Source organism: Streptomyces sp. PTL18, assembly GCF_059510295.1.
Genome location: NZ_JCAJZO010000031.1, coordinates 1 through 55998, shown reverse-complemented (window position 1 = coordinate 55998; position 55998 = coordinate 1). Strand labels below are relative to the sequence as shown.

Annotated in this window: 52 protein-coding genes and 2 pseudogenes (1 of these 54 only partly in view); 27 read left to right on the top strand and 27 right to left on the bottom strand. The window is 70.7% G+C overall.

What is annotated here, in order from left to right; all coding sequences use genetic code 11:
• Window positions 1–691 carry the 5' portion of a DUF5667 domain-containing protein gene (locus AC5WS8_RS34590; protein ID WP_496107476.1) on the bottom strand. The gene continues 527 nt to the left of window position 1, outside the view, so only the first 691 of its 1218 coding nucleotides appear in the window; the start codon lies at window positions 689–691; its stop codon lies beyond the left edge, outside the window.
• 279 nt (window positions 692–970) lie between these two features.
• Window positions 971–1738, bottom strand: coding sequence for an ECF subfamily RNA polymerase sigma factor, BldN family (locus AC5WS8_RS34585; protein ID WP_496107475.1), 768 nt, complete (start codon window positions 1736–1738; stop codon window positions 971–973).
• A gap of 522 nt (window positions 1739–2260) precedes the next feature.
• On the opposite strand from AC5WS8_RS34585, the gene AC5WS8_RS34580 reads away from it, so the two are divergent.
• Window positions 2261–3040, top strand: coding sequence for a hypothetical protein (locus AC5WS8_RS34580; protein ID WP_496107474.1), 780 nt, complete (start codon window positions 2261–2263; stop codon window positions 3038–3040).
• A 275-nt stretch (window positions 3041–3315) separates the two neighbouring features.
• Here AC5WS8_RS34580 and AC5WS8_RS34575 read toward each other — a convergent pair whose 3' ends face one another.
• Complete coding sequence (locus tag AC5WS8_RS34575; protein WP_496107473.1) at window positions 3316–4227, bottom strand: HAD family hydrolase; 912 nt, start codon at window positions 4225–4227, stop codon at window positions 3316–3318.
• A gap of 206 nt (window positions 4228–4433) precedes the next feature.
• Here AC5WS8_RS34575 and AC5WS8_RS34570 point away from each other — a divergent pair, with 206 nt between their 5' ends.
• The 8 genes from AC5WS8_RS34570 to hemB all read left to right on the top strand — a co-directional run bounded on the left by AC5WS8_RS34570 (window position 4434) and on the right by hemB (window position 12343).
• Window positions 4434–4730, top strand: coding sequence for a glutaredoxin family protein (locus tag AC5WS8_RS34570; RefSeq protein ID WP_496107472.1), 297 nt, complete (start codon window positions 4434–4436; stop codon window positions 4728–4730).
• A gap of 235 nt (window positions 4731–4965) precedes the next feature.
• Window positions 4966–5739 (top strand): redox-sensing transcriptional repressor Rex, encoded by a 774-nt coding sequence (locus AC5WS8_RS34565; protein ID WP_496107471.1) that lies wholly within the window; start codon window positions 4966–4968, stop codon window positions 5737–5739.
• Window positions 5736–7487: a glutamyl-tRNA reductase gene (locus AC5WS8_RS34560; RefSeq protein ID WP_496107470.1), complete on the top strand. Its 1752-nt coding sequence runs from the start codon at window positions 5736–5738 to the stop codon at window positions 7485–7487. Before AC5WS8_RS34565 ends, AC5WS8_RS34560 begins: the two co-directional genes overlap by 4 nt.
• Window positions 7484–8482: a hydroxymethylbilane synthase gene (gene hemC, locus AC5WS8_RS34555; protein WP_496107469.1), complete on the top strand. Its 999-nt coding sequence runs from the start codon at window positions 7484–7486 to the stop codon at window positions 8480–8482. Before AC5WS8_RS34560 ends, hemC begins: the two co-directional genes overlap by 4 nt.
• Window positions 8479–10185 (top strand): bifunctional uroporphyrinogen-III C-methyltransferase/uroporphyrinogen-III synthase, encoded by a 1707-nt coding sequence (locus AC5WS8_RS34550; protein WP_496107468.1) that lies wholly within the window; start codon window positions 8479–8481, stop codon window positions 10183–10185. Before hemC ends, AC5WS8_RS34550 begins: the two co-directional genes overlap by 4 nt.
• Before the next feature lie 480 nt (window positions 10186–10665).
• Window positions 10666–10800 carry a hypothetical protein gene (locus AC5WS8_RS34545; RefSeq protein WP_496107467.1) on the top strand — a complete coding sequence of 45 codons (135 nt, stop codon included), beginning with the start codon at window positions 10666–10668 and terminating at the stop codon, window positions 10798–10800.
• A gap of 126 nt (window positions 10801–10926) precedes the next feature.
• The gene (locus AC5WS8_RS34540; RefSeq protein ID WP_496107466.1) at window positions 10927–11271 is read left to right on the top strand and encodes a hypothetical protein; all 345 of its coding nucleotides are present in this window, start codon (window positions 10927–10929) and stop codon (window positions 11269–11271) included.
• A 70-nt stretch (window positions 11272–11341) separates the two neighbouring features.
• Window positions 11342–12343, top strand: a complete 1002-nt coding sequence (gene hemB, locus AC5WS8_RS34535; protein WP_496107465.1) for a porphobilinogen synthase — start codon at window positions 11342–11344, stop codon at window positions 12341–12343.
• Between the two features lie 26 nt (window positions 12344–12369).
• On the opposite strand, the gene AC5WS8_RS34530 is transcribed toward hemB, so the two are convergent.
• Window positions 12370–12954, bottom strand: coding sequence for a DUF4232 domain-containing protein (locus AC5WS8_RS34530; RefSeq protein ID WP_496107464.1), 585 nt, complete (start codon window positions 12952–12954; stop codon window positions 12370–12372).
• 542 nt (window positions 12955–13496) lie between these two features.
• Between AC5WS8_RS34530 and AC5WS8_RS34525 the strand changes: the two genes are divergently transcribed.
• The gene (locus AC5WS8_RS34525; protein ID WP_496107463.1) at window positions 13497–14402 is read left to right on the top strand and encodes an SAM-dependent methyltransferase; all 906 of its coding nucleotides are present in this window, start codon (window positions 13497–13499) and stop codon (window positions 14400–14402) included.
• A 30-nt stretch (window positions 14403–14432) separates the two neighbouring features.
• Here the strand turns inward: AC5WS8_RS34525 and AC5WS8_RS34520 are convergent, their stop codons facing one another.
• Window positions 14433–15365: a phosphotransferase family protein gene (locus tag AC5WS8_RS34520; RefSeq protein WP_496107462.1), complete on the bottom strand. Its 933-nt coding sequence runs from the start codon at window positions 15363–15365 to the stop codon at window positions 14433–14435.
• A 373-nt stretch (window positions 15366–15738) separates the two neighbouring features.
• Here AC5WS8_RS34520 and AC5WS8_RS34515 point away from each other — a divergent pair, with 373 nt between their 5' ends.
• Together AC5WS8_RS34515 and AC5WS8_RS34510 are read left to right on the top strand one after the other, a co-directional pair.
• Window positions 15739–16164: a RipA family octameric membrane protein gene (locus AC5WS8_RS34515; RefSeq protein ID WP_496107461.1), complete on the top strand. Its 426-nt coding sequence runs from the start codon at window positions 15739–15741 to the stop codon at window positions 16162–16164.
• Between the two features lie 169 nt (window positions 16165–16333).
• On the top strand, window positions 16334–18820 hold the full coding sequence (locus AC5WS8_RS34510) for a hypothetical protein (protein WP_496107460.1): 2487 nt from the start codon (window positions 16334–16336) through the stop codon (window positions 18818–18820).
• Between the two features lie 154 nt (window positions 18821–18974).
• Here AC5WS8_RS34510 and AC5WS8_RS34505 read toward each other — a convergent pair whose 3' ends face one another.
• The 3 genes from AC5WS8_RS34505 to AC5WS8_RS34495 all read right to left on the bottom strand — a co-directional run bounded on the left by AC5WS8_RS34505 (window position 18975) and on the right by AC5WS8_RS34495 (window position 21258).
• Window positions 18975–19430 (bottom strand): hypothetical protein, encoded by a 456-nt coding sequence (locus AC5WS8_RS34505; protein WP_496107459.1) that lies wholly within the window; start codon window positions 19428–19430, stop codon window positions 18975–18977.
• 86 nt (window positions 19431–19516) lie between these two features.
• Complete coding sequence (locus AC5WS8_RS34500) at window positions 19517–20443, bottom strand: helix-turn-helix domain-containing protein (protein ID WP_496107458.1); 927 nt, start codon at window positions 20441–20443, stop codon at window positions 19517–19519.
• Window positions 20440–21258, bottom strand: a complete 819-nt coding sequence (locus AC5WS8_RS34495) for a peptidoglycan-binding protein (protein WP_496107457.1) — start codon at window positions 21256–21258, stop codon at window positions 20440–20442. Before AC5WS8_RS34495 ends, AC5WS8_RS34500 begins: the two co-directional genes overlap by 4 nt.
• Before the next feature lie 336 nt (window positions 21259–21594).
• Between AC5WS8_RS34495 and AC5WS8_RS34490 the strand changes: the two genes are divergently transcribed.
• Window positions 21595–22050 (top strand): peptidoglycan-binding domain-containing protein, encoded by a 456-nt coding sequence (locus AC5WS8_RS34490; protein ID WP_496107456.1) that lies wholly within the window; start codon window positions 21595–21597, stop codon window positions 22048–22050.
• A gap of 91 nt (window positions 22051–22141) precedes the next feature.
• On the opposite strand, the gene argS is transcribed toward AC5WS8_RS34490, so the two are convergent.
• On the bottom strand, window positions 22142–23917 hold the full coding sequence (argS, locus tag AC5WS8_RS34485) for an arginine--tRNA ligase (protein WP_496107455.1): 1776 nt from the start codon (window positions 23915–23917) through the stop codon (window positions 22142–22144).
• A gap of 209 nt (window positions 23918–24126) precedes the next feature.
• On the opposite strand from argS, the gene lysS reads away from it, so the two are divergent.
• Entirely contained in the window at window positions 24127–25869 is a 1743-nt protein-coding gene (gene lysS, locus AC5WS8_RS34480) for a lysine--tRNA ligase (RefSeq protein ID WP_496107454.1), read from the top strand.
• A 72-nt stretch (window positions 25870–25941) separates the two neighbouring features.
• Here lysS and AC5WS8_RS34475 read toward each other — a convergent pair whose 3' ends face one another.
• The 3 genes from AC5WS8_RS34475 to AC5WS8_RS34465 all read right to left on the bottom strand — a co-directional run bounded on the left by AC5WS8_RS34475 (window position 25942) and on the right by AC5WS8_RS34465 (window position 29371).
• Window positions 25942–27249, bottom strand: a complete 1308-nt coding sequence (locus AC5WS8_RS34475) for a DUF2637 domain-containing protein (protein ID WP_496107488.1) — start codon at window positions 27247–27249, stop codon at window positions 25942–25944.
• Window positions 27250–27427: 178 nt separating this feature from the next.
• The gene (locus tag AC5WS8_RS34470) at window positions 27428–28384 is read right to left on the bottom strand and encodes a DUF3558 family protein (protein WP_496107453.1); all 957 of its coding nucleotides are present in this window, start codon (window positions 28382–28384) and stop codon (window positions 27428–27430) included.
• 132 nt (window positions 28385–28516) lie between these two features.
• Window positions 28517–29371, bottom strand: a complete 855-nt coding sequence (locus tag AC5WS8_RS34465) for a DUF3558 domain-containing protein (RefSeq protein ID WP_496107452.1) — start codon at window positions 29369–29371, stop codon at window positions 28517–28519.
• Between the two features lie 195 nt (window positions 29372–29566).
• Between AC5WS8_RS34465 and AC5WS8_RS34460 the strand changes: the two genes are divergently transcribed.
• Window positions 29567–30760, top strand: a complete 1194-nt coding sequence (locus AC5WS8_RS34460; protein WP_496107451.1) for an RtcB family protein — start codon at window positions 29567–29569, stop codon at window positions 30758–30760.
• Window positions 30761–30984: 224 nt separating this feature from the next.
• Here the strand turns inward: AC5WS8_RS34460 and AC5WS8_RS34455 are convergent, their stop codons facing one another.
• From AC5WS8_RS34455 to AC5WS8_RS34445, 3 genes are all read right to left on the bottom strand, one after another.
• Window positions 30985–31146 carry a hypothetical protein gene (locus AC5WS8_RS34455; protein WP_496107450.1) on the bottom strand — a complete coding sequence of 54 codons (162 nt, stop codon included), beginning with the start codon at window positions 31144–31146 and terminating at the stop codon, window positions 30985–30987.
• On the bottom strand, window positions 31146–31922 hold the full coding sequence (locus AC5WS8_RS34450; RefSeq protein WP_496107449.1) for an SDR family NAD(P)-dependent oxidoreductase: 777 nt from the start codon (window positions 31920–31922) through the stop codon (window positions 31146–31148). The genes AC5WS8_RS34455 and AC5WS8_RS34450 overlap by 1 nt, the downstream gene beginning before the upstream one ends.
• Before the next feature lie 85 nt (window positions 31923–32007).
• On the bottom strand, window positions 32008–32343 hold the full coding sequence (locus AC5WS8_RS34445; protein ID WP_496107448.1) for a YnfA family protein: 336 nt from the start codon (window positions 32341–32343) through the stop codon (window positions 32008–32010).
• Window positions 32344–32485: 142 nt separating this feature from the next.
• On the opposite strand from AC5WS8_RS34445, the gene AC5WS8_RS34440 reads away from it, so the two are divergent.
• Complete coding sequence (locus tag AC5WS8_RS34440) at window positions 32486–32944, top strand: hypothetical protein (protein WP_496107447.1); 459 nt, start codon at window positions 32486–32488, stop codon at window positions 32942–32944.
• A gap of 68 nt (window positions 32945–33012) precedes the next feature.
• Here AC5WS8_RS34440 and AC5WS8_RS34435 read toward each other — a convergent pair.
• A pseudogene (locus AC5WS8_RS34435) lies at window positions 33013–33806 on the bottom strand (DUF6597 domain-containing transcriptional factor).
• A 47-nt stretch (window positions 33807–33853) separates the two neighbouring features.
• Here AC5WS8_RS34435 and AC5WS8_RS34430 point away from each other — a divergent pair.
• The 3 genes and pseudogenes from AC5WS8_RS34430 to AC5WS8_RS34420 form a co-directional block, all read left to right on the top strand.
• Window positions 33854–33972, top strand: a pseudogene (locus tag AC5WS8_RS34430) (5,10-methylene tetrahydromethanopterin reductase); the annotation flags it as partial.
• Between the two features lie 447 nt (window positions 33973–34419).
• Window positions 34420–35130, top strand: coding sequence for a response regulator transcription factor (locus AC5WS8_RS34425; RefSeq protein ID WP_496107446.1), 711 nt, complete (start codon window positions 34420–34422; stop codon window positions 35128–35130).
• Between the two features lie 48 nt (window positions 35131–35178).
• On the top strand, window positions 35179–36696 hold the full coding sequence (locus AC5WS8_RS34420) for a HAMP domain-containing sensor histidine kinase (protein WP_496107487.1): 1518 nt from the start codon (window positions 35179–35181) through the stop codon (window positions 36694–36696).
• 5 nt (window positions 36697–36701) lie between these two features.
• Here the strand turns inward: AC5WS8_RS34420 and AC5WS8_RS34415 are convergent, their stop codons facing one another.
• Window positions 36702–38657 carry an APC family permease gene (locus AC5WS8_RS34415; protein ID WP_496107445.1) on the bottom strand — a complete coding sequence of 652 codons (1956 nt, stop codon included), beginning with the start codon at window positions 38655–38657 and terminating at the stop codon, window positions 36702–36704.
• Between the two features lie 347 nt (window positions 38658–39004).
• On the opposite strand from AC5WS8_RS34415, the gene AC5WS8_RS34410 reads away from it, so the two are divergent.
• From AC5WS8_RS34410 to AC5WS8_RS34395, 4 genes are all read left to right on the top strand, one after another.
• Complete coding sequence (locus AC5WS8_RS34410) at window positions 39005–39472, top strand: hypothetical protein (protein WP_496107444.1); 468 nt, start codon at window positions 39005–39007, stop codon at window positions 39470–39472.
• A gap of 87 nt (window positions 39473–39559) precedes the next feature.
• Window positions 39560–39922 (top strand): DUF952 domain-containing protein, encoded by a 363-nt coding sequence (locus tag AC5WS8_RS34405; protein ID WP_496107443.1) that lies wholly within the window; start codon window positions 39560–39562, stop codon window positions 39920–39922.
• Between the two features lie 73 nt (window positions 39923–39995).
• Entirely contained in the window at window positions 39996–40253 is a 258-nt protein-coding gene (locus AC5WS8_RS34400) for an LmrA/YxaF family transcription factor (protein ID WP_496107442.1), read from the top strand.
• A gap of 525 nt (window positions 40254–40778) precedes the next feature.
• The gene (locus tag AC5WS8_RS34395) at window positions 40779–41261 is read left to right on the top strand and encodes a DUF5994 family protein (protein WP_351222838.1); all 483 of its coding nucleotides are present in this window, start codon (window positions 40779–40781) and stop codon (window positions 41259–41261) included.
• A gap of 52 nt (window positions 41262–41313) precedes the next feature.
• On the opposite strand, the gene AC5WS8_RS34390 is transcribed toward AC5WS8_RS34395, so the two are convergent.
• From AC5WS8_RS34390 to AC5WS8_RS34365, 6 genes are all read right to left on the bottom strand, one after another.
• Window positions 41314–42507: a PP2C family protein-serine/threonine phosphatase gene (locus tag AC5WS8_RS34390; RefSeq protein WP_388798103.1), complete on the bottom strand. Its 1194-nt coding sequence runs from the start codon at window positions 42505–42507 to the stop codon at window positions 41314–41316.
• A 132-nt stretch (window positions 42508–42639) separates the two neighbouring features.
• Window positions 42640–43086: a DUF5994 family protein gene (locus AC5WS8_RS34385; RefSeq protein WP_496107441.1), complete on the bottom strand. Its 447-nt coding sequence runs from the start codon at window positions 43084–43086 to the stop codon at window positions 42640–42642.
• A gap of 321 nt (window positions 43087–43407) precedes the next feature.
• On the bottom strand, window positions 43408–44382 hold the full coding sequence (locus AC5WS8_RS34380) for an STAS domain-containing protein (protein WP_079133892.1): 975 nt from the start codon (window positions 44380–44382) through the stop codon (window positions 43408–43410).
• Between the two features lie 665 nt (window positions 44383–45047).
• The gene (locus AC5WS8_RS34375) at window positions 45048–46091 is read right to left on the bottom strand and encodes a serine hydrolase domain-containing protein (RefSeq protein ID WP_399774692.1); all 1044 of its coding nucleotides are present in this window, start codon (window positions 46089–46091) and stop codon (window positions 45048–45050) included.
• 74 nt (window positions 46092–46165) lie between these two features.
• Window positions 46166–46741, bottom strand: coding sequence for an NUDIX domain-containing protein (locus tag AC5WS8_RS34370; protein ID WP_496107440.1), 576 nt, complete (start codon window positions 46739–46741; stop codon window positions 46166–46168).
• Between the two features lies 1 nt (window position 46742).
• On the bottom strand, window positions 46743–48098 hold the full coding sequence (locus tag AC5WS8_RS34365) for an NsdA family TPR-like regulatory protein (RefSeq protein ID WP_496107439.1): 1356 nt from the start codon (window positions 48096–48098) through the stop codon (window positions 46743–46745).
• A gap of 225 nt (window positions 48099–48323) precedes the next feature.
• Between AC5WS8_RS34365 and AC5WS8_RS34360 the strand changes: the two genes are divergently transcribed.
• The 4 genes from AC5WS8_RS34360 (at window position 48324) to AC5WS8_RS34345 (ending at window position 51355) form a co-directional block, all read left to right on the top strand.
• Window positions 48324–49073, top strand: a complete 750-nt coding sequence (locus AC5WS8_RS34360) for a hypothetical protein (RefSeq protein WP_399774698.1) — start codon at window positions 48324–48326, stop codon at window positions 49071–49073.
• Window positions 49074–49146: 73 nt separating this feature from the next.
• Window positions 49147–50058 carry a phosphotransferase family protein gene (locus AC5WS8_RS34355; protein WP_399774700.1) on the top strand — a complete coding sequence of 304 codons (912 nt, stop codon included), beginning with the start codon at window positions 49147–49149 and terminating at the stop codon, window positions 50056–50058.
• A complete protein-coding gene (locus AC5WS8_RS34350; protein WP_496107438.1) occupies window positions 50059–50751 on the top strand; it encodes a class I SAM-dependent methyltransferase in 693 nt (230 codons plus the stop codon).
• Between the two features lie 25 nt (window positions 50752–50776).
• Window positions 50777–51355 carry an HAD domain-containing protein gene (locus AC5WS8_RS34345; RefSeq protein WP_399774704.1) on the top strand — a complete coding sequence of 193 codons (579 nt, stop codon included), beginning with the start codon at window positions 50777–50779 and terminating at the stop codon, window positions 51353–51355.
• A gap of 79 nt (window positions 51356–51434) precedes the next feature.
• Here the strand turns inward: AC5WS8_RS34345 and AC5WS8_RS34340 are convergent, their stop codons facing one another.
• The 4 genes from AC5WS8_RS34340 to AC5WS8_RS34325 form a co-directional block, all read right to left on the bottom strand.
• Entirely contained in the window at window positions 51435–53108 is a 1674-nt protein-coding gene (locus AC5WS8_RS34340) for a relaxase/mobilization nuclease domain-containing protein (RefSeq protein ID WP_496107437.1), read from the bottom strand.
• Window positions 53105–53755 (bottom strand): MobC family plasmid mobilization relaxosome protein, encoded by a 651-nt coding sequence (locus AC5WS8_RS34335; RefSeq protein ID WP_496107436.1) that lies wholly within the window; start codon window positions 53753–53755, stop codon window positions 53105–53107. Before AC5WS8_RS34335 ends, AC5WS8_RS34340 begins: the two co-directional genes overlap by 4 nt.
• 119 nt (window positions 53756–53874) lie before the next feature.
• A complete protein-coding gene (locus AC5WS8_RS34330; protein ID WP_496107486.1) occupies window positions 53875–54720 on the bottom strand; it encodes a DUF2637 domain-containing protein in 846 nt (281 codons plus the stop codon).
• 220 nt (window positions 54721–54940) lie between these two features.
• Window positions 54941–55998: DUF3631 domain-containing protein (locus AC5WS8_RS34325; protein WP_496107435.1), on the bottom strand; the 1058-nt coding region annotated here is incomplete at its 5' end.

Below are 55998 nucleotides of genomic sequence, written 5' to 3'. Positions count from 1 at the left end.
GCAGCAGGCGGTGGCCTTCGGCCGCGTCGTGCCGCATCCCCGTGAGGGTGCGGCGGATCTCGGTGACGGACTCGTGGTCGAGGTGGCCGCCGCGATCGCGCTCCATCAGCCGGCGGGCCTCGTTCAGCCGGGTCGACGCCTGGTCGAGGTAGACCTGTCCGCGGTCGTTGTCCCCGTCGGCCAAGTCGAGTTTGACGTCCTCGATGCCGCGTTTGAGGCCGTAGAGGGAGTCACCGGGCAGGGCGTCGGAGCTCGCGGCGGCGACTCCGCCGAAGGAGGCCGCGGCCACGCCGACGCCGAGTCCGCCCGCGGCGAGGCCCTTGGTGAGCCGTGTCCGCGGTCGCAGCTTCCCCAGCGTGGTCGCCCGGTGGGCACCCCGCGCCCTTCGCTGTCCCGGCACCGTGGGGTCCGGCGCCTCGCCCGCCGGGGCCGCGCCCTCCCGGAACATGGCCTCCATGGCGGCCACCAGCCGCGCGCGCTGGACGACCTTGACCTCGGGGTCGAGCACCGGCCTGGGCAGCTCGCCGAGACGGGTCGCGAGGCCCAGCAGGCGGGTCTCGTCGGTCCGTTCCGCAGCAGCCGGTTCCGGTCCTTCGGGCTGCTCGGCCGCCGTGCCCCGGTCGTCGGACTGCTCCTCCAGGGCCTGGGCGAAGGCGTTCGCCCGCCGGTGCGCCGATACGTTCGCGATCACTGGCGGCACCTCCTCTCGTCATGACGGTCGACTCCCCAGGGGGTCCTGAGGGTTGCACCCGCTGACCGCATCCACACGATCGAGTGATCAAAGAGGGCCAGGGTGTGACCACAGGGAGCCTGTATCCCGCACAACGAGCGGCTCGGGACTTGGGTTACGGACGGCGGATGATCGGATCGCGAACACAACGGGCGTGCACGGAGGGTGAGTTGACGGTTGCGCTGTGTGCTTGCGCCGGGGTGGGTGAAGGTGCTCCCGGGGTCCGGGGTCCGGGGGGTCTCAGCGGGCGTCTTCGGGGAGGAGCCGGGCGAGGGTGCGGACGGCCCGGTACTGGAGCGTCTTGATCGCGCCCTCGTTCTTGCCCATCACACGGGCGGTCTCGGCGACGGACAGGCCCTGGAGGAAGCGGAGCGTGACGCACTCCTGCTGCTGCGGGTTGAGTCGCCGTACGGCGTCGAGGAGGGCGGCGTTGGAGAGCGACTCCAGGACGGAGTCCTCCGGGGAGCGCTCCACCTCGTTGGCGTCGAGCATCTCACCGGTCGTCACCTCCAGCCGGAAGCGGCTGGACTTGAAGTGGTCGGCGACCAGGTTGCGGGCGATGGTGACGAGCCAGGCGCCGAAGTCGCGGCCCTGCCAGGTGAAGGTGCCGATCCGGCGCAGGGCGCGCAGGAAGGTCTCGCTGGTGAGGTCCTCGGCGGTGGCCCTGCCTCCGACCCGGTAGTAGATGTAGCGGTAGACGGTGTCGCTGTACTGGTCGTACAGGCGCCCGAAGGCGTCGGCCTCGCCGGCCTGGGCGCGCTCCACGAGATCCATCATGCGGGCGCTGTCGCTGTCCGCGGCCGGGCGGCGTGCGGGGGCCGCGCCCGAGCGGCCGCGCCTGCCGACCGCGGCGCTGCCGTCCGCCAGTGCGTAGCACGGGCCGACGGGCGTGGCGGTGGCGAAGGCGGGGGCGGCGTACGCGGTGGGGACGAAGCCGCGCAACAGCTCGTGGACCGTCGCGCGGAGCGTAGCCAGGCCCGAGGCGTCAACCCCGACGTGTGGGTACACGGGACTCCCAGAGGCAGAGCTTCCATCACGTGCAGTGCGGGACCGTTCACCCGTCGTAGCGACGGAGGGGTACCGGTTTGCGTCTGAGGAGAATAACGCTTAGTACAGGCAGCACTACACCCAGTTGCTCAAATCATCGATTACGTCGCTTCTGTAGCCGATTAACGTCTACTGAAGTGCCGCACCGTGAACGTTTGTTGATCGATTGAGTTCGAGTTCCGTTTGAGTGCGGGGCGTGTTGTGGCCGGGTGTGCGACGTGGGGAGTGCTTGGCCCCGGGTCCGGGTAGAACACGCGGAATGCGCGGCACGCCTCCGGCCGCCCGGGCCCGGCGGGCGAGTGGCCCGAGTCGCCCGGCGAACCGCGCGGAGCCGCGCCGGCCGCAATGTTCACGGCTCATCAATCGAGTCGACATCAATACAGCCGGCCTGTGACGACGACGGTGCGTTGACTGTGTGCCTCCGCTCTTCCGAAGGGTTGATCGCACATGGCCAAAAAGAGACGTGGCGTCATTGCCGTAGGGGTGGCTACCAGCGTGATCGGCGCCGGTTTCGTCCTGTCCTCCGGTGTCGCCGACGCCGGCGACGGTCCCGGTGGCTGGTCCTCGGTTCCGGCCGTCACCGACGTCCGGGGCGTGACCGCGCCGAACACCCTGTCGCCGGGGCTCACCGAGCACCCGGTGGCCCAGGGCTCGCTGAAGCTGGAGAACCCGACCGCCGAGGTGCCGTACTACGGTTACCTCGGCGACGGCACGCTGCTGCCGGACCCCGCCGTCAAGCAGGCCCCGGGCGTGAGGATCGAGGCCGGCAAGACCGAGCCCGACAAGAACACCTACCTGAGACTGCACGGCCTGCACGGCGCCGACCCGTCCTACCCGTACGGCTCGCACTTCCTCTTCCAGGCGCACACCGGGCTCGACAACGTCACCTTCCTCGACCGGACCCACGTCGCGTTCGTCGAGGACGCGAGCGACACGGTCCACACGCAGCGCGGCGCCTTCGACTCCGGTTACGTCTTCGACACGACCACCGACTACTCCCGCGGCGCCCAGCCGGTGCGCTTCCTCGCCGAGGGCCGCGACCCGTCGGCGACCCTGGACAACATGCTGTCCTCGGTGAACGGCGGCATCCAGAACGACGGTGACAACGAGATCACCGGCATCCACGTGTCCGACGGCGACCCGGGCACGGACGGCATTCTCGGCGCGAAGACGCCGAAGCTGTTCCGTGACGGCTGGCGCCTGTTCTGGACCCAGCAGCACGGCGACAACACCACGTGGGAGATCACCCCGTCCGGCGACTAGGGCGTTTCGTCCGGACCGGGCCGGATCGGATCAGGGAGCGGGGGCCTGGTGCCGTGCCTCGCAAGGTGGAGGAGGGCGTCATGGCGGAGCCACGGCAACCGACGACAACGCGGCGAGGCGCGGTGCCGGACCCCGTGAGCCCGGCATGATCCGAACGACAGGCCGCGGGGCGTGCCCCGCCACGGCGGAGGACCCCCCGCGACGGGCGCCGGCCCGTCGCGGGGCGCGGCACTGCCGTATGCGTCCGGCGGCAGCCGTGACCGTCCGGTGAGCCCTCAGCGGCGGCGGCGGTGCAGGGCGATCGCCGCCGCTGTGCCGCCCGCCACCGCGCCCACGCCGGCCGCCGCCGGCAGGCCGACCTTCGCGGCCTTGCGGGCGGTGCGGTAGTCGCGCAGGCGCCAGTCGCAGGCCCGGGCGTGTTTGCGGAGCTTGGCGTCCGGGTTGATCGCGTAGGGGTGGCCCACCAGCGAGAGCATCGGGATGTCGTTGTGCGAGTCGCTGTACGCCGCGCAGCGCGAGAGGTCCAGCCCCTCCGCCATCGCCAGTGCGCGGACCGCCTCCGCCTTCGCCGGGCCGTGGAGGGGCTCGCCCACCAGGCGGCCGGTGTAGACGCCGTCGATCGACTCCGCCACCGTGCCCAGGGCTCCGGTGAGGCCCAGCCTGCGCGCGATCACCGTGGCGATCTCCACCGGCGCGGCCGTCACCAGCCACACCTTCTGACCGGCGTCCAGGTGCGCCTGCGCCAGCGCTCGCGTGCCCGGCCAGATCCGCTCGGCCATGTACTCGTCGTAGATCTCCTCGCCGATCGACATCAGCTCGGAGACCCGGTGGCCCTTCACGATCGACAGCGCCGAGTCCCGCGCGTCCTGCATGTGCTCGGGGTCCTCCACCCCGGCCAGCCGGAACCACGCCTGCTGCCAGGCGAACTTCGCCAGGTCGCGGGTCTCGAAGAACTTCCGCTTGTACAGGCCCCGCCCGAAGTGGAACAGCGCGGCGCCCTGCATCACCGTGTTGTCCAGGTCGAAGAACGCCGCCGCCATGTGGTCGCCGTGGACCGGGAACTGCTGTTCCTGGTCGGAGACGTCCTGCGAGGTCTTGCGCGCGGCCTCCGCAGAGGCCTCGCCTGCCAACACACTCCGCGCCGTGGCGGAGCGCCTACGGGGAGTGAGCCATCCGAGAGCGGCCATGACGCGAGCATAGCCACTCTGTTCGGTGATTCCGGACTCAAGAGGTTTGGAGGCTGTGAACTCTCCGCGACCTCGTCATTAAGGGACTTGGCAGAGGACTCGGCAGAGGACCCGACAGGAGTGCCGGTCGGCGTGGCGCGGGCGGCGGGCCTCTGCTCACGGGGGTGCGACGGTGAGGGCTGCAGCCGTCCGCCTCCGGAGTGAGAATGGCCGACATGAGTCCCATCTTTCGGCGCAACGGCAGCAGCGGTGGTCGGAACCCCCGCGAGCGGCTCGTCACCCTCATCCGCAAGCCCGGGTGCCATCTCTGCGACGACGCGCAGGTCGTCATCGAGAAGGTGTGCGGCGAGCTCGGCGTGCCCTGGGAGCAGAAGGACATCACCCAGGACCAGCGGCTCCACGACGCGTACTGGGAGCAGATCCCCGTCGTCCTGGTCGACGGCGCCCAGCACACCTTCTGGCGCGTCGACGAGCGGCGGCTGCGCAAGGCGCTGACCGGCTAGTCCAAGGGGTTCGTGAAAGTCGCCTAGGATCGAGGGCGACTGGTTCAGGGGGCGGGATCGTTGAGGAGAGTGTGCGGTGATGCCCCCAGGAGGACCGCGCGTGACCCCGGTCACGTTGGCCGGGCAAATCGGACACCATCTTTGTGCACGCGTTCACAAAGACATAGCCTGCATTCGACGGGGCGGTCTGGGGACGTATGACCGCCCGCAGCCCCGCTCTACCCGCAGGAGCACCGTGGCAACTGGCCGAACTCACCGACCGGCGACCCGTGGCCGAGGGATTCCCGAGGCCACCGTCGCCAGGCTTCCGCTGTACCTCCGGGCCCTGACCGCGCTGTCGGAGCGCTCGGTGCCCACGGTCTCCTCCGAAGAGCTGGCCGCCGCCGCGGGCGTGAACTCCGCGAAGCTGCGCAAGGACTTCTCCTACCTCGGCTCCTACGGCACCCGGGGTGTGGGCTACGACGTCGAGTATCTCGTCTACCAGATCTCCCGGGAACTGGGCCTGACCCAGGACTGGCCGGTTGTGATCGTCGGTATCGGCAACCTCGGCGCGGCGCTGGCCAACTACGGCGGGTTCGCCTCCCGCGGCTTCCGGGTCGCGGCCCTCATCGACGCCGACCCGGCGCTCACGGGCAAGGCCGTCGCCGGCATCCCCGTCCAGCACACCGATGATCTGGAGAAGATCATCAAGGACAACGGCGTTTCGATTGGCGTGATCGCGACCCCCGCGGGCGCCGCCCAGCCGGTCTGCGACCGGCTCGTGGGCGCGGGCGTGACCTCCATCCTGAACTTCGCGCCGACCGTGCTCACCGTCCCGGACGGTGTCGACGTCCGCAAGGTCGACCTCTCCATCGAGCTGCAGATCCTCGCCTTCCACGAGCAGCGCAAGGCCGGCGAGGAGGCCATCGCGGAAGCGCTGCCCGACGGCCTGCCGGGCACCGCCGCCACGGCCACGGAGTCCGCCGACAAGGGGCCCGACGGGGACGTTCCCGCCGTGATGCCGGCATGAGCCTCCTCGTCGTCGGGCTGAGTCACCGCAGCGCACCGGTCAGCGTCCTGGAGCGGGCCGCGCTGCCCGCGGACGCCCAGATCAAGCTGGTCCACGACACGGTCGCCGCCGAGCCGGCCACCGAGGCCGCGGTGCTCGCCACCTGCAACCGCATCGAGCTGTACGCGGACGTAGACAAGTTCCACGCCGGTGTCGCCGAGCTGTCCACCCTGCTCGCCCGGCACAGCGGGGTCGGCCTCGACGAGCTGACCCCCTACCTCTACGTCCACTACGAGGACCGGGCCGTCCACCACCTGTTCTCGGTGGCCTGCGGGCTGGACTCCATGGTCGTCGGTGAGGGACAGATCCTCGGGCAGATCAAGGACTCCCTGGCCACCGCGCAGGAGCAGCACACCGCCGGACGCCTGCTGAACGACCTGTTCCAGCAGTCCCTCAGGGTCGGCAAGCGCGCCCACTCCGAGACGGGCATCGACCGTGCCGGGCAGTCCCTGGTCACCTTCGGCCTGGAGCAGCTCTCGGCCGGTGCGCCGGTGGAGACGTGGGCCAAGGGCAAGCGTGCCCTGGTGATCGGCGCCGGCTCCATGTCGTCGCTGGCCGCCGCGACGCTCGCGCGCGCCGGGGTCGCCGAGGTCGTGATCGCCAACCGCACCCTGGAACGCGCCGAGCGCCTGGCGCAGATCCTCACCGAAGGGGACGACACGGACGTACGGGCGGGTGCGGTGCCGATGACGACGGTTCCGGACGAGCTGACACGTGCCGACGTCGTGGTGTCCTGCACGGGCGCGACCGGTCTCGTCCTCACGGCCCAGGCGGTCGCCGCGGCCCTCGAGGGCCGGGTGCGGGGACCGCTCGCCCCGGACACCGGATCCGCGCCTGCCCCGGGTGCCGACGGGCCCACCCCGATACGCGCCGACCTGCCGCCCACCGGTCCCGGCACCGAGGACGGCTGCCCGCTGGAGAAGTCGGCCGTGCGGAGCACCGCCCACTTCTCGGTGCTGGGCGAGGCCGCCGTGGCCGGAATGCCGGCCGCCGAGCTGGAGCAGCACGCCGCGTGGGTCGACAAGGGCTCCGAGGAGCCGCGCGGCGGTCGTACGGCCGCCGCGGCGGACCCGGAGAGCGAGGCCGAGCTGATCAGCGCGCTCGCCGCGACCGTCGCCACGATCGGCCGGATCCCGGAGCGCCGCCGTCCGGAGCCCGTCGCCGAGGCACCCCGTCCCGCGCCCGTGCTGTCGCTGCTCGACCTCGCGATGCCCCGCGACATCGACGCGGCCGTGCACCGGCTGCTCGGGGTGCGGCTCGTCGACATCGAGTCGCTCGCCGAGGCCTCCGCCGACGCGCCGATGGCCGCCGACGTCGACCAGGTCAGGCGTATCGTCTCCGAGGAGGTCGCCGCGTTCGGCGCCGCCCAGCGTGCCGCGCACATCACACCGACCGTCGTCGCGCTGCGCTCGATGGCCGCAGACGTGGTGGCCGGCGAGATCGCGCGCCTGGAGGGGCGGCTGCCCGGCCTCGACGACAAGCACCGCGCCGAGATCACGCAGACCGTGCGGCGCGTCGTCGACAAGCTGCTGCACGCGCCGACGGTACGGGTCAAGCAGCTCGCGGCCGAGCCGGGCGGTGCCGGCTACGCGGACGCGCTGCGCACCCTGTTCGACCTGGACCCCGAGACGGTCGCCTCCGTCTCCCGGGCCGACGACACCAAGAGCACCGAGAACACCGAGAACGCCAAGAACCGAGGGCGAGCATGAGTGAGCATTCACCACTGAGGCTCGGGACCAGGCGCAGCAAGCTGGCCATGGCCCAGTCCGGCCAGGTCGCGGACGCCGTGCGCCGGGTCACGGGACGGCCCGTGGAGCTCGTGGAGATCACGACGTACGGGGACACCTCCCGCGAGCACCTCGCGCAGATCGGTGGCACCGGTGTGTTCGTGACGGCTCTGCGCGACGCGCTGCTGCGCGGCGAGGTCGACTTCGCGGTGCACTCCCTGAAGGACCTGCCGACCGCGCAGCCCGAGGAGCTGGCCCTGGCCGCCGTGCCGGTGCGCGAGGACCCCCGGGACGTGATCGTCGCGCGCGACGCCCTGAAACTCACCGACCTGCCCCGCGGGGCGCGTGTCGGCACCGGTTCGCCGCGCCGCATGGCGCAGCTGAACGCGTACGCGCGCAGTCGCGGCCTCGACATCGAGACCGTCCCGATCCGGGGCAACATCGACACCCGCGTCGGATACGTCCGCAGCGGTGAGCTGGACGCCGTGGTCCTCGCCGCGGCCGGGCTCAACCGCATCGGGCGGATCGGCGAGGTGACCGACTTCCTGTCGGTCGACACGGTTCTGCCCGCCCCCGGCCAGGGGGCACTGGCGATCGAGTGCACCGCGGACGACGCGGACCTGATCGCGGCGCTCGCCGAGCTCGACGACCCGTTCACCCGGGCCGCCGTGACCGCCGAGCGGTCCCTGCTCGCCGCCCTGGAGGCCGGTTGCAGCGCCCCCGTGGGCGCGTTGGCCGACCTTCCCCCACTCTCGGCTCCGCTCGAGCGGGGGGACCCCCACGTCGACGGGCAGGTTGTCAAGGAAATGCGCCTGCGCGGTGTCGTCGGTACGCCCGACGGCCGCACGCTGGTGCAGCTGTCCACCACCGGTCCCGTGCCCGAGACGCACGACCAGGCAATGGCGCTCGGTCGCGAACTCGCCGCCGAGATGCTCAGCAAGGGCGCGGCCGGTCTGATGGGGGAGCGAGCACATTGAGCCCCACCACCCTTCCCGCCGGCCTTGAACACGGGCACGTCACCTTCCTGGGTGCCGGACCCGGAGATCCGGGACTTCTCACACTGCGCGCCGTGGAGGCGCTGGCCCACGCGGACGTCCTCGTCGGTGAGCACGAGGTGCTCGACGTGGTGCGCACGCATGCCAGATCGGGCGTCGCCGTGCTCAACACGGACACGGACCCCTCCACGGGTGCGTATCCGGGCGCGGGCACGCCCCAGCTGACGGTTGTCGACGGCGAGTCAACAGCCGCTGGTGTCCCTGCGTTGCGGGATGCCGCACATCTTGTCATGGAGGCTGCGCGGGGCGGCAAGCGGGTCGTCCGTGCGGTGTCCGGCGACCCGGGCCTGGACGTGTACGCGGCCGGCGAGATGCTGGCGTGCGCCGCCGGGGGCGTGCCGTTCGAAGTCGTCCCCGGTGTCGCGACGGCCGTGGGCGTGCCCGCGTACGCGGGCGTGCCGCTCAGGGACGCGCAGGGCGCGGACGTCCGGTTCGTGGACGCCCGGACCGCCTCCGACCGCTGCTGGACGGAGGTCGGAGCGTCCGACGGCACGGTCGTGGTGTCCACGACGCTGGACTCGGTGGCGGCCGCGGCCGGTGAGCTGGTGGCCGCGGGCCGCAAGCCGGACACCCCGTTGACGGTGACGATCGCCGGTACGACGACGCGGCAGCGCACCTGGTGCGCCACGCTCGGCTCGATCGCGCAGACGCTGAAGCAGGCGAAGGTCCTGCCGTCCCCCGAGGGCGGCCGGCCGGTGATAGCCGTGGTCGGTGAGCGCAGTGCCGCCGCCCAGCGCGACCAGCTGTCGTGGTTCGAGAACAAGCCGCTGTTCGGCTGGAAGGTCCTCGTACCGCGTACGAAGGAGCAGGCGGCGTCGCTCTCCGACCAGCTGAGGTCCTACGGGGCCGTGCCGCACGAGGTGCCGACGATCGCCGTCGAGCCGCCGCGCACGCCCCAGCAGATGGAGCGGGCGGTCAAGGGCCTGGTGACGGGCCGGTACGAGTGGATCGCGTTCACGTCGGTCAACGCGGTCAGGGCGGTGAGGGAGAAGTTCGAGGAGTACGGCCTCGACGCCCGTGCCTTCGCCGGCATCAAGGTGGCCGCGGTGGGCGAGCAGACGGCGAAGGCCCTGGTGGCCTTCGGCGTGAAGCCCGACCTGGTCCCCTCGGGTGAGCAGTCCGCGGCGGGCCTCCTGGAGGACTGGCCCCCGTACGACCCGGTCTTCGACCCGATCGACCGCGTCTTCCTGCCGCGCGCCGACATCGCGACCGAGACCCTGGTCGCCGGCCTGATCGAACTGGGCTGGGAGGTCGACGACGTGACGGCCTACCGGACGGTCCGCGCCTCGCCTCCGCCGGCCGAGACCCGCGAGGCGATCAAGGGCGGCGGCTTCGACGCGGTCCTGTTCACGTCCTCCTCCACGGTCCGGAACCTGGTCGGCATCGCGGGTAAGCCGCACAACGTGACGGTGATCGCCTGCATCGGTCCGGCGACCGCGAAGACGGCGGAGGAGCACGGCCTGCGCGTGGACGTCATGGCCCCGGAGCCGTCGGTCCACAAGCTGGTGGAGGCACTCGCGGACTTCGGCGTCAAGCGCCGTGCCGCGGCGCTGGCAGCCGGGGAACCGGTGACGCGTCCGAGCGAGCGGAGGCCGGGGGCGCGGAGGCGTCGGTCGACGACGTGAGGTGGGGCGGAGCGCTCCTCGGCGGTGCGCTCCGCCCCGTGTGTTCACCTTTGCCGCTGAGCCGGCGCGACGCCCTCGCCGCCCCGCCCGACAAGCGCGGGTCTGGTCCTGGCCAACCCACCCTTCGGCAAGAAGTCGTTCATCACCGTCTATGGCGACGACGGTTCTGCCGCCCGCGAGGCCATCGCCTGCGAACGTCGCGACTTCTGGGTCACCACGACCAACAAACAGCTCAACGCGGGTGGAGACCGAGCGCTTCAAGGCGTTCATGCACGAGGAGCTGATCGCCCGCGACAAGGCCGATCTCGATATCACCTGGCTCCGCGCCCCGAGCCTCGACGACGCGGACAACCTCCGGTGCCCGAGGTGCCGGCCCCTGAGATCGTTGAGGACCTTCGGGCGGCACGCTCGTCGACATCGGCGTCCACACGGATTCCGGCCAGGACCCCAGAGGGGGAGTCCACCACGATGCGTCGATGGGTGCTGCAGGAACAGGTGTGGATCAAGCTGCTCGACGAGGTGGGGTTCACAGGGATCAGTCTCGACCTCCTGCCCGGCAGAACGGGGCCACGCACTGCCGATGCGCTACTCGTGACCGCGCATCGCTCGTCGTGAGCATGGGCTCGGCTGGCTGGGATCGCCTGTCCGTCTTCCGGCTGCTGCTGACTCGCCGTGCCTGACGGTCTGCCGGCCGTTGACGGATCACCGGACGGCGGGAGCCACCTCGTCCACAATGGCCGGATGGGGTGGAGAGACGAAGCACGTAAGAGGCGGGAAGCGGACGAGGAGCGGCGCAGCAGGGCGCTCGAGATGGAAGCGAGCACGCTCAGCCGTGCGTCACGGCCCTTCACGGAGGGCACGGTGATCTGGGGCGCGGCCGGGAAGACCATGGAAGACGCCTACGAGGAGCTGCTGCTCAGGGCGGTCGACCTCGGTTACGACGCGGTGCTGGGGGTCGGCTTCACGTCCCCCGCGCACCCGCCGGGCAGGAGCAGCCTGGCGGGGCACAGCTCCGTGAACATCATCGCGTACGGGACCGGCGTGCAGTGGGTGAGTGACGGCGACCGATCGGGTCGCGAGGCCTGAGGAAGCCCCGCCACCGGGGCCGACGCGGCGTCGGCAAAAGGACTTCCGGGCCGGGCGTAGCGTAGAAGGCATGTCGAAGCACGGATCCTTCCCCGGTACCCGTCCCCGGCGGCTGCGGACCTCCCCCGTCATGCGGCGGATGGTCGCCGAGACGCGGCTTCATCCCGCCGACTTCATCCTCCCGGCGTTCGTCCGCGAGGGCATCAGCGAGCCCGTGCCGATCGGGACCATGCCCGGTGTCGTACAGCACACCCGGGACAGCCTGAAGAAGGCCGCGCTGGAGGCCGTGGAGGCCGGGGTCTCCGGGATCATGCTCTTCGGTGTGCCCGAGGAGTCGAAGAAGGACGCCGTCGGGACGCCGGGCACCGATCCGGACGGGATCCTGCAGGTCGCCATCCGGGACGTGCGGGCCGAGGTCGGCGACGACCTCCTCGTCATGTCGGACGTGTGCCTGGACGAGACCACCGATCACGGGCACTGCGGTGTGCTCGACGCCGAGGGCCGGGTCGACAACGACGCCACCCTCGAGCGGTACGCCGAGATGGCGCAGGTCCAGGCCGACGCCGGCGCCCATGTCGTCGGGCCCAGCGGGATGATGGACGGGCAGATCGGCGTCATCCGCGACGCGCTCGACCGGATCGGGCGCGAGGACGTCGCGATCCTCGCCTACACCGCCAAGTACTCCTCCGCCTTCTACGGACCCTTCCGGGAGGCCGTCGCCTCCTCGCTGAAGGGCGACCGGAAGACCTACCAGCAGGACCCCGCCAACTGGCGCGAGTCGCTGCGCGAACTCGCCCTCGACCTCGAGGAGGGCGCCGACATGGTGATGGTCAAGCCTGCCGGGCCCTACCTCGACGTTCTGGCGAGGGTGGCCGACGCCGTGGACGTGCCCGTGGCCGCGTACCAGATCTCCGGCGAGTACGCCATGATCGAGGCCGCCGCCGAGAAGGGCTGGGTCGACCGCGACCGGGCCATCCTGGAGACCCTGACCGGCATCAAGCGCGCCGGTGCGCGGAACATCCTCACCTACTGGGCCACCGAGGTCGCCCGCAAGCTCCATCAGGACGCCTAGGACCGCCTGGTACGCCAGGACGCACCCTAGAACTCCAGCGCCGCCTTCCGGCTCGGCTGCCAGCACGTCACCCGCAGTGTGTCGTCGACGTACACGCCCTTCGACGGGAGTGCCGGGCGGGCGTCCGGGCCGGTGGGGAGCGTGATCGTGAGGGACGTGACGGTGCGGCCGTGGCCGCCGCCGTTCCCCGCCGACAGCAGCAGGCCGGCGTAGGCGGACTCGCCGGGAGAGAGCGTGACCCAGTGCCCCCGGGGCTTCGGCCCCCGGGCCGGCGGCGTGAGGGAACCGGAATCGCCGAAGCGGGCCTTCGGGTAGCCGTTGAGGGAGCAGTTCACGGCCCCCGTGTTCGTCACCGTCAGCAGCAGGTGGTTCACCGGCTCGCCCACCCGCGTCACCGTCGTCCGCATGTGCCTGCCCGAGCAGGGGACCGCCCTGCCCGGGCGCCCGGTGTCCCGGGCGGAGGAGCGGGGCAGTGAGGAGGGGCCCTCGTCCCGTACGCCTTCGCCGTTCTGGCAGGCCGAGAGCGCGAGCGCGGCGAGCGCGACCGTGGCGGCGGTGAGCAGTCGGCGACGGACGGCGCGGGTGGGGCGGGCGGTACGAGCGGAGGACATGGTCGGGGCCCTTCGGACGTGCGAGTTGGGGGGTGGCACCTCCACTCGACCGGTCGGCGGGAGCGGAGACCCAGGGCCTGTCTTCCGGGATCAGCTCGGCGTCGCGGGGCGTGGCAGGCACATCTGCGGCGTTGTCGTCGGTCCCCGACGCTCCGCGTCGACTCCCTCCTCCGCCTGGCAGCTGCACGCACCACGCCCCGCTCGGCCGGGCTGAAAAGGACTGCTGCTTGCGGCCGACCTGATCCGAAAGACAGGCCCTGCACGGCCCAGCCTGACCGGTGGTTCGTCCGCCCGCCACAGTCGCCGCCGAATTCGGGACGCCGGGGCGGTGGGATGCCTGTCGACCTGCGTAAACGCCGTCCCAGGGAAGGCGAATCCGGGACGGCCGACGTGGCTGGAAGTGGATCGGGCACTTCCAACTGGCCCCAGCAGTTACGTTGTTGACCATCACTTCGGTCGCTTGAGGAACAGCCGGGGGACGGCCGACCGGCCGATGGAACGACCCACTCCTTACGCCGACCGCCGACCACCAGGGAGACGCCATGTCCGGGGACGCCCTCCGTCACGACCCGTCCGAGCTGCGCAAGCGGATCGACACCAGCAAGGCCCATCCGGCCCGCGTCTACGACGTCTTCCTCGGCGGCAAGGACAACTACCCGGTGGACCGCGCGGCGGCCGCCGCCGCGCTCGCCGCCAACCCGCGCGGCTACCTCGACGTCCGGCACAACCGCGACTTCCTGCGCCGTGCGGTGACCCGTCTGGCGAAGGAGGACGGCATCCGGCAGTTCCTCGATGTCGGCACCGGCCTGCCGACCGCGGAGAACGTCCACCAGATCGCCCAGCGCATCCACCCCGGCTCCCGTGTCGTCTACGTCGACAACGACCCGGTCGTCCTGGCGCACGCCCGCGCCCTGCTCACCAGCGGACCCGAGGGCCGCACGGACTACATGGACGCCGACCTCAAGAGCCCCGGGCGGATACTCGAACAGGCCGCGAAGGTCCTCGACTTCGGCCGGCCGGTCGCCCTCGTCCTCGTGGCGGTCCTGCACTTCGTCGAGGACGAGGAGGCGTACGCGATCGTGCGCGAGCTGATGGACGCGCTGCCCGCCGGGAGCCGGCTGGTGCTCAGCCACCTCACCGAGGACCTCAACCCGGAGAACATCCGCGCCGTCCAGCGCACCTACACCGAGCGCGGCTTCACCTTCGTGCTGCGCTCCAAGGACGAGATCGCCCGGTTCTTCACCGGCACCCCGGGAGTCACGCTGGAGGAGCCGGGCGTCGTCCCGGTCCACCACTGGCACCAGGACGGCGCGGCACCCGTCCCCGAGGCCGTGGACCCCGCCTACCTCGCGACCCTCGACGACATCGAGAAGGTCCGCTACCGCGACATCAACGACGTCACGGACGCCGACATCAACGTCTACGCGGCCACCGGCCGAAAGGCCTGACCCCCCTGGCCCCGGAAGCCGTTCCCCGAATCAGCCGTCCGTGCCGAACCACAGCTCGGCGAGCGCGTCGAGACGTGGTTCGGCCGGATGCGGCAGCTCGTGCAGGTGGAAGGGCAGATCGCTGTAGACGTGCAGCAGCGCGTACGCCATCAGCTGGTCCGGGTCGTGCGGGGTACGTCCGTAGGCCTCGTAGAAGCGGCGGAGCTGGCGCGGGTCGGCACGGGTGAGGAACAGGCCGACGCCCGCGAAGTCGTACGCCGGGTCGCCGATCATCGCCGGCTCGAAGTCGAACATGCCGGTGAGCACGCGTCCGCCGCGCATGTCGATGGTCAGGTGCTCCCTGAAGAACTCGGTGTGCAACAGCACGCGTTCGGTGGACGCGGGCAGCGGCACGGAGTCGAGGAACTCGGGGATCCGGCTCAGCCAGGGCTCGGTCACCCGGCAGTGGCGGTGCCACTCGAGGGCACCGGCGCGCTGTTCGCGCAGGAACGCCGTCCAGTCCGGCGGTCCCACGATGTCCGTCAGGGGGTTCCAGAACATGCCGTGCAGCGAGGCCAGCGCCTCGGCCGACTCCGTGACGATACGGTCCTGTTCCGCGGTGGTGAGCCGGTGCCAGACGTCGTTGAGGGTCCAGCCGGGCAGCCGGGACATCAGCACCCACCGCCAGCCGTTCACGAACTCCTCGGTGCCGATCAGGCGCGGAGTGGGAAGCTTGAGCTGACCCCACAGGTGGTGCAGCACCCGCGCCTCACGCACGGCTTCCCGCGCCTCGAAGCGCGGATACAGCTTCAGCACCATGTCGCCCCCGACGGCGTACACGGGCAGGGTCCCGTCCGGGAAGCGGCGCACCGCGAGTCCGACGAGGCCCAGCTGGTCGAGCAGATGCAGCACGGCCGGGCGTAACACCTCCTCGTCCGAGACGATGGCTTTCAACTCGTCGTTCGTGTCCACGCTCGGCAGCATGCGCCGCATGCTAGGGCCCCCGGACCGTCGTCCGCATGGCGAAACGAGACTGTTGTACGGGACAGCGATATCCCTAAAGTGCACGAACGAGCCGTTTTCGAATGGCGTTCCCCAATTTCGGAGTACCCGCGCAGGCACCGCAGGGCGAGCTGGCCCTCGCGTCCTCCAGATATGCCGCAGTGTTTCCCTGCCGAGTTGACGCTTGTCAAGGGCATTGGCCGACTGGGAGACTGCTTGTGTGCAGAGGCTCACCCTGAGTGATCTTTTTCGGTCGGGTCACCCGAACACCGACGAGGTCCGCGCGACTTTGTGGTCCGACGGAGTCGGCGAGGCCACATACGGGACTGGTGGGAACCTTTACCAGGGTGCCCTGTTGGAGCAGTACAAGTTGTACGTGGAGATGACCGACCGGGTCAGCGCCCGCAGGGCAACGATGAACGGGTTCTTCCTCAGCCTCAACACAGCTCTTGCCACCGGGGTGTCGTTCGTCTGGGGCCTGCAGAGGACTTCGGTGTGGATCCTGGTGTTCCCCCTGCTGATGCTGCTCGTCCTGTCCGGAACGTGGTTCTGCCTGATCAAGTCCTACCGCCAGCTCAACACCGCCAAGTTCACCGTCATAGGGCTGCTGGAGGAGAAACTGCCGTCGTCGCCCTACGTGCGTGCGGAATGGACCGCACTGGGCGAGGGCAAGGACCGGGCCCTCTACTGGCCCATGAGCCGGCTTGAGCAAGGGGTGCCGATCGTCTTCGCCGTGCTCTACACGATCGCCTTCGTCGTGGTCGCGGCCACCCACCGCTGAGGCGCTGCTTCACCCGAACCGGGTCCGGCCGGCACCCGGCTCTCCGTCCAACCCATCGCAAAGGGGATGCCCGATGCACTGGTCCCCGACCCTGATCGCCAATGCGTCCCCGGCTGCGATCCTGGTTGCTGTTCTTCTGCTTCACGGGATCGGCAGGTCCCGACACAAGGTGGTTCACGCACTACCCGACGCCGCGCCGAACTGGCACGACGTCGGCCCCGCGGTGGTGGCCCTGCGGCGACGCGCGCGCCGGTGGCGCCTGATGATCCTGATCCGAAGAACGCTGGTGATCGCTGGGATCTATACCGGCTGGTTCGTACTCGAAGGGCTGCTCGCGGACAAACCCACCACGGGCGACGGCGCATGGTTCCTACTGGCGTTCATCTCGGTGGGTGGGGGTTTCGCTCTCACACCGCTGTGCCGCAAGCTGTCCCATCCCATGTACTCCCCGCCACAAAGCTCCCGTGGCCGACGGGAGCGCCATTCTCTGCACGGCTCGCTGCTCCGTATCAGTGCGGCGGCCCTCTACTACCCTGCTCTCTTCGTCATCATGGTGCCGATCATGCTCGTCGCGGCAGCCGTGGTCGTCATGGCGGTGATCGGCGATTTCGGTGCCCTCGGCGGCATCGTCGCCCTGTTCGGCGTGGCGATGGGCCTTCTTGTGCTGAAGGCATTCACCTCGGTCGTACGCCGGATGGATCAGCGGGGTCTGCGTTACCGCTCGCCTCACGTCGCCACCCTGCTGAACGAGGACCAGCGCCCCTACTTCCTGTACCTGAGAACGTTCCAGGACGACGCGGTCGAGATCCGAGCCGGCGGGACCAGTCGGCGGGGGCTGATCACCGCCCTGTCGTTCCGGCGACGGCTTCCGTTCGAGGAGGTCATCGCCTGGCGCTTTCAACACTACGGGCCCATCATCGCCGGCAACGACCCCAACGCCGCAGGCCTGGCCACTCTGGGCGCGGCCAAGATGTTCCTCTCGACGACACCGCGGAACAGGTGGAAGCACGAGGTCGAGCACTATGCCCGAAACAGCCGGGCCGTCCTGGTCTCCGCCGCGCCGGTCGAGCTGCGCGACGGTGTCCGGTACGAGCTGGAGATGCTGGGGGAGAAAATGCCCCCTCACCCCATGGTGCTGATCGTGCCCCCGGACCGGCCCTGGACGCCGTGGCCGGAGGCCTTGGTACGGGCGAACCGGGCTGTGCGGACCGTGCTGCGGAGCGTGCCGGAGTACAGGCCGGAGCGCAGCGTCGCCCAACGCTGGGTCGCATTCAACGAATTCGTCGAGAAATGGCCGGTGTTCCGGGAAATCCGGGAGCTCAACACGACCGGCGCGGCGCACGTGCTCCTGTACGTCCCCGGTGAGGGCTGGTCGGCTTGGGGCGCCGAACGGCGTACCGAATGGACGTACGCGGTGTCCATCATGCAGGCAATGGATCACGCCAATGATCACTGGCCCGCAGTGCCCGGGTCCTCGGTGAGACCGCCGAGTTCCTACCCGGTCGCCCCGCCTCCGCACCAACCTCCGCCGTATCCGTGGCCATCGGCTCCGGTGGTGCGTCGGAAGCCGCCCGCGATCCCCGGCGTTGTCGGACGCTCCCTCGGACTCATGCTGTCGGCCATGGCGCTGTACATACCCGCGGCTTTCGTGGTCACCGGCACCATCCGTCAGGAAATGCGATCCGACCCCTACGCCCCCGTCGGCGCGTCCGGGCCGACCGCGAGTCCGTTCGGCGCGATACTCGCCCTCGAACTGGCGGTCCCCCTCCTGCCATGGATCTGGATCGCGTGGCTCTGCTCGCGCGGCAGCAACAGGGCACGCAGCGCCGCGACCGTCATGTTCGGGCTCGGATTCCTGATCTCCATGATGATCGTCGGCCGGGTCCAGGGCACCGGTTCGCGTGTCATGGCCCTCGCATATCTCGCTCCCGCACTCGCTTCGGTCGCCCTGTTGTGGCGCAGAGATTCATCGGCGTTCTTCGAGGCCGACAGCGTCGGCAGGTCGCCGCTGCAACCATGGCCCGGCGTCCGGTGGCAGACCCTCGGGGACGACCAGCCCGCAACAGCCACCGGTCGGACCTCGGCCCACGACGCGGAGGGCCACCGTCAGCCGCCCCCGCCGCAGCCCTCCGCAAACCCGTTGCACCTGCTGGGTCCTCAAACGCACCAGATCGACTGGAACCGCATTCCTGTCACCGTCAGGACCTCGATCGGGCTCATGTGTGCGGGAATGGCGACCTTCGCGACTGCCACGTACGTCGTCCTCTACCGCCTGCTGCACGCGGCGCAGGCCGCCCCTTCGACGCCCGAGCCCGTGAACACCCAGGTTCGGCAGATGTCCGACACCATGAGTGTGCCTCTGGTCGTCCTGCTTGCCGGCGCCGTGCTGGCGCTGTGGACCTGGACCACCGTGCAGTGCCGGCGTGGCAAACCGCGAGGCAGGGTGGTGGCCACCGTCTGCTACGGCCTGACGTGCGTGGCCGTTCTGGCGCGGCTGCTGGTCAGTTCCGCCGACCCGACGTTGTCCGCTTGCTCCGCCTTGCTCTTCCTCCTTGGCCTCGTCGCCACCGCTCTCCTGTGGAGCACACGGTCGACACCGCACTTCGTCACGCCCTCGGATCTGCCGTCACAAGAAGAACGTCATGTGACCGGGTAGTCGATCGTCCTGGAGTCCCCGCAACCATCCATCGGCCTCTGGCGATTCCAGGAACGGGGGCTCGACCCGAGTGCCGGATGTCGTCACGTCCCTGCCTTGGAGGCCCTCGGCGGCAGGCTCGGACGCCGGCACCCGTGGTGGAGGTGTCGGGCGGTCAGCCTCGCGCTGCCCCGTCCGGCCAGATGACAACGACCGGAATATGCCGACCGCGGGCCTCGGCAACTGCTCCACCGGTACCACCCCGGTCGGGCGCAGACCGACCGTCCCAGACGGCGACCAGCTCATCGATCGAATTGAGCATCACGTCGTTCGCCGCCGCGTACGCATCGGGGCCCGCGGTGTCGAACGGTAGAACGGTGACGGCGTCGGCGACCGCGAGCGCTGCGTCGAACCGCGGGGCCTCAGCCGCGGAGATTTTCGTCCGACGGTAGTCGACGGAAGGAATCAGTACCTCCAGTCGGCCACCGAGCTCGACGATGATGTCCGCGAACATGAGGTCCGCACCCGGAGCCAGACAACTGACCCCGATCAGATCGTCCCGGTCGAGGCTGCGGAGGTGGCTGCGTATCGCCTCCCCCACCAGCCGGCACGTCTCTCCGGTGAGGTCCATGTGCCCCGTGACTCCGATGCGCAAGGCGCCTGTCCTCTCGCCGACGACGGATCCGGCTCCAGGATGTCAGCATCGCGCGAAAGCGGTCATCCGGAGGGCCGGCCCGAAGGGCTGGGTGCGGGCGTCGGCACATGGCCGTCCACGCAGACCGGTCGGCCGGGCGCCGCCGGGCGGAAGCAGGCCCGGACCGTGGTGCCGGGGCGGGTGGCGACCATGGGGGTGTAGACATAGGAGGCCGCGTCGTCGGCGTCCCTGATCCGGGCGGACCGGGTGTGCCCGGGCGTGGACACCTCGATCCGGTCGCCGACGCGCGTCCCCCACACCCGGGCCCAACTCGCACCGCACTCCCGGCTGTAGCGCAGCTCGATGCCGACGCCTGCGGTGGTGTGGTGCGAGACCAGGGTGGCCGGGTGGGGTCCGCAGTGCAGGGCCAGTGGGTTCCCGCCCTCGCAGGTGGCGCCCCCGCAGAGCGGGGCGAGGACCGGTCGGGGCGGGGACGGGGACGGCCGTGGGGCGCCGCCCGGGTGCGGCAGGACGAAGAGGGCCAGGGCCACGACTCCGGTGACGAGGGCGCTCACGGCGGCGAGCACCGCGGCGGCCGCGCCCTTCCGCACGGCGTGCCCGGTCTCCTCCATCGGGTCCGGGGCGGTGTCGGTGTCCGTGGCCGGGGAAGGGGACGATTCCGGAGGTGCCGGTGGGGGAGGCTGCCGTGCCGGGGCCGTGGGCGGCCTCTCCGCGCGGGCGCGTCCGCTCGACTCCGACTCCGCCAGCTCCCACAGGGCCAGGCAGCGGCCCGCGGGTTCGCGGGCCAGGCGGCACAGGTCAAGAACGGCCTGGCGCGGCGGCAGCGTCTTGCCGTTGAGATAGCGCTCCCAGGACGACTTGCTGTACGGGGTGCGTTGCTCCAGGCGGGCCAGGCTCAGCCCGGTGCGTGCCTTCAACTCGCGCAACTCGGCGGCCAGCCGCGCCCGTTCCGCGGACGTCGTCCCCTGCGTCCCCGTCGGCCGGGTCACTGTCGCAGCGCCCCCCAGGTGTGCGGGCCGACGATCCCGTCCGTGGGCAGACCGGCCCGCTTCTGCAGGTCCTTGACCGCGCGCTCGGTCAGCGGTCCGTAGACGCCGTCGATTCCCCCCGGGGAGAAGCCCGCCCGGCGCAGCAGGCACTGCGCCTCGGCCACGTCCGGCCCCGCCTGGCCCTGGGTGAGGATCGCGCCCTGCGTACGGCTGTTGCCCGCGTACCAGTGACCGTCGATCCGCTGGACGCGGCAGGCGTACGTGGGGGCCGAGCCCGACGCCGGTGCGGCGGGGGCCGAGGAGCCGAGCGAGCCCGCCGTCTCCCGGCCGTCGGAGCCGTGGTCCGTGAGACGCACGGTGAGGAGGACCGCGCAGACGACGGCCAGCGCCAGGGCCACGGCCCCGGCCACGACCGCGATGCGCAACGAACGCCCGTGCGCTCGCGTCGGCTTGCCGTCCGCCGGAGGCGGGCTCTCCTCTCCCGCCTCCGCCTCCGTTTCCTGAGCGGCCTTCCCGTCCAGTTCCGCCCCGGACGGGTCCCGGCGCCGCTTCCCCCAGGCCTCCGCGGCCAGTTCGTGCAGCACCAGCAGCCGTGTCGGATCGTCGCCGCCCACCTGGGCCAAGGCCTCCACGGCCTCCCTGGGCGGCAGCGACCTGCCGTTCAGATACCGCTCCCACGACTTCTGGCTGTAGCCGGTCTTCGCCGCCAGCCGGTGCATGCTCAGGCCGCCGTGGTCCTTCAGCCGCCGTAATCGCACCACCAACTGCCGCACGCGCGGATCCAAGTCTGCGGGCAGCGCCTTCCAACGCGACATGTTCCCCCTACTCGCGTCCCGGGGCCCTGGCCGGTGGGTCCCCGTCTCCGCCGCATTCTGCATGACCTTTCACGGCGTACCCCAGACATCGGTTCCCGCGCCGGTACCGAACAGGCCACCCGTCCACCCCGTCCGCTCCCCGCAGACCTCCCATCGGAGCGTCCCGCGCAGGCGTCCCCCCGGGAGGCGTCTTTGCAGGTCGGCGGCGGGGACATCCCGCGAGGACGTCACTTGGGCGGGATCCGTCGCGCACCTCGCCGTCCGCCCCGCACTCTCGATCCGTCAGCGGCGCCCACCACGTCGGGCGCCGCCCGATCTCACCCGAAAGGGACACACATGCGACCGAACCTCATGGCGAGGGCCCTCGTCACCGCGACCGCCGTCGCCGGGATCGCCGCCGGGAGCCTCGCGGGTGCGACCGCGGGCTTCGCGGCCTCCGCACCGGCCGCCAAGCCGGCCGTGAGCGCTCAGGCCGTCTCCGTGCAGGCGGTGAACAACCTCGGCCTGAACACGAACGAGGCCAAGGCCATCCAGCGGGTGCTGAAGCGCGACTGGGGCTACAAGGGCAAGATCGACGGCCTGCTCGGCACCGACAGCTGGAAGGCCATGCAGCGCTACCTCCACAAGTACTGGGGCTACAACAAGAAGATCGACGGCATCGTCGGCAGCGACACGGTGAAGGCGCTGCAGCGCCTGCTGAAGAACTATGGCGGCTACAAGGGCAAGATCGACGGAATCGCAGGGAAGGACACCAGGGCCGCCTTCAAGCGGTTCGCCGACCGGTACGTCTGACGGCCGCCCGCGACAGGCGCCGTGCCCGAAACGCCGCGGCCCGTCCTCCCCACGGGGGAGAGGACGGGCCGCGGCCCTGCCATGGCGGGGCTCAGAGCCGCTCGGGCGTCCGGATGCCCAGCAGCGCCATCCCCCGGTGCAGGGTCCGGGCCGTGACGTCGCACAGGAACAGGCGGTTCTCCACCTGCTGGGGCGTCGGAGCCTTCAGCACCGGGCACTTGTCGTAGAACGACGTGTAGAGGGACGCCAGCTGGTACAGGTACGCCGCCATCTTGTGCGGGGCGTACTCCGCCGCCGCCTCCGCCACCGTCTCCGCGAAGGCGTCCACGTGCAGGCCGAGCGCCCGCTCCGCGTCCGCCAGCGGCAGCTCCGGATGCGCGGCGGGCCGTACGTCGCCCGCCTTGCGCAGGATCGACCGGATACGGGCGTAGGCGTACTGGAGGTACACGGACGTGTCGCCGTTCAGCGAGACCATCTGGTCCAGGTCGAACTTGTAGTCCCGGTTCGCCGACGTCGACAGGTCCGCGTACTTCACCGCGCCGATGCCCACCTGGGCGCCCCGCTCGGCGATCTCCTCCTCGGACAGGTCCTGCGCCTTCTCCCGGACGACGGCCGAGGCGCGGTCGACCGCCTCGTCCAGCAGGTCCACCAGCCGCACCGTCTCGCCCTCACGGGTCTTGAACGGCTTGCCGTCCTTGCCGAGGACCGTGCCGAAGGCCAGCTGGTAGGCCTTCACGTCGTCGTTGAGCCAGCCGGCCCGCCGCGCCGTCTCGAAGACCATCTTGAAGTGCAGCGACTGGCGGGCGTCCACGACGTAGATGATCGAGTTCGCCTTCAGGTTGAAGACACGGTCCCTGATCGCGGACAGGTCCGTCGCCGCGTAGCCGTAGCCGCCGTCCGACTTCTGCACGATCAGCGGGACCGGCTTGCCGTCGGGGCCCTTGACGTCGTCGAAGAAGACGCACAGCGCGCCCTCGGAGCGGACCGCGACGCCCGACTCCTCCAGCAGCCGGCAGGTCTCGGCCAGCATGTCGTTGTACCCGGACTCGCCGACGATGTCGGGGTCCTGGATCTCCATGTCCAGCTTCTCGAAGACGGAGAAGAAGTAGATCTTCGACTCGTCGACGAACTTCTGCCAGATGGCGAGCGTGCGCGGCTCACCGGCCTGGAGGTCGACCACCCGGCGCCGGGCCCGCGTCTTGAACTCCTCGTCGGAGTCGAAGAGCCTGCGCGCGGCCTTGTAGAGCCGGTCGAGGTTCGACATCGCCTCCTCGCCGGAGGCCGCGGTGTCCTCGGTGGACGTCTTGTGGTCCAGCTCGTGCGGGTGCTCGTCCAGGTACTGGATGAGCATGCCGAACTGGGTGCCCCAGTCACCGATGTGGTGCCGGCGGACCACCGTCTCGCCGGTGAACTCCAGAAGCCTGACGACCGAGTCGCCGATCACCGCGGAGCGCAGATGGCCGACGTGCATCTCCTTCGCCACGTTCGGCTGGGCGTAGTCGATCACCGTGGTGCCCGGCTGCTCGGCGCACGGCACGCCCAGGCGGCCCTCGGCGTCGGCGGAGCGGGCGGCGAGGTTCTCGGTGATCGCCGTGTCCGTGACCGTGATGTTGAGGAAGCCGGGGCCCGAGACCTCGACCTTCCCGATCAGGTCACCGGTCACCACCTGGCCGACGACCTGCGTCGCCAGCTCCCGCGGGTTCGCCTTCGCCTTCTTCGCCAGCGCCAGGATCCCGTTGGCCTGGAAGTCCGCCCGGTCGCTGCGTCGCAGCAGCGGGTCCGCGTCGGCGGCCTCGGGCAGAGCAGCCGAGAGGGCGGACGCGAGGCGCTGGTGGACGGCGGACGTGAGGGACGTGACCGAGGCCATAGGAGTGGGTGCCGTTCTCCTCGTGGGGATGGATAGACACGGCCAGTATCCCATGGGGGGTAAAGCCAATTTTCCTCTCGCCGGGTGAACGGCGGGCCCCGTCCGCCCGTCCAACGCGTTGAAAAGGCGTTTTCGTGGATGTGGCGCAGCCTGGGAGAATGGAGCGGTCAGCCGTGCGACCGTACCGCTGCCCTTGGAGAAAGAAGGACGTGCCGATCGTGGCTCAGAGCACCGAGACCACCGACTGGGTCTCCCGTTTCGCGGATGAGGTCATCGAGGAGTCGGAGCGCCGGGCCCCGGGCAAACCGGTCGTCGTCGCGTCCGGACTGTCGCCGTCCGGACCCATCCACCTGGGGAACCTGCGCGAGGTCATGACCCCGCACCTGGTCGCCGACGAGGTCCGCCGGCGCGGGTACGAGGTGCGGCACCTGATCTCCTGGGACGACTACGACCGGTACCGGAAGGTGCCGGCCGGTGTCGCCGGCGTGGACGAGTCGTGGGCCGAGCACATCGGCAGGCCGCTCACCTCCGTCCCGGCCCCGCGGGGCTCGGAGTACCCGAACTGGGCCGAGCACTTCAAGGCCGCCATGATCGCCTCGCTCGCCGAGCTGGGCGTGGAGTTCGACGGGATCAGCCAGACCGCGCAGTACACCTCCGGCGCCTACCGGGACCAGATCCTGCACGCGATGAGGCACCGGGGCGACATCGACGCGATCCTCGCCCAGTACCGCACCAAGCCGAAGGCCGCCAAGAAGCAGCAGCAGAAGCTCGTCGACGAGGCCGAACTGGAGGCCGAGGAGGGATCGGGCGCCGCGTCCGAGGACGACGGCAGCTCCGGCGCCGCCGGCTACTTCCCGTACAAGCCCTACTGCGGCAGCTGCGGCAAGGACTTCACCACGGTCACCGCCTACGACGACGACTCGACCGAGATGACGTACACCTGCACCGCGTGCGGCTTCTCCGAGACGGTCCGGCTGAGCGAGTTCAACCGCGGCAAGCTGGTCTGGAAGGTCGACTGGCCGATGCGCTGGGCCCACGAGGGCGTGATCTTCGAGCCGAGCGGCGTCGACCACTCGTCCCCCGGCTCGTCGTACCAGGTCGGCGGGCAGATCGTCGGCATCTTCGGCGGCAGGCAGCCCATCGGGCCCATGTACGCCTTCGTCGGCATCTCCGGCATGGCGAAGATGTCGTCCTCACGCGGCGGCGTCCCCACCCCGGCCGACGCCCTGCAGATCATGGAGCCCCAGCTGCTGCGCTGGCTCTACGCCCGACGCAGGCCGAACCAGTCCTTCAAGATCGCCTTCGACCAGGAGATCCAGCGCCTCTACGACGAGTGGGACAAGCTGGCGGGCAAGGTCGCCGACGGCTCCGCCCTCCCGGGCGACGTCGCCGCGTACTCGCGCGCGGTGGGCACCGCCGCCGGTGAGCTGCCCAGGACGCCCCGACCGCTGCCCTACCGCACCCTCGCGTCCGTCGCCGACATCACCGCCGGCCACCAGGACCAGGCGCTGCGCATCCTGTCCGACCTCGACCCGGCCAACCCGCTGGCCTCGCTCGACGAGGCCCGCCCGCGGTACGACAAGGCCGAGGCGTGGATCAACACCCACGTCCCCGCCGACCAGCGCACCATCGTCCGCGACGAGCCCGACGCCGAGCTGCTGAAGTCGCTCGACGAGCCGTCCCGGCAGTCGATCCGGCTGCTGCTCGACGGCCTGGAGAAGCACTGGTCCCTGGACGGGCTGACCCACCTCGTGTACGGCGTGCCCAAGGTCCAAGCCGGGTTCTCCGCGGACGCCACCCCGAAGGAGCTGCCGCCGGAGATCAAGACGGCCCAGCGGTCGTTCTTCGCGCTCCTGTACCACCTGCTCGTCGGCCGCGACACCGGCCCGCGCCTGCCCACGCTGCTGCTCGCGGTGGGCCAGGACCGGGTGCGGGCCCTGCTCGGGGAGTAGGCGGCAACCGGAAAGGGGCCCGGAACGAGGGCCCCTTTTCTTGTGCCTGTCAGGCGGTGTTCCTTGTGCCTGTCAGGCGATGTGCTCGTCCGTCAGTTCCGCGTTGAGGCGGTTGGAGAAGCGGTTCACCATGCGCTTGGACTCCGCCTCGGGGAGCGTGATGCCGTACGTGGCCTCGACGTCTGCGATGAACCCGCGAGGGGTGGGCGCTCCGTTCCCGCTCTTCGTCGACTCGCGGAAGACCTGGTAGTACGCGTCCTCGTCAGGCTCGAAGGGCGGGGTGCCGCCGCCCTCGCCGAGCTCACGGGTGCGGTTCGGGCCGACGGGGATGGGGAAGCTGCCGGTGTCCTCGGGGGACGGCTGCGGGGGTCCCTGCGGGCCGGGCTGCTGCGAGCCCTGCGGGACGGGCGCCTGGAACCTCTGCGGGACGGTCTGCTCGAACTGCTCCGCGTGCTGGTCCTCGTACCAGTCGTCGTACGGGGGTTCCGGCTCGTACGACGGGTCGTAGCCGCCGTGGTAGTCGATCTGGCGCTGGGCCTGGAACCAGGGGCTCTGGTCGTCCGGCTCCTCGTATCCCGGCTGCCCGGGGTTCTGGGCGCCCGCGAGCCCGGGGCGCTGCCCGCCCAGCGGTGCGGCTGACTGCGGGCCGGGCACACCCTGGGCACCATGAAGGTCCGCCGCCGCGTTCACCTGCGGCGCCGGGGGTATCAGCGCCGGTTCGATGCCCGCCGCCGCCAGGCCCGCCGGAGCCGTCTTTGCCAGCGGGACGCCGTACCTCGCCAGCCTCAGCGGCATCAGCGACTCCACCGGGGCCTTGCGACGCCATGCCCGGCCGAAGCGGGAGCGCAGGCGGGCCTGGTAGACGAGACGTTCCTGCTCCAGCTTGATCACCTGGTCGTAGGAGCGGAGCTCCCACAGCTTCATACGGCGCCAGAGCAGGAACGTGGGCACGGGGGAGAGGAGCCAGCGGGTCAGGCGGACGCCCTCCATGTGCTTGTCCGCCGTGATGTCCGCGATCCGGCCGATCGCATGCCGGGCCGCCTCGACCGCGACCACGAACAGCACCGGGATCACCGCGTGCATGCCCACACCCAGCGGGTCCGGCCACGCCGCCGCGCCGTTGAACGCGATCGTCGCCGCCGTCAGCAGCCACGCCGTCTGGCGCAGCAGCGGGAAGGGGATGCGGATCCAGGTCAGCAGCAGGTCCAGGGCCAGCAGCACACAGATGCCCGCGTCGATGCCGACCGGGAAGACATAGCTGAAGTTCCCGAAGCCCTTCTTGATGGCCAGTGCACGGACGGCCGCGTACGAACCCGCGAAGCCGATCCCGGCGATGATGACAGCACCGGTGACCACCACGCCGATGAGAACCCGGTGCATCCGTGTCAACTGCAGTGGCGCGGCCACCCGTACTCCCCTCCCAGTGCCTGTTGTTGCGCGCAACAGGGTGGCACACACGTGCGGTGAACGGGTGGCCGGTATGGGGATACCCCCCTCCCGCACCGGGCCGGCCTCCCGCAACCGCCCTCTGCGCGACAGGAGTTCCGCGGCAGCCGGCTCAGCTCTTCGGTGAGGCGGACGCCGACGGAGACCCGCTCTTCGCGGGGCCCGCCGACGCGGACGACGACGCCGACTTCGACGGCGAGGCGCTCTTCGACGCCTCCTGCGACGGGGACCCGCCTCCCGCCTTGCCGGCGCCGTTCGCCGCCGACACCGCGGACACCGCCTCCTTGACGGCGTCCTCCGCCGCCTTGGTCAGGTCGTCCGCGTTCGGCGTCTTGTCGCCGGCCAGGCCCGCGCCGTTGTAGTCGACGGTGACCACGACGTTCTCCACACGCGCCACCACCGTCTGCTGCTTGAAGTCGCCTTCCTTCTTCTTCAGGTCGTACGTCACGGCCGTCGCCGCGTCGGCCGCCCCCGACACCGGTACCGCCTTGGTGTTCTTCGCGCCGTCGACCGCCTTGGCGTCCTGCACCTGCCGGTCGTAGTACTGCTGCGCCAGCCTGTTGCCGTCGCCGCGCGTGGCGTCCGACTCGAAGCGCAGCAGGGAAACGTTCAGCCAGCGGAACTGGGAGCCCTTGACGCCGTTGTTCTGCAGACTGCTCCACGAGCAGCTGGACCGCGTCTTCGCATCGTCCGTCGAGCCCGCCTTGCCCGACTTCGCGCCCTTGGGGACCAGGTCGCCCAGGGTCTTCTGGGACAGCACCGAGCAGGGCTGGGGCAGCGTCGCGTACGCGGCGGGCCGCACCGCGTTCGCCGAAGCGCTCTGCGAGGGCCGCGCGCTCGGCGCCTGCGCCTGCGGCTTGGCGTCGCCGCCCGAACCGGAACCGGAGGAGCCCGAGGAGCACCCGGCGGCGACGAGCACCGCCGGGACGGCCGCCGCGCACACGAGGAGGCGGCCCACGCGCGAACCCCGCCGGCCCGGCCGGCGCTCGCCCGGCTCACTGTGCTCGTTCCCCCACTGCCTGAACGGCGTGGGCGGTACCTCCAGGTCTCGCTGTGCAGGTCGGTGCATGGTTCCTTCACTCATGACGCTTGTGACGCTCGTGGTCTGCGGTCGGAACGGTTCCGAGGAGCCACGGTACGCGGTGGGGACGCGTGCGCGGTGAGGTTCGGTTCCCTCGCCGGCGCCCGGCGAGGGGGCCCGTCAGCCGAGCGAGCCGGCCAGCTGTCCGGCCAGTTTCCTGGCCTTGTCCTGCATGTCCTTGCTGCTCGGGGCGATTCCGGGGGCGGCCGGCTGCTCGTCGTACTCGATGGTCACGATCACGTTGGACGTGCGGAACACCACAGTCACGGTCCGCTGCTGGGCGGTGCTCACCCGGTCGTCGATGAACGCCTCGTCGCCGAGGTCGTCGAGTGTGCGGGGCTGGAGCTCGGCCGGGGTTCCGGTGGCTGAGGGACTGCCGGACGGGGAGCCGGAGGCCGATGCGGAGGGCTTGGGACCGCCACTGGCGCGGGCGGCGGAGACGGAGGGGGACGCGGAAACCGAGCCGGAGTTTTGACCGGCACCCGGGCTCGAGGGGGAGCCGGAACTCGAAGGGGAACCCGAACCGGCCGCGGGAATGTTCGCGGCCTGCTCCTTGGTGGCGTAGACCTGGCGGGCGGCGTCGTCGTCGGAGACCGTGTTGTCGTACGACACCACCCGCTCGAGGTCGACGAACAGATGGTCCGTGGCGTCGGTGGACTCGGCCTTCCAACGGCAGCCGGAGCGGCGGTCGTTGTTGTAGGTGAGGGCGGCCTCGCCCTGGTAGGCCTTGTCGCGCTGCTCCTGGTCCGCTATCTGCTTCAGGCCCGGCAGGAGTGAGTCGAGGGTGTCGTGGCTCACGGCACCGCAGGCGTCGGCGAGGGTGCGGTACTTGCCCGGCTGCGGGGCGGCGGCGCTCGTGGTGGAACCGGCCTTGGGGTCCGTGGCCCGGCCACCGCTGCCGGACCCGCCGGTGCAGGCGGCCAACAGGACCGCGAGGAGCGCGGCGGCGCCCGGTACGTACGCCTTCCGCTGCACGGTGAGGCTCCTCTCGACGGTGTTCCGCGGGACGGGGGCCGTTGGTTATTCGGTTGCCGCACGGGGCGGGCCCCTGGGGACAATGTGTATCGCACGCACTGCCGTGGACGCCGGTCCGTTGTCCTTTACGTCGACCTTGGCGCGGGTTTTTGCGTTTGCAGACTTTTTTTGTGATTCCGGGGGGTTGAGGAAGAGATGTCGTACGTAGAGGTGCCGGGGGCGAAGGTTCCGATCCGTATGTGGGCGGACCCGGCGACGGTCGAGGACGCCGCGATGCAGCAGCTGCGGAACGTGTCGACGCTGCCGTGGATCGAGGGCCTGGCGGTCATGCCGGACGTCCACTACGGCAAGGGCGCGACGGTCGGCTCGGTGATCGCGATGCGGGACGCGGTGTGCCCGGCGGCGGTGGGGGTGGACATCGGCTGCGGGATGTCGGCCGTGAAGACGTCGCTCACCGCGAACGACCTTCCCGGGGACCTGTCCCGACTGCGCTCGAAGATCGAGCAGGCGATTCCGGTGGGGCGGGGGATGCATGACGAGCCCGTGGACCCGGGCCGGCTGCACGGGTTCGCCACCTCGGGGTGGGCGGAGTTCTGGGGGCGGTTCGGTGGGGTGGCCGAGGCGGTCAGGTTCCGTGAGGGCCGGGCGCTCAGGCAGATGGGAACTCTTGGAGCCGGGAACCACCTGGTCGAGTGCTGCACGGACAGCGAGGGTGCCGTTTGGCTCATGCTGCACTCCGGCTCCCGGAACATCGGCAAGGAACTGGCCGAGTACCACATCGGCGTCGCGCAGAAGCTCCCGCACAACCAGGGTCTTGCAGACCGTGACCTGGCGGTATTCGTCTCGGACACACCGCAGATGGCCGCATACCGAAACGACCTCTACTGGGCGCAGGAGTACGCCAAGTACAACCGTGCGATCATGATGGCGCTTCTGAAGGATGTCATCCGGAAGGAGTTCAAGAAGGCGAAGCCGACCTTCGAGCCGGAGATCTCGTGCCACCACAACTACGTGGCCGAGGAGCGGTATGAGGGTGTGGACCTGCTGGTCACCCGTAAGGGTGCGATCCGTGCGGGTTCCGGTGAGTTCGGAATCATCCCGGGCTCGATGGGCACCAGCTCGTACATCGTGAAGGGTCTTGGGAACGAGAAGGCCTTCAACTCGGCGTCACACGGGGCTGGTCGGCGTATGAGCCGGAACGCGGCGAAGCGGCGCTTCACCGTACGCGACCTGGAGGAGCAGACGCGGGGCGTCGAGTGCCGCAAGGACGCGGGAGTCCTGGACGAGATTCCTGCCGCTTACAAGAACATCGACCAGGTGATGGCGCAGCAGCGGGACCTCGTCGAGGTCGTCGCGAAGCTGAAGCAGTTCATCTGTGTGAAGGGCTGAAGCACGAGGCCCCCGTCGGGAACCGAGGCCTCGCCCAGGCCTGTCGGGGCACCAGCGACAGTCGCCGCGGTGGTCGCGGGCCGAGCACGCGGTGTGCGGCGGTGCGGTCCTTTGTGACTCGGAGCCGTATGGAGGGCCGAGTTCGTTGAGCTCGGCCCTGACTCCGGTGAGTCACCCGTCGCCGTGTCGTCGAGCGCGCTGACAGACACCGGCTCCCTGGCGTCTCACTTCGCGTGCCGCACGGCGTAGATCATCACGAACGCCACGAGGTGGATGCCGAAGAGGAAGTACGCCAGGTAGTACCAGACGTAGCGTTCGCGCTTCTTCTCCAGGGAGAGGCGCTGCTGTTCCGCCGCGCGGTCGGGGTCGGGGGCGGGATCGGGCATCACAGGTCCCTGTGCACCTTCGTGTTCGAGGCCTGGGCGCGGGGGCGGACCACCAGGAGGTCGATGTTGACGTGGCCGGGGCGGGTGACCGCCCAGGCGATCGTATCGGCCACGTCGTCCGCCGTCAGGGGCTCGGCGACGCCCTGGTAGACCTTCGCGGCCTTCTCCTGGTCGCCGCCGAAGCGGGTCAGCGCGAACTCGTCCGTCTTCACCATGCCGGGCGCGATCTCGATCACGCGGACCGGGGTGCCGACGATCTCCAGGCGCAGGGTCTCGGCGAGGACGTGCTCGGCGTGCTTGGCGGCGACGTACCCGCCGCCGCCCTCGTAGGTGGCGTGGCCGGCGGTGGAGGAGACGACCACCACCGTGCCGTCGCCGCTCGCGGTCAGGGCGGGGAGCAGGGCCTGGGTGACGTTGAGGGTGCCGAGGACGTTCGTCTCGTACATCCGGCGCCAGTCCTCGGGATCACCGGTCGCGACCGGGTCGGCGCCGAGCGCGCCGCCCGCGTTGTTCACGAGGACGCCGATCGTCTTGAAGGCGGTGGCGAACTCGTCGACCGCCGCGCGGTCGGTGACGTCGAGCGCGTACGCCGTCGCCGAGTGGCCCGCGTCCGTCAGCTCCTCGGCGAGCGTCTCGATACGGTCCTTGCGGCGGGCGGTGAGGACGACGCGGTAGCCCGCGGCGGCGAGCTGACGGGCCGTCGCGGCGCCGATTCCGCTGCTCGCGCCCGTGACGACGGCGATGCGGGAGGCGGCGGAGGGTGCTGCGGCGGTCATGGGCGACTCCTCGACGGTCGTTCGACAGCTTGCGCCCAGGATAGGTGGCGGGGGCACGCGCCCGGCGGGGGTGCCCGAAGCGTGGTCAGCGGCCGCGCGGCGCCCACATGATCACGGCCATTCCGGCGAGGCAGATCAGCGCCCCGGTCACGTCCCAGCGGTCGGGGCGGTAGCCGTCGGCCACCATGCCCCAGGCCAGTGAGCCGGCCACGAAGACACCGCCGTAAGCCGCCAGGACGCGCCCGAAGTGGGCGTCCGGCTGGAATGTGGCGACGAAGCCGTAGACGCCGAGGGCCATGACGCCCGCGCCGATCCACAGCCCTCCGCGGTGTTCGCGCACGCCCTGCCAGACGAGCCAGGCGCCGCCGATCTCGAACAGTGCGGCGAGCAGGAACAGGACGGCGGAGCGGAGGATCAGCATGCGGCCACCTTCGCATGCCGTCCGCCGGGCCCCGGCCGGCCCCTGCGGCGTTCTCACCTCACCTGCCCGGCGGCGCCTGTCCCGTCGTCCGCGTGGCATACATGCGGTGATGTGCGGGGGCCGACGCGGAGGACGTGGACGTATGCGGAAGCGGATCGCAGGCGGGCTGGGCGTGGTGCTGGCGGTGGGCGCGGCCGTGCCCGCCGTGGCGGCGGGGCCCAGGGTCGCCCTCGCCTCCCACGGGTATGTGACCCTGAGCGGCGGCCGGGCCGACGTACGGCTCACCCCGCGCAACGACGGGTGGGCCGCCGTCGCCGGCGCGACCGTACGGCTGCACTTCTCCCGCGCCCTGGACGGTCCGCAGCGGTTGCCGGAGGGTTGTGCGGTGTTCGATCCGAGCACGGTGTTGTGCGGTACGGGGCCGCTCGCGGGGGGTGGTGCGGGCCGGGAGCTCCGGCTGCGGGTGGCCCTTGAGGGAGCGCCGGCCGAGGTGCGGCTCGAGGTCGACACCCTGCGCGACGGCGACGCCGCCGACCGGGACCCCGCCGGCGACCGGCAGCACGTGCTCGCCCTCGAGACGGGGGACGAGTACGCGTTCTAGACCAGGCCACCTGCGGGAACGCCCTGGCCCGGGGCGGGCCGGGAAGGGAGGGAATCGCCGGACAGGCCCTAGTGGGGGCGGTGCTGGACGTAGGCCGTGGGGGGTACTCCCACCGTCGCCGTGAAGTCCCTCACCAGGTGGGCCTGGTCCGCGTAGCCCAGGTCGGCCGCCAGGCCCGCCCAGTCCACCGCCCTCTCGGTCTCCGCGCGTTCCAGGGCCTCGTGGATGCGGTATCGGAGGATCACCCACTTCGGCCCCACCCCCACGTACGTGGCGAACAGGCGCTGCATGACCCGTACGGACATGCCCCGGGCCCGGGCGAAGTCGGTGACGCGGCGGATCGTGCGGTCCGTGCGGATGCGGTCGACCAGGGCCACGGCGAGGTCGGCCTGTGGGTCGGGGCGGGGGGCGAGGTTCAGGAGGAACGTGTCCAGGGCGGCGACTCGGGCGTCCTCGTCATCGGGGGCGAGGACGGCGTGCGCGTCGGCTTCCGGGAGCACGATCCGCCGGCCGGTCCACTCCGAGACGGCCGGTCGGGGAAGAAGGGGCGGAAGCCGCCCGGGCGGAACTGGATGCCGCAGACCCGGCCCTTTCCCTCCAGTTTCTGGGTGAAGAGCTCCAGGCCGATGCCGGCGACCTCGGCGAACGGCTCCTGGTTCGCGTACTGCTGGAAGACGATGTTGACGGACGGGTGCGGGACCACGTGTGAGGCGTAGGGGCGGGTCAGGTCCCAGTCGATCAGCCAGTAGTGCTCCAGGTGGGGCCGCAGGGGTGCGGCTGGTTCACGGCGGCGGAAGTCCACGTGTGCGAAGAGCTCCGCAGCGTCGACGATGCCTCGGGTGTCGCGGCGTGGTGCGGCCATGTCCGGATCGTACGGGGGGCCACTGACAGCGAGCCGGTACTGCGGGTTCGGTGCCGGAGCAGCTCGACATGCTCGGTGAGGAGGTCGTGGCGGTGCTGCGGAAGGAGTTCGCGAAGGGCCGGCCGGGGTGCCCGAGGCGCCGACGCACGCGTCGTCGCGGGCCGCCGGGGACGCCGGGCAGAACGACGGGACGAGCGTTCCGGCGGGACCCGGGCGCGTGGGTGAGGGTGGGCCGCCGCCGTCGTGCGTACCGGCCCACCCTGCCGCGTCGGCCGGTCTCCGGGCCGGGGGAGCACTCGGGACCGGCCGGGCGGACCCCCACCCGGCCACGCCCTGGGATGGCGGGCCGGGTGGGCTCGGGGACGCTGCGGGACCGGCATGTGACGCCGGTGACGGGGCCGCGCCGGCCGACGCACGCGACCGCGGCATCGCGGTCCGCCCCGATGGCCTCCGCGTGCCCCTCCCCGGAGGGGCACGCGGTGACGTGACATGGCCGACACAGTGGCCCGACCAGGTAAGTCACCGCGCTCCGGGCGGTGAGAGGCGGGTAAGAAGCCCCTTCCCCGCTCCACCACCCGCTGGTGCACCGCCGTGACCTTGGCAGACTGGGGGCGTGACCCAGACAGTGCTGCTCGCCGAGGACGACCGCGCCATCCGTCATGCCCTGGAACGCGCGCTGTCGCTGGAGGGTTACCAGGTGACCGCTGTGGCCGACGGGGTGGAGGCGCTGGCCCAGGCCCACCGCACCAAGCCCGACGTGCTCCTCCTCGATGTGATGATGCCCGGCATCGACGGCCTCCAGGTGTGCCGTGTGCTGCGTGCCGAGGGCGACCGCACGCCCATCCTGATGCTCACCGCACTCGTGGAGACCGCCGACCGCATCGCCGGCCTGGACGCGGGCGCCGACGACTACGTCGTGAAGCCGTTCGACGTCGAGGAGGTCTTCGCCCGGCTCCGGGCCCTGCTGCGCCGCAGCAACGGCGGCTCCTTCGAGGCCCCCAGGGAAGAGGACAAGACCCCGACCGGCCAGGTGTCCGTGGCCGGACTGCGCATGGACGTGCAGGCGCGCCGGGCCTGGCGCGGGGAGCGCGAGCTGGAACTCACCCGCACCGAGTTCGACCTGCTGGAACTGCTCGCCCGCAACGCCGGCATCGTCCTGGACCACGCCACCATCTACGACCGCATCTGGGGTTACGACTTCGGTCCCGGATCCAAGAACCTCGCCGTCTACGTGGGCTATCTGCGGCGCAAGCTCGACGAGCCGGGCGCACCCGCGCTCATCCACACGGTCCGCGGCGTGGGGTACGTCCTGAGGGAGGACTAGGTGCCTCCACCAGCCCGTTCCGGCGCCGATGCGGACGTCGGGTTCTGGATGCGCCTGTGGTACCGGCTGCCGCCCGGGCTGCGCCGCCGGCTGCGGCTGCGGGCCCGGCTGCGGAAGGTCTCCTCGCTGCGGACGACCTTCACCGTGTCGTTCGCGGCCGTCGCCGCCGGCGTCACCGTCCTCGTCGGCTTCCTGAGCTACGACGCCGCCGCCCGCCTGGTGCGCGTCGACCAGCAGACCGTGTTCGCCCAGGTCGTGGCCGACCTGCGCAGCCAGGTCAGCCAGAAGCAGCTGATGCCGGAAGACTTCGCCATGTCCGACAGGGACCACGACACCCCGCGCGACGACATCATCCGGCCCGCGCGCACGGTCGTGCAGGTGCTCGGCCCCGGCGGCACGGTCGTGGACCACTCCAATCCGCCGCTGCCCGTGGACGCCGCCGACCGAGGGATCGCCGACACCGCCAAGGCCGCCAAGCTGGTGGAGCACAAGAACGTCGATGTCGGCGGCGATGTCTACCGGGTCGCGACCGTGGCGCTCGGCCGCGGCCGGGGCGGGGTGCAGGTCGCCCAGGAACTCAGCTCCACCGAGGGGCTGCTGCGCAGCCTCCAGCAGCGCACGGCCCTGTTGATGGGGGCGGTCGTGATAGCGGCCGGCCTGTTCGGCTGGTGGCTGGCCCGGCGGATCACCCGGCGGCTGGTCGTCCTCGCCGGGGCCGCCGAGGACGTGGCGCGCACGCGGCGGCTGGGCATCCAGGTGCCGGTCACCGGGAACGACGAGGTGGGCCGTCTCGGCCGCTCCTTCGACCGCATGCTCGGGCGGCTCGCCCAGTCGGAGGAGGACCAGCGGCGCCTCGTGCAGGACGCGGGCCACGAGCTGCGCACGCCGCTCACCTCGCTGCGCACGAACATCTCCCTGCTGCGCCGGATGGACGAGCTGCCGCCCGCCGCCCGCGAGGAGCTGGTCGCCGACCTCGCCGAGGAGTCCCGTGAGCTGACCGACCTGGTGAACGAACTCGTCGCGCTGGCGGCCGGGCAGTCGGACACCGAGACGGTGCAGCGGCTGACGCTGGCCGATGTCGCGGAGGACGCGGCGTCGATCGCCCGGCGGCGCACGGGGCGCGAGATCGTCGTCCGCGCGAGCGGTGACACGACGGTCGACGGCCGCACCACGGCCTTGCAGCGGGCGGTGTCGAACCTGCTGGAGAACGCCGCGAAGTTCGACCGCGACGCCAAGGCGCCGATCGAGGTCGTCGTGACCGGCCCGGAGCATCCGCTCCGGCTGGAGGACTCGGACGAGCCGGGGGGCGGGGTGCCGCTGGGGATCGTACGGGTGGAGGTGCTGGACCGGGGGCCCGGGATCGAGGAGGTGGATCTCATGCGCGTCTTCGACCGGTTCTACCGGGCCGCGGACGCGCGGGGCCTGCCGGGGTCGGGGCTCGGGTTGTCGATCGTGCGTGAGGTCGCCACCTCGCACGGCGGTGGCTCGTTCGCGTACCGGCGTGAGGGCGGCGGGGCGGTCATCGGGTTCACGGTGGGCGGGGGAGCGGGGGCCGGGGGCGACTGACGGGGTCACCCCACGTGCACACGTGGCCGGCGCGCGCGGTTCGGTTCCGCCTCCCGCAGGACCTCCCGGGTGACCGGTGCCACCTCGCCCTGACCGAAGAGGAAGAAGCGCAGGAAGTTGGCGAACGGGTTGCCCTCGGTCCACTCGAAGTAGATGTGCGGGATGCGGCCGGTGCTCTCCCGGACGTGCAGCAGCAGGGCCGCGAGGGCGTTGGGGATCGAGGACGACTCCAGGGTGAGCACCCGGTAGCGGCCGTGCAGGACCTCCCCGCGGACCGTCATGCCCGACTCGAACTCCGAGGGGTCGCCGACGGTCACCTCCACGAAGACGAAGTCCTCCTGCACCGGGAGGTCGTTGTCGTTGCGGATCTGCTCGATCTTCCCCCGGTACTCGTCGAGGTCCCGGTTGTCCGGCTCGTTGGCGATGAAGCGGATACGGCGGCTGGCGATGTCCCTGACGAAGCGTTCCGCCATGTCGTCGAGCGTCACGCTGGTCACGCGCAGCTCGAAGGAGCGGGCGAGCCGGGACAGCAAGGAGACGAGGAGGATCCCGGCGATGAAGCAGGCGCCGATCTTCACACCGTCCGGCCGCTCCAGGACGTTCACGACCGTCGTGTACAGGAACACCGCGGAGATCACCGCGAAGACGGCCACCAGTCGGCGCTGGCGGGCCTTGCGGGCGGCGATGGTCACCGCGATCGCCGCGGAACTGATCAGCACCAGGACGCCGGTGGCATAGGCGCCGCCCTGGGCGTCGACGTCGGCCTTGAAGATCCAGGTGACCAGGAAGGCGATCAGCGTGAAGACGATGACCATGGGGCGTACCGCGCGGGCCCACTGCGGGGCCATGCCGTAGCGGGGCAGGTAGCGGGGCATCAGGTTCAGCAGCCCGGCCATGGCGGAGGCGCCCGCGAACCACAGGATCGCGATCGTCGAGATGTCGTAGACCGAGCCGAAGCCGCCGCCCAGATACTGGTGCGCCAGATACGCCAGCGCGCGTCCGTTGGCGGGGCCGCCCGCCTTGAACGCGGGTCCCGGGATCAGCAGGGTCGTGATGAAACTGGTGGCGATCAGGAAGACGCTCATGATGAGGGCGGCCGTGGTCAGCAGCTTCTTGGTGTCGCGGATACGGCCGGTGGGCTTCTCCTCGGTGTCGCCGGGGTCGCCGCGGACATGGGGCATGACGGCGACGCCGGTCTCGAAGCCGGACAGGCCGAGCGCCAGCTTGGGGAAGACGATCAGGGCGACCCCGACCATGACGAGCACGTTTCCGTGCTGGGCGGTCAGGGCGCCGGTCCAGTCGGTCACCACGTGGTCGGCGGTCAGGACGTGCCACAGGCCCACCACCACGACGAAGGCGTTCAGCGCCAGGTACACGCCGACCAGGACGACCGCGACACCGATGGCCTCCAGGAAGCCCTTGAGGAAGACGGCACCGAGAAGGGCGATCAGGAGCAGGGTGATCAGCATCTGGTGGCTGTGCAGGGCGCCGGTCAGGTGGGGGTTCTGGATCAGGTGGGTGGAGGCGTCGGCGGCGGAAAGGGTGATGGTGATCAGGAAGTCGGTGGCGGCGAAGCCGAGCAGAGTGAGGACGAACAGCTTGCCCTGCCAGAAGGAGAGCAGGCGCTCCAGCATGGCGATGGAGCCTTCGCCGTGCGGGCTCTCCTCGGCGACACGGCGGTACACGGGCAGGGCGCCGGCCAGGGTGACGGCGATCAGGACCAGGGTGGCGACGGGGGAGAGCAGGCCGGCGGCGAGGGCGGCGATGCCGGGCTGGTAGCCGAGGGTGGAGAAGTAGTCGACACCGGTCAGGCACATCACCCGGTACCAGGGCTGTCCCTTGTGCGGTGGCTCGGGCTGGGCGTACGGACCCTGCGGGACCTCCGCCTTGCCCATGTCGGACAGGCCCTGCAGCATCCACGCCCGCAACCGGCTCGGACGAGCGTGCTCCGTGGCGGCCATCGGCGTGCACTCCTGCCATACGGGCTCTACGAGCGGCCCCGGCCGTGTACGGCACATACGTCGTACGGCTGTGTACGTCCCCTACATGGCCATGCAGCAGGCCGCGCTACCAGCGTAGGCAGAGGAGGCAACGGAGGCCTGCGCAGGGGCGACGGGCAAGAAGCAACCCGCCGAGGTGACCGGATCCACCTGCCCTGATGACAAGAGGTAACCGGATCGGAGGCGTGGCCGTTACTGCGACTCGGTGACATCCGGGTCGCCGCGGGATCGGTTGCATGGAAGCCTCATGAGTGCGCGCGCTGGGGGACTCCGTCAGTGGGGGATCTGCCGAAGCACAGGAGACCAACGTGAAATCCTCACTTCGCACCCGCTCCACCCGTGCCCTTGCCGCCGGTGCGCTCTCCGTCGCGCTGCTGACGTCCGCGGCGGCCGCCGCGTTCGCCGCCGGCCCGGTCGCACCGAGCCCGATGCCCAGCATGTCGATGATGTCGCCGAGCCCCACGGCGACGACGTCGGAGAAGCCCGCGCGCAAGCCGGCCGTGACCAAGGCCTCGATCACCATTCGTGCCAACAGGACCAACGTGAAGTCCGGTCACTCGGTGACGTTCACGGGCCGCACCAGGGGCCTGAAGGTCGGCAACAGGCTCGACCTCCAGCGCTACGACGGCAGGAAGTGGGTCACCGTGAAGACCGTCACGGTCAAGAGGGGCAGCAACTACACCCTGGTCGTGAAGCTCTCCGGCATGGGCAAGGAGAAGCTGCGCGTGGTCCACGGCAAGACGATGTCGCCTACGGTGACCGTCACCGTGAAGTGACGCCGTGGGGAGGCGGGGGCGCCCCGGACCGGGGCGCCCCCGCCTTCGCGCGGGTGCCGTCGTCCGATCCCGTTGTTCAATCGGTGCATGATCTACCACGTCGTACCGCTCGCCGACTGGAACGCGGCTCCCGATCGCCCGTACGCCCCCGCGTCTCTCGCGGAGGACGGTTTCGTCCACTGCTCTCCCGACGAGGAGACGACGCTGGCCGTCGTCAACGCCTTCTACCGTGGCGCGCCGAGGCCGCTGCTTGCGCTGCTCCTCGACGAGAACCGGCTCACCGCACGGTGCGTATGGGAGCGGGCGGCCCCCGCGCCGCCGCCCGGAGTGTCCGAGGGCACCCTGTTCCCCCATGTGTTCGGCCCGATCGACCGCGAGGCCGTCACACGGACCCTGGAGGTCCAGTGGGACGAGGAGGGCAGGGCGACGGGGCTGACGGACGTGGACTGACGGGCGGACACGCATCCTTGCCGAAGGCAGGCAGCAGCCGGCCACGGAGGCCGTGCGGTACACCGGCTAGTGGGTGGCCCGCCGTCCGCGCGAGGAGCTGGAGGCGGGGCCGGCCGAAGGACTGCGGGCGTTCCCCGCCCTTTGGCGCGCGATCGCCGTGGAGAGCGACTTTCGCGCCGGCTGCCCGGTCCTGGCCGTGGCCATCGAGGAGCCCCCGGCCGACGATGAGATCCCGCCCGCCCTGGCTGCCGCTGCCGAGGTCTTCGACCAGTGGGAGACCTGGGTCACGCACCCGGTGCGGCGCGGACGGCCTTGGCCTTCTCCCCGGTGAACACGCCGCTGTCCAGAAGGCCCTCAGTGTGCCCTGGCGCCCTGACGGCCCCTCTCCGCACATGACGAGGCGGGGTCGTAAGACCCCGCCCGAAACCGGCGAAACCCCAGCTCACGGCCACACCAGGCAATAAGGCTGATGCCCCGCCTCATGCAGCCGATGGCTGAAGTCCTGCCACTCGTGCAGCGAATGGGAGGGGCGGGGCGCTGGCCTGGGGTTTCTCTGTGAAGCGTGCGTTGACCTGCGGAAACACTCCTCGGTAGTTCTCACGGGTCAACGCCGTTTCCCGGACTCATGTGCCCTGGATGTGCCCTCCGGGGACCTGGCTGGGGAGGCGTTCATGCCCAGTTTTCGCGCCTAGGGAGCTCTCGACATGCGACGGACGTCCTGTGTGCTGCATCCGTTCCCTCCGGGGCCGGACGAGGGGGAGCTTCGGAGATGCCCGTCGCGCGTGACACCAGGAGTAACGTGGCAGGTGCGAGGCGGAGTCCCGTCGTCGCACCAGCCCTCAGACGGGTGGTCATCATGACCAGCTCGGATACACCACCTGTTCCCCGGCGTCTGCCCAGCGGCGTCCACGAGGCGGTGTGGCCAGGGTGTGCGCTTCTCCGGCTGGAAACGACCGAATCACGCGAAGGCGTCCTCGACGGCGCGTGGTGGCCGCGCTCGCGCGACATCGGTGCTGAGCTGCCCGCGCTCCTGAGCGCCCTCATTGCCCACCTCGGCCCCGTGACCCGTGTGGGACTGGACACCGCGGCCTGGGAAGGTCTCCCGACGCGTATCGCCGTGGACGACCGGGTGGTGCACATCGATGCCTTCCCGGTCGGTGACGACACGGTCCTGATTACCCGGGGCGACACGGACATCTTCTCTCTGCTCGTGGTCCCGCCGGACGCGGCACCGGACGCCGCCCGCGCCGCGATGGCCCAGGCGGTCCGGGCAGACAACATCAGCCAGGCGGAACAGATTCTCATCGACACCGGGAGCGGGCACGGTTCGCCGGGCTGACGGGCCTGCCGCTGGGCGTGACCGGCCGAGCGGTGTCGGACGGCGGGGGAGATCAGCCGCGCCACTCCACCATGAGCAGCGTTGCGTCATCGCTGGTCTGTCCGCCCCGCGCCTGCTTGAGCGTGTGGGACAGGGAGCGCGTCACCGCCCGGATGCCGCGGCCGGTCCTCTCCAGATGGTTCACGCAGTCGATCAGCTGGTCCTCCCCGAACTCCTCCCCACCGCTCCTGTGCTCCTCGACCACTCCGTCGGTGAAGCAGAGGACTCGGTCCCCGGGTACCAGCCCCAGCTCGCTGATCCGGGGCTCCGAACCACCGAGGCCGACGGGGAGGGTCGTCGGGGCGGCCAGACGCCGCGCGACGCGGTGGTCGCGGACGAGGATCGGCGGCGGGTGTCCGGCGTTGACCCACTGCACCCGTCCCGTCGTCGTGTCCAGCTGCATCATCTGCGCGGTGACGAAATGCTCGGGACCGAATTGCCTGGCCACGGCGCGGTCCATGAACGCGTAGATCTCCGACAGTCCGATGCCGGCGCGGCGGGCGTGGCGGTAGGCGCCGATGGCCACCGTGGCCATGGTGGCTGCGTCCAGTCCGTGGCCCATCGCGTCGATCATGGCCACGTGGAGGACGTCGTGGTTGAGCGCGTAGTCGAAGCTGTCGCCGCCCACGTCGTAGGCGGGTTCCAGGATCCCGGCCACAGCGACCCGGGGCATGATCATCGCAAGCGGTGGCAGCAGTGACCACTGGATCTCCGCGGCGACGCTCATCGCCTCACCGCGTCGGACGTCGAAGAACAGGTCGGAGTAGCCGTGCTTGGTCACCAGAAGGTCGGCCACCAGGCCGGAGATCCTGAGCAGCAGGCGGCGGTCGTGGGCGTCGATGCTGTCCAGCGTCACCGCCATGACCCCTACCTGGTCACCGCCGTCCAGCAGAGGCAGATGGATCCGGACGCCGTCTTCCTGGGGCACCTCCACGGGGACCGCGTCGAGAAAGCAGCGGCCCGCCTCGGAGTCGTCGATAACCTGCGGTTCCCCGCCGGCGAGGCACTCACCGGGCAGCGGTACGAGCAGCAGCTGGCCGTAGTCCTGCAACAGCACCTGTGGACGGCGGCCACCGAGCCGCTCCACGACGTCGGCGACCAGGGGCCCGATGAGGTGGGGCGGGAGTTCGTGCGCGCTGTCGAGGATCTTTCCCAGGAGAGCTTCCCCGAAGCTTTCGGACCGGTCCGTACGCTGTACTGCCGTCATCCCCTCACCTGCCGCGGTCACGCTTCGTGTGGGGGCGGGCCAGGATGACGAAGGGTCTGTCGGTGCCATGGCTCCATCACGGGGTCGTGGACGCCCGGCCTGCCGGCCACGGAGTCGGCCGGGTCGGGCTGCTCATCTCGGTCCGGCTCCGCCTTCCGACTCCCAAGCGTTCTGTCCGTCGAGGCCGCTCTCGGCGAGTGCCAGCAGGCGCGGAGCCGACAGTGGGTTCCCGGCGTCGGCGGCGGCGGTCAGCAGCCTGGTGGCTACTCCGACCGGCTCGTCCGGGGGGATCACCAGCAGTTCCCAGCGTCCCACGGTGCCGCAGTCCACGGTGATGGCATGCGCCTCGGCGGCCGAATCGGTCAGGACCACCTCGATCACGTGGCCGGGCGCCATCACCTCCTGCGGAGCATCGGGCCAGGCGGCGGACCCCACGGTAACGCGGGTGACGGTGCCGCTGCTCGGATCCAGAAAACCGACCAGCGCGGGCAATTCGAGTTCGAGTGCGTCGCAGCGCGGCCACCATGCGCCGTCCAGCGGGCCATGGCTGACGTCCGGCGTGAGGCGCAGCCGGGGCATGGGCATCCGGTAGGAGTGTCCGTAACCTGGCGCGGTACCTTCGGCGGGCTTTGTGATGGCGTTCATCGTGCGATCCCGTTCCGGGCGCTGCTTTCCGGCTGCCCGTGTCAGTCACTCGCCGGGAACGGCGCCGCCGTGGTCGTACGCCCGGAAGTTCTCGGTACCTCCCACGCTACTCCCAGCCGTGGCGGGCGGCGTGGTGCGCAGCCATCGCGCCGAGAGGCAGGCAGCCATCGCGTGGAGGCACCTCGGTACGGCGGACGACGGGTCACGTGACCGCCCCGGCCGGTACGACCGCCGGCTCATCGCTCCTCTGCCACGTCATCGGCGTGCCGAGGGCTGCCCTTCGGCGGACAGGGTCAACACGCAGGGGGCTACGGAGCCGGGCAGCCCGACGACCTCACCCATGTTCTGCCAGCCCCAGGACGAGAAGGCGGCTTGTCCTGCCCGGTCGGCAGGATGCAGCAGGGTGATCCCGAGGGAGGAGTGCAGCTCTGTGAGCAGACGCTGTTGCAGCCGGCGGGCGATGTCGCGGTGCTGAACGTGCGGGTGGGCCACGACCTGGGTGAGGACGACGAACCGTGCGCGGGAGGTGAGCCGCTGGATGATCTCCTGGAGCGTTCCGTCGGACCCCCGGCTGCCGGGGCCTTCAGAGCCCATCGGAAAACCGAAGGCGCAACCGACCAGCACCGTCGTCTCGGCGACCAGCAGGGCGAAGCCGGGGCGGCGGGCGGTGATCGACAAGCGGTGCAGGAAGTCCCCGCGGTTGTGGTACCGCTCGCCCGTGGTGCCTGCGACGGACTCCGCAGCCAGGTCCGCGATGTCTGCGCCCATGTCTTCTGCCTGCCAGCGGGTCAGCCGACGAAGGCGGATCCCGTCCTTGAGGACCGGCTGGTCCGGTCGGCGAGCGGAGTCCTCGGGCGCCCCCGTCGCCGCACTCATGAAGCCGTCGGATGCGGCGGGCGGCACGGGACTCGCGGGGGCCGTAGGGAGCAGCGAAGTCGATCCCGTGGCATCGAGGACCCGGGTGATCTGAGCGCACGGATGGTGCAGCCGCAGGCGAGCGTGGACCCGGCCGGCGCGCTGTGCTGCCGACAGGAGGACGTCCAAGCCCCTGGCGTCGCAGGAGCCGACTGTGGTCAGGTCGATGTCGATCACGGTGACACCGTCCAGCAGACACTGCTCCACTGCGGCCCGCAGCAGCGGCGTCGTGGCCGGCCCGATGTCGCCGGCAAGCGTGACGAGCGTCCGCTCTCCTCGGTTTCGCCGATGGATGTCCAGCCGGGAAAAGGTCATCACGTCTCCCCTCGGCGAGGTTGCGGACCTGCACGGGCGCTCAGCGCGACCCTTGCCGTGATGAGCTTGCGCTGAGTTGCTTCGACCGCGGCGTACATGGCCCCGACCCGTCTCCGCGCCGACCGCTGGGGCGGCCCGGATTCACTCGTCTCTCGCCGAGGACGACCCGGCGTGGTCGCCCGGAGTGCGTGATGCCCTCGGTACTTCAACCGTACGTCTGCCGCAACCGGAAGCGGCTGGGTCGAAGGGCGCGGCACGGTAGGGGCCGCGTCACTTGAAAGGCCGTTCTCATATCCGGGCCCTCACTCCGACGCCAGGACAAACGCCCGGATCAGGTGGGAACCCGTACACCACTTCCCAGGACGCAACCGCTGCTGGTACGTGTGCACCTCACAGCCGAGGGCCGGCAGGGTAAGGGGGCACCACCTCGCCCCTGCCCTGTCGCGACAGGTGCCCGGATGCGCGCCGCTCTGGACACAACACTGGCCGCCGCGCAGTTCCCCTGGACACAGCACAACACTGCCGCCCGCGATCGAAGCCGGGCGGCAGAGCGGGCGGACGAATTGAATGCCAGCTCACTTCCGAACCCACACGCGACACGACCTCCACTCACCGGGTCTCCGAACCCATTCGAGCGAAACGTCGCACGCCAGGAGGATCGGTCCCTACGTGAAAGCCAGCTTTCGAAAGGCGTTGCGGACACCAGTCAGCGGTTCGCGGTCACGGGTGTAGTAGAGCTTGTTGGTCAGAAGCACCGCCCAGCGACCCTCGGTAGGGGAGATCCACATGCCCGTGCCGGTGAAGCCGTAGTGGACCCAGACGTCCTCCTCGGCAGTGGTGCCGGGAGCCGGGTGCCAGAACAGGCCACGAGCTGGCTGGAGATCACCCGTCTGGATGGCCAGGGAGCGGGTGATCCACTCGGCCCCGAAGCCAGCCCGGAACTGGGAAGCGGCAGGGGCGAGCATGTACCGCAGGACGGCAGCCAGGTCGTCGAGCACGGTGAAGACGCCTGCGATCCCGCAGATGCCGCCGAGGAGGCGGGCCGAGAAGTCGTGGGCGACTCCCTTGAGGTGAGTGTCGGTTTCTTGGTCGAGTTCGGTGGGAGCGCAGCGGGCGGCGAGGTCGGCGGGGAGGGGGCCGAAGCGGGTGCCGGCCATGCCCAGCGGGTGCCAGGTGCGGGCGGTGGCCAGCTGGTCCAAGCGGCGGCCGGAGAGGTGTTCGGCGAGGTAGCCGAGGATGAGGGCGGCCCGGTCGGTGTACTCGACGGCTTCGCCGGGCGAGCGGTGGAGTGGCTCGTGCAGTACGCCGTGGCGGATGTCGTCCGGATTGGTGCCGTAGAGGTTCTTCAGCTGAGCTCGCAGTGGGACGCCGGCGGTGTGTGTCAGCAGTTGCTGGGCGGTGACGGCGCCGAGGGGGTGTCCGGTGACCTCTTGCCAGAAGTTGCCGAGCGGCTCGTCGAGGTCAAGGGTGCCGTCCTCCCACAGGGCGCCGGTGGAGGACCAGACGGCCAGGATCTTGGTGAGGCTGGCGGCGTCGAAGACGGTGTCGGTGCGCATCGGCACGTCCGGCTCGTCGGGGTCGAGGACGCCGGTGGCGCCCTGGGCGAGGGTGCCGGTGGCGTCGCCGAGGGCCCACACGGCGCCTGGGTACACCTTGTCGCGGAGTCCCTCGTCGAGCAGGGCTTCGATGCGGTCGCGGTCGTACGTCATGGTCTCCCTCTTCACCGACGTGTCTTGTCGGGCGTTCACTGAGGAAACCTGGGAACGCTGAACGCGGTCACTCATCACACCGTGGGGCGAGACGCTTTCCCGGAAAAGGCGCTCAGTTGGTTCCAGCCGTCCAGCGACACCTGGGGCCCGCCGCTGAGGTAGCGGTGGAGGGCGCTGGCGGTGGTCTCGACGAATTCGTCGGGGATGGCGTGGGCATCGACCCAGCGGACTTGGGCGTGCTTGCGCGGTTCGCGGTTTTCGGGCTCGCCGGACCATTCGTCGGCGACGAAGACGACGGTGAGGAAGCCGTTGGGGGCTTCCACACCCCAGGCGCCGTGGATGATGTGGGCGACCTTGAGCGCTTCTGGCTTGACGGTCAGACCGGTCTCTTCGTACAGCTCGCGGACGGCCGTCGCGGTGATCGGCTCGCCGGGCTCGCTCTTGCCGACGGGGAGGTCCCACCTGCCCTTGGCGAATTTGGCCTGGTCGCTGCGCTGGAGGAGGACCACGCGGTCGGTGGCCTTGTCGTGGACGATGACGGCGGCGACCAGCAAGGTCATGGATTCCAGGGCGGGCCTGAGCGCCTCGCGCTGGTCATCGGTTGTCGGCTGAGCCACGGGGGTCCCTTCGTCGGCGGGATTGGTGGGCATGTTAGGCGAGCGCCTCACGGGCGCGGCGGGCGAGTTCGGCGGCGCCGGGTACTTTGCGCCGCTGGTAGACCGCCAGGGTCGAGCGAATGGAGGTGATCGCCTTGCGGGTGCGGTCGGAGGTCATGCCGTCCATCAGCGTGAGAGCCTCGCTCCAGGCGGCGACCGCCTCATCGGCGCGGGCCTGGACGGCGAGGCTGTCGCCGAGGTCGGCGTATGTGAGGGCGTGGACGCGCTTGTACTTCTCAGGATCCCAGCGGACGAGCGCGTCGCGGTGCTGTTGCTCCGTACCGACGTGATCGGCGAGGTCGGTGAGAGTACGGGCCGTGTGGCTGGCGACGGTGCCGGCAGCGGGTCCGCTGACGAGGGAGAAGCTGGGTTGTGGCCCGTCGTCGCGGAGCAGAGCGTCTTCGGCGGCGAGCAGGGCGCGGGCCGCTGCGGGTTTCTCGTGGACTGCGGCGAAGGCGCGGGCGTGGGTGATGTGGAGTAGTGCCTCGGTCTGACCGTCCACGTGGCCGAGTCCACGGCGGAGGGCGCCTTCCACAAGGTCGACGCAGTGGTGGGGCTGCTTGAGGCTGAGGGCCTGGTGGGCGAGGGCGCGCATCATCCAGGCGGCGTGGCCGTGCGCATCGGCTTCGCAGGCGAGTTGGTAGCCGACCTGGTAGTAGCGCTGGGCGGCACCTTCGTGGCCGAGGTCGTGGTGCTTCCAGCCCGCGAGATAGGCCAGCTCGGCGACGGCGCCGAAGGCTGCTCGGCGTAAGGCTTCAGAGGCGAAGCGGGCACGCAGCATGGGGGCGGCGGTGTCGGCGAGGTAGGCGGTAACGGTGGTCAGCCCGTGGCCGCCGCCCAGGCGTTCGTCGGCCGCGCTGAACGCGGCGGTGATCTGGCGGACAACGTCGACGTCTTCCGCTCCCACCAGCGCCCGGCCCGTGCGTGTGCGGAGCATCCGTGATGCGGCTTCGTGGTCGTAGGCCAGGGGCATGGCCACGCCTGCGGTGGTGAAGGCGGCCACGGCGAGGAAGCGGCGCCGTTCCATGTCGGCGCGGCCCAGGTGGGTGACCGTGACGACGGGATCGGGGTCGTCAGGGACGGCGACCTCGGGGTCGCGTAGGCCGATCTCGGTGAGGGTTACGGGGCAGCCGGCCCGGCGGGAGAGGGCCTCCGCCAGGTAACGGCCGGTCCGTCCGGTGGGCTGACGCGTGCCATTTACCCAGTGGGAGATCGCCGACTTGTTGGTGTGGATGATCTCGCCGTTCTCCGCGGCGATCCGGCGCACGTCCTTGGCCAGCGCGTCGTAGGTGCAGCCGATCGCGTCGATGGCCTCGCGTAAACAGACATTGGGCCTGTTGGGTGCCGCCATGACCTCCTCCGTCCTGGGGCTGTAAACCGTGTATACCGCTTGGCCTTGCCCACACCGTACCCACTGTGCGTGACGGACTGTTCACTTAATCACAGCCGCCCGGAACTGCCCGACTGCAGTCCTGGTTCTCCCCACGGCTCCGGGCGGCTCCCTGAAGTTCCGTACGCCCGCTCCGGGTTCGGGCACTCCTGTGCCCGAACCCGGCCGATCAGAGACGGAGACACGGTGACCACCATCGACACCAAGGCCATCACGGTCGAACTGCCGCAGGCGTTCGACGAGCGCTGGAGCCGCCTGCCGGGCATCCAGGTCGACGGCCGGCGCATCACGATCGACCCGGCCGAGTACTTCTTCCGCTTCGAGTCGAATACCTGGCTCGTCGCTGACTGGGACTTGGTCAAGTCCCAGCTCCTGGACGCGCGGGAGACCACCGAGAGCGCGGTCGAGCAGCTCGCGCTGGACTTCATCAAGACCCACGGTGAGTCCACCTCGGACGCCGCCCGCGTGCTGGCGACCGCCTACGAGGTCTACGCCTACCTGTTCCGCGACGAGCACCTCGCCGGCCTCGGCCTGCCGCAGATCACCGCCGAGCACCTGCGCATGCTGCGCGAGGCGGCCACGCTCATGGCACTCAACAAGGTCGAGCTGGACGGGCACATCTCCAACGTCGGCCCGTGCTGGTTCTTCCCCGCCGCCACCTCGGTCGTCTTCGACCTGGACGACGAGATGGGCGGGATGCTGGACGAGGTCTACCACGGCGGCTGGTTCAACGAGCACCGCCGCATCGAGTCCATCAAGGCCCACGCCGCCCTCGGCGGACGCCTGGTGCACGGCTGCCAGTCCGTGCCGGACCAGTCCGGCGGCGTCGTCGCGCCCTACGGTGCGTCGATGGCGAACTTCCGTGGCGACCTGGCCGCCTTCAAGGCCGGCTGGATCGAGCAGGTCTACGCCCAGCGCGTGGCCCCCGCCGCGTAACGCCCAGCAGCAAGGCTCCGGGGCGGGCAGGCTCGCTCGCCCTGGATGCCGCCACCACCGTGATGGAGTCCTCGTGAACGAGAACCTGACCACCGATCTCCTCGCCAACCTGTGCATCGTCGCGAACCAGACCACCGCCAAGCGCGAGGAGGTGAGGGTGTGGTCGATGTCCGGCGTCGAACGCGTGACCTTTCCCGACGGCAGCACGCGGATCTTCAAGTACGCCAAAAGGCCCTTCGACAGCGAGGACCAGGCTCTACGACTGGCCGACACCCTCGGCATCCCCGTCCCGAAGGTCTACCACTCGGTCCGGATCGAGGGCTGGCTCGGCATGTTCCTGGAAGACCTCGGCACTCCTACCCGGGAAGCGGACGATCTCGACGGCGCCGCTGCGGCCGTGGTCCTCCACCGCACCCGCACTGCCGGCGCGCTGCCTGTACTGCACGAGGAAGGGCTGCGGGCCCTGCCCGGCCGCGCCCTGGACCACCTCGACCAGCTCCGCAAGGCCGACCGCTGGCCGGACACCGGCGACATCGAGCACGCCCTCGACCAGATCGCCCAGGCCGCTGGCACCCGCGCACGAGGAACTACCGTCGCCCCGTTCGGCTGGGTGCACTCCGAGTTTCACCCCACCAGCCTCCACATCGGCCGGCGCGGCTGGCGCCTGCTGGACTTCGCCCGCGCCTTCACCGGACCGGGCCTGCTCGACCTCGCCAGCTGGCACGGCACCCTCGACGACCCCGACCCCGTATGCGTGCGCGTCTTCCTGGAGTCCTACGTCACCGAGGGCGGTACTCCCGACGCCCTCGCCGAGCGCGGTGGCCTGCCCGCCGAGAAGTGGGCGCTGGGATGGCACCGCATGTGGGCCGTCGAGTGGTTCATGGAGCAGTCCATCCGCTGGATCAACGACCCCGCCACCGATCCCACCTACATCAAGGTCGTACGCCGACACCTCACCGACGCCCTCCAGCTCCTGGAGGTGTAAGTGCTCGCCCAAGCTTCCCCCTGGTACGCCCACGCCCTCCAGCGCACGGCCGCGGGTCCGGCCGAGCCGCTCGCCCCACCGCCGCGGATGGAGTGGACCACACGGCCGGGCATTGGGCCCGGAGCCGAAATCCTCGGCTCCGACCTGCGCCGCAAGCGCGTGGTGGAACTCGGTTGCGGCCCCGGCCACAACGCCGCCTACCTCGCCACCCGGCACGCGGCCCACGTCACCGGCGTCGACCTGGTCGGCTTGCAAGTCCGTCGCGCCCGCTCACACTACGGACGGCTGAACAACCTCACCTTCGTCGCCGGCCACGCCCTGCACTGCCTGCACACCTCCGACGAGCAGTTCGGCGCGATCTACTCCGTATTCGGAGCTGTCGGCCTCGTCGCCCCCGAACTCCTGCTCCCCGCCATCACCCACCGCCTCAAGCCCGGCTGCACCCTGGCCTTCTCCGTCCCCCACCCCCAGCGCGGCGGTCGACCGCCCTCCGCAGACGACCGCCCCCGCCGCGACCACGTCACGCTGCCCGACCGCACCCGCCTGCCCGTCGCGCGCTGGGACTTCGACGCTGCCCGCTGGGAGAAGCACCTCGGCCGCGCGGGCCTGTGGCTCGCCTCGGCCCAGGAGTTCCACGACCCCCGACAGGGCCGCTGGCCCACCACCCTGCTGATCACCGCGCGCAAGCTCTGACCCTCGGCTCCCCGTGGAGGAATCGATGCGCCCGCCCTACCTGCTCCTCGACATCGACGGCGTCCTCATACCCTTCCCCGACGCGGACGGCGCCACCCCGGCCTCCCACGTTCGCCACGACGTCGTCCCCACCGGCCGCAGCGCAGACGACCCGGTCACCATCTGGCTCAACCCCGACCACGGCCCCATGCTCATGGACGTGATCCGTACGGGCCTGATCACACCGATCTGGTGTACGAGCTGGAGGCAGGACGCCACCACGCTGATCGGCCCACTCCTCGACCTCCCGCCCCTGCCGCACGTCGACCTGCCACGCCCCGACATCACCACCAGCCATCCCAACGGCTATCTGTGGAAACGCGACCACGTCGACGCCTGGCTGGGCGACGAGCCCGCTGTGTGGATCGACGACGACTTCACCGGCCTCGACCACGAATGGTCAGCCGAGCGTGTCGCCCGCGGCCTGCCAACTCTCCTCATCCAGCCCAATCCCCGAGTAGGTATCGAGCCACAGCACCTGGCCGAGATCTCGGCATGGGCCACGGAGGTTTCGGCACTCCGCGCAAGCGTGTCCTTGACTCCGCGTGGGGCTGAAGCCGCATAGGTAGAGGTAGAGGCGGCTGCCGCGAATCCCCCGCCGGCTGGTGTCGCCACGCATGGCTCGTACGGGTGGCCGTCGTCCCTCATAGCGGTCGTCGTCGCTGCTCGCGACGTGCCGGTCGCGCTGGCGCGCTCGTGTGGGCTTGGGCGGCTCGTGCTCGGGCGCTGGGCACCTGCCGGGCGGCCAGGCGTTGGATGCGCCAGGTGAGGGTGCTGGCGGTGGAGCGGGCGTCGTCCAGGGCGCGTTGCCGTGCGGTGTGCTGGAGGAGCTGTTCGGGGTCGTGGCCGGCGTTCTCGGCTTCGGTCAGGGCGGCGGCCAGTGCCGGCCAGGCGGGGTCGTCGAGGATCTGCTGGGCGTGGTCGGGCAGGATCACGAGGATGCGCTGGGTGTGCCGTTCTATGGTGCGGGCCGGTGGTTGGCGCTGAGCCAGGGCGGCCAGCGGCCCGGCAGCAGCCTGTCGGTAGGCGGTCTGGAGATGGGCCAGGGTCTGGTGGGCGGCGGCGACCTGCTGGTTGTGCCGGCGGGCTTGGTGCCAGCGAGCTGTGGCGATGACGATGAGGACGGCGATGTCGAGGAACATCGCCAGCCCGGAGCCGTCGCTGGTGACCGGCGCGGTGCGCAGGGCTCGGACGGCACCCCGCAGGGCGCGGGCCTGGTCCTGCTGGGCGCGGATGCGGGAGCGGGTGGCGCGCTCGAAGGCGACGGCGGCCTGCTGCAGATGTGGCCGCAGGTGGCTGGGGGCGAGCAGCGGCAGGACGTCGATGGCTTCGCCGAGCGCAGCGATGTGGGCCTGGGCGGCTTCGTCGTCGCCGTGGTCGAGGTGGTGGAGGATGCGCTCGGCTGCTGCCGTGGCCTGGTGCCACGGGTTGGGCCTGCGTCGGCTGCCCGGCTCCGCTGCGGGCGGGGCATCGATGGCGGTGAGGCGTTCGCGGATCTTGGGGAAGGACAGGTCGGGGGCGAGTTTGGCGCCGGAGAACCAGATCGGCTCGCCGGCGGCGTTGATGTCGCCTTCCACGGCGACCTTGTACCCGCGCACGTCACCGGAGGGAAAGTGCTGCACGTCCACAAGGACGCCCTCGACGCCGTCGAGCAGAAGGAGGAATTCCTCCGGGCTGGTGGCGATGGACACTAGCTGGCGGACGGTGGTGCGCAGGCGTTCGCGGGAGGTCTGGGTCTTGCCGGCGCGGCGGGCTTTCTCCGTCTCGGCGCGGGTGGGGCGCTTGGCGGCGGTGCGGTCGCCGCGCACGACCTGCTTGAGGCCGTATTCCTTCTCGATGGCGGCGAGTTCCTTGTCGGCGGTCAGGTAGTCGTTCCAGTGGCGGGCGGTGCGCAGGTCGCCACGGACCTTGGTGGCGGCGATGTGGATGTGGTCGTCGGCGTGGCGGACGGCGACCCACCGGCACCCGTCCGGATCGCCTTGTGGCGCGATGCCAGTGGCCGCCACAACGCGGCGCGCGATGTCCGCCCACTCGGCGTCGGTGAGGTGCCGGTCGCCGGGGGCGGCACGTACCGAGCAGTGCCACACGTGCCGCTCGGGCGCCCGGCCCAGTCGGCGGGCTTGCTTAACCCGCAGGTCGAGGTCGGCCACGAGCCGCTTCTTTGTGGCGTCGAAGCCGTCGGCGCGGCCGGGATCGGGAGCGAAGCCGTCCCAGGAAGCGACCAGGTGCGGGTCGGTGTGGTCCTTGGCCTTCTTCGTGTCGAACAGATACCGGATCAGGCCGGCGGTGCTCTTGCCGCTGCCGATCTTGGCGATCACCAGGCCGCCTTCACGGAGACGGCGTGGTTCATGGTCTGCGCGATGTCGCTGATGGCGCCGCGGACGGCGACCAGGGTGCGTTCGGTCTGGGCGAGGACGGTGGCGTCCACAGGGTGTGGATCGCCTCCGGCGTTGAGGCGGTGCGCGATCTGGTTGACGTTGTTGCCGATGCGCGCGACTTCGGCCCGTAGGGCGTCGAGCTTGTCGAGGCAGTCATCGAGCTGGGTGCGCTGCCCGGCCAGGCCCACGGCGAGATCACCGTCGAGGTAGGCCGTGATCACGGCGCCGACGAGGTGGGCGCCGGCGATGCCCATCTTGCGGGCACGGGTAAGGATCCGGGCCTTCTCATCGCTGCTGTAGCGGACATCGACACGTTGCTTGCGCTGGACGCTCTCGCGGGTACGGTGGCGAGCGATGCGACGCAGGGTGACTTCGTCGGCGGGGGCGGCGGGCGACTGTTCGGCTGCGTCGCCGGGCGTTACCTCCTCGGGCACCCCCTGGTGCCCGAGGTCCTCCGCCACCCCCGGGGCGGAGGTGCCTGCGTCGGACCGGCCCTTGGACGGTCCAACGCCATACCTTGCTGCGCTGGTGGCGATGGTCATCATCTGCGTCCGGTCGGTGGCGAGTTCGGGGTGCTGGTCGTGCATTGAGGGGTTCTCCGTGCGGTGTTGGGGGGCGAGGCCGTGTCGCCTAGTGGGCCGCTCGTCCCCGCTCCGGGCTGTGCGGGAACGAGCGGAGGGGGTCGATCGGGGTGGGGCGGCGGTCCTCAGCGCGTGCCGACGGGGGCCGTGTCGGGCTCGGCCTGTCGCTGGCGGGCAGCCCGGTCGAGGCGGTCCTTGAGCTGAGTGAGACGGTCCTTGCCGATGCGGTACTCAGCGGCTCGGATGGCCGCCTCGATGTTGCGGCGTGAGGCACGGTCCCCGCGTCCCAGCGGTGCGGTGCGGGCGATGGCGAGGAGTTCGTCGAAGGTGACATCCCGTTCGTGGCCCTCGTCTTTGGAGAGCGGCTTCGGGGCCCGCGGCACGTTGGCGGCTGCCTCCGCCAGGTCTGGGCGCTCGGCCACGTCACGCGAGCTCTGTGCCTCCTTCGGCAGGAAGTCATCGTCTTGCGAACGGGCAGGCCGCATGGCGCTGTGCGTGCCGTTGTGGCTGTGGCCAGAGGAGTTGTGGCCCGGTGTGGCGGCGGCCTCTTCGCGCAGACTCGTGGGGTGGCGGCGGATGACGAGGTCGAGGTGGACCGCGCCGGCCAGGGCGAGCGGAGCTATCGCGGACAGGGCGCCGACGGTGACATCGTCCAGATGGAGCCCGGCGGTGTGTGCCTGCTGGTTGAGGCGGACGGCGTGCAGAGCGTTCGCCCAGATGCTCGTGACGGTGGCGAGGCCGACCAGTGCCCAGACGTACAGGCGAGAACGCCAGGGCGCGGTACGGAGGATGAGCAGGGCGGCGACGCCGATGGCGATGAACCCGTCGATCACGAGGGGGAAGGCGTAGGTGAGGACTCCGCGGATGTGGATGGCGACGGCCATCTGCCGCAGGGCGTCGTAGGAGAGGGCGAAGCCGATCGTGCCGACCAGGGCGACCCCGAGGCGGATCGCTACGGTCACTGGCGGCACGGGGGCTTGGGCGGTGCGTGAGGGCAAGCGTGGTACTCCAGGGGGAGACGGGTGCCTAGGCACGGTGCGGGGTTGCCAGTGGGGAGGGCGGCGGACTCGTCGCACCCGTCGCATGCCTGGTCAGGGCAGGTACGGGAACCTGGCGTGATACGGGAGGACCCGTCACAGTTGCCGGACCCGTCACGGGGATGACCTGCGGTGCGACGTGTGCGACGGGTGTTTACGGGTGTACGGCCGACCCGTGACGTGTGGTCTCACCGCCGTCGGGTGGCTGCTCCTCGGGGCAGTAGCGGGCCCAGGCATCGGTGAACTGTGCGTGGGTGAATCCCCGGGCCTGCCGTCCGCCTTCGAAGCGGAGGACGGCTGCCTGGATACCGAAGTCCTTCAGCAGGATCCCCAGGTAGCGCGGGGTCAGACCGGTGTTGCGGTACTCCGCCCACGGCGCCTCCTGGTCCTTGAGTAGCTCTTCCAGTAGGTCCCGCGTGCGCACGGTGTCAGGATCGCCGTAGCACGCGAAGACGCGGCGGATGTCCTTCAGCAGGCGTGTCTTCACGTTGGACTCGTCGTCCTGGCCGACCTCGGCGGCACACATGGCCACGCACGCTTCGCGTGCTCGCTCCGGCCAGGAGTCGCCTGCCAGTTCGGCGACGACCACCAGCGGTTCCCAGGTGTCGGCCGCACGGTCCTGCACCGGCATCGGCGGCACCAGGTCGGCTGCGGTGTCCATCAGCGGGCGCAGCCAGGCAGTCAGCCGGTCACGTAGGGCGTGCAGGGCGGGTATGTCGCGGCGGGAGCGGAACTGTTCCACCCGCTCACCTGGCTTGCGCCGCTGCATTCGGATCACCACGGCCCGGTCCATGACCGTGTCCGGCAGGTCCCCGATGCCGGCGAGCGCGGCCATGGCGAAGGTGGGGAACGCCTGCGGCTTGTGCTCCGGCCCGGAGATCCGCAGGGCGGGCCGGTTGCGCTGGTGGCCGGCGTTGAGGAGGCCACGCAGCTCCTCGTTCTTTTCGGCGGCCTTGATGCTGCCGAAGATGGTGTCGGCCTCGTCCACCAGCAGGGTGGGCGGGTCCGCACCGATGGCGCGGAAGACCACCGCCGGGCTGGTGTTGACCGTGATCAGCGGCTCGCGCACAGTCTCGGTGAGCACGTCCAGCAGGCGGGACTTACCGCACCGCTTCGCAGGCCCGACCACGGCGAGGCGAGGTGCGTGCTGGAGGGCGGGCTGGATGTGCGTGGCCGCCACCCACAGCGTGACGGCGGTCAGCGCCTCACTGC

What these genes read in the sequence shown, in the direction of transcription:
- AC5WS8_RS34575 (WP_496107473.1), bottom strand. Translation starts at nt 4,227, where the DNA reads ATGGCCGCTCTCGGATGGCTCACTCCCCGTAGGCGCTCCGCCACGGCG.
- AC5WS8_RS34570 (WP_496107472.1), top strand. Translation starts at nt 4,434, where the DNA reads ATGGCCGACATGAGTCCCATCTTTCGGCGCAACGGCAGCAGCGGTGGT.
- AC5WS8_RS34560 (WP_496107470.1), top strand. Translation starts at nt 5,736, where the DNA reads ATGAGCCTCCTCGTCGTCGGGCTGAGTCACCGCAGCGCACCGGTCAGC.
- hemC (WP_496107469.1), top strand. Translation starts at nt 7,484, where the DNA reads ATGAGTGAGCATTCACCACTGAGGCTCGGGACCAGGCGCAGCAAGCTG.
- AC5WS8_RS34540 (WP_496107466.1), top strand. Translation starts at nt 10,927, where the DNA reads ATGGGGTGGAGAGACGAAGCACGTAAGAGGCGGGAAGCGGACGAGGAG.
- hemB (WP_496107465.1), top strand. Translation starts at nt 11,342, where the DNA reads ATGTCGAAGCACGGATCCTTCCCCGGTACCCGTCCCCGGCGGCTGCGG.
- AC5WS8_RS34530 (WP_496107464.1), bottom strand. Translation starts at nt 12,954, where the DNA reads ATGTCCTCCGCTCGTACCGCCCGCCCCACCCGCGCCGTCCGTCGCCGA.
- AC5WS8_RS34525 (WP_496107463.1), top strand. Translation starts at nt 13,497, where the DNA reads ATGTCCGGGGACGCCCTCCGTCACGACCCGTCCGAGCTGCGCAAGCGG.
- AC5WS8_RS34520 (WP_496107462.1), bottom strand. Translation starts at nt 15,365, where the DNA reads ATGCTGCCGAGCGTGGACACGAACGACGAGTTGAAAGCCATCGTCTCG.
- AC5WS8_RS34505 (WP_496107459.1), bottom strand. Translation starts at nt 19,430, where the DNA reads ATGGACCTCACCGGAGAGACGTGCCGGCTGGTGGGGGAGGCGATACGC.
- AC5WS8_RS34495 (WP_496107457.1), bottom strand. Translation starts at nt 21,258, where the DNA reads ATGTCGCGTTGGAAGGCGCTGCCCGCAGACTTGGATCCGCGCGTGCGG.
- AC5WS8_RS34490 (WP_496107456.1), top strand. Translation starts at nt 21,595, where the DNA reads ATGCGACCGAACCTCATGGCGAGGGCCCTCGTCACCGCGACCGCCGTC.
- argS (WP_496107455.1), bottom strand. Translation starts at nt 23,917, where the DNA reads ATGGCCTCGGTCACGTCCCTCACGTCCGCCGTCCACCAGCGCCTCGCG.
- AC5WS8_RS34475 (WP_496107488.1), bottom strand. Translation starts at nt 27,249, where the DNA reads ATGCACCGGGTTCTCATCGGCGTGGTGGTCACCGGTGCTGTCATCATC.
- AC5WS8_RS34470 (WP_496107453.1), bottom strand. Translation starts at nt 28,384, where the DNA reads ATGCACCGACCTGCACAGCGAGACCTGGAGGTACCGCCCACGCCGTTC.
- AC5WS8_RS34460 (WP_496107451.1), top strand. Translation starts at nt 29,567, where the DNA reads ATGTCGTACGTAGAGGTGCCGGGGGCGAAGGTTCCGATCCGTATGTGG.
- AC5WS8_RS34455 (WP_496107450.1), bottom strand. Translation starts at nt 31,146, where the DNA reads ATGCCCGATCCCGCCCCCGACCCCGACCGCGCGGCGGAACAGCAGCGC.
- AC5WS8_RS34450 (WP_496107449.1), bottom strand. Translation starts at nt 31,922, where the DNA reads ATGACCGCCGCAGCACCCTCCGCCGCCTCCCGCATCGCCGTCGTCACG.
- AC5WS8_RS34445 (WP_496107448.1), bottom strand. Translation starts at nt 32,343, where the DNA reads ATGCTGATCCTCCGCTCCGCCGTCCTGTTCCTGCTCGCCGCACTGTTC.
- AC5WS8_RS34440 (WP_496107447.1), top strand. Translation starts at nt 32,486, where the DNA reads ATGCGGAAGCGGATCGCAGGCGGGCTGGGCGTGGTGCTGGCGGTGGGC.
- AC5WS8_RS34420 (WP_496107487.1), top strand. Translation starts at nt 35,179, where the DNA reads ATGCGCCTGTGGTACCGGCTGCCGCCCGGGCTGCGCCGCCGGCTGCGG.
- AC5WS8_RS34415 (WP_496107445.1), bottom strand. Translation starts at nt 38,657, where the DNA reads ATGGCCGCCACGGAGCACGCTCGTCCGAGCCGGTTGCGGGCGTGGATG.
- AC5WS8_RS34405 (WP_496107443.1), top strand. Translation starts at nt 39,560, where the DNA reads ATGATCTACCACGTCGTACCGCTCGCCGACTGGAACGCGGCTCCCGAT.
- AC5WS8_RS34395 (WP_351222838.1), top strand. Translation starts at nt 40,779, where the DNA reads ATGACCAGCTCGGATACACCACCTGTTCCCCGGCGTCTGCCCAGCGGC.
- AC5WS8_RS34390 (WP_388798103.1), bottom strand. Translation starts at nt 42,507, where the DNA reads ATGACGGCAGTACAGCGTACGGACCGGTCCGAAAGCTTCGGGGAAGCT.
- AC5WS8_RS34385 (WP_496107441.1), bottom strand. Translation starts at nt 43,086, where the DNA reads ATGCCCCGGCTGCGCCTCACGCCGGACGTCAGCCATGGCCCGCTGGAC.
- AC5WS8_RS34380 (WP_079133892.1), bottom strand. Translation starts at nt 44,382, where the DNA reads ATGACCTTTTCCCGGCTGGACATCCATCGGCGAAACCGAGGAGAGCGG.
- AC5WS8_RS34375 (WP_399774692.1), bottom strand. Translation starts at nt 46,091, where the DNA reads ATGACGTACGACCGCGACCGCATCGAAGCCCTGCTCGACGAGGGACTC.
- AC5WS8_RS34370 (WP_496107440.1), bottom strand. Translation starts at nt 46,741, where the DNA reads ATGCCCACCAATCCCGCCGACGAAGGGACCCCCGTGGCTCAGCCGACA.
- AC5WS8_RS34365 (WP_496107439.1), bottom strand. Translation starts at nt 48,098, where the DNA reads ATGGCGGCACCCAACAGGCCCAATGTCTGTTTACGCGAGGCCATCGAC.
- AC5WS8_RS34345 (WP_399774704.1), top strand. Translation starts at nt 50,777, where the DNA reads ATGCGCCCGCCCTACCTGCTCCTCGACATCGACGGCGTCCTCATACCC.
- AC5WS8_RS34335 (WP_496107436.1), bottom strand. Translation starts at nt 53,755, where the DNA reads ATGCACGACCAGCACCCCGAACTCGCCACCGACCGGACGCAGATGATG.